Genomic DNA, 57,671 nt, shown 5'->3' on the forward strand with positions numbered 1-57,671 from the left:
TTTGTCTCACGTTATGGGGTCAGTCCCATGCAATGTCATACTTTTTCTCCAATACAACGTCTTCTATATCACAAGTAATAAATTCTGTATCATAAGGAAGTTGGGAGAAAATCGTCTTAGCTTCATTGATTAAAATTTCACCCTTATCTACTCCAGTGTAGGTTGACCCTTTTGGTAACAAAGGCAGCAGCTTAAGACCCAAATAACCAAACCCACACCCATAATCGATAACGCTTACAGGTTTATCTATCTTCCAAACAAATTGCACTAAAAATTGAAGGTAATCGTCATTGTAGTAAAGCCATCTCGTATTTTTAAGGTATTCAATTTTATTATCCCAATAATATTCAGACATTCGATTATGCTCCTTATATTTTCTTTTGTAGTAATACTTCTTCCGTTCTCACATAGTTTGATTTTTCGTATGTCTTTATAGCCCTTTCATTACTTTGGCCTGTCAGAATCTTTACACTGGTAACACCTCGTGCTTTGAGTTCCTCCTCTATAAAAGCAATTAGCAACGTAGCCAATCCTCTTCTCCGAGCAACTTCAGCAATATACATTTCTGTGATTTCTCCCTGGAGTGCACGATAACAAAAAGATTTAAAATATTGAGCACAAGCGAACCCAACTGCCTGCTCGTCAATCACAGCTAGAGCAATCAACTCATTAGATAAAGCAAGGCTATCTATTACTTCTTCTACGGATGTACTTACGCCATTAAAAGCATCATTGAGCTTAAGAAGGTCCTCTGCATCATTTTCGTTCGCCCAACGTATATGAATGTTCTCTTCTTTCATCACGAGACCTCCAATAATAACTGTGTACAGAAATTAATGATTTGGATAGGTTTCTTTCAAGAACTTGATGGATTGGTTGATTAATGCTTGTAATACATCTAGATTGATATCTGCAACTTTATTGACGTATACACATGCTTTTCCTGTCGTATGTTTTCCAAAGCCCTTTAATAGATTCTCTCGCTCTGCATCACCTGTCGCAAAATACAAACTAATTTTTGCTTTTCGAGGAGAAAAGCCCACCAGTGGTGCATCTCCTTCGTGACCAGAATCATATTTATAATGATAAGCGCCAAATCCAATAATACTCGGTCCCCACATCTTTGCTTTATACCCTGTTGTTTCAGTGAAAATATCCAATAGTTGATACGCGTCTTCACGCTTTTTGGGATTCTCAACACTTTCAATAAATTCAATGACACTGTTGTCTGTTTCTTTTGTTTTAAGTTTATACATTGATAAAATCCCCCTTCATGTCTTTCGTAGCTTTAACGCAGGAAAAAGACTTAATATCAGACCAACAATCAGAAACAATATCCATTGTTCGTAACTAATGATTAGAATCAGTTCCCAAAAGCTTGCTGGCCCGGAGTTTGGTTTATCACTGTAGGGATAGGCAAAAATAGCTGGTATTACTCCAAGGGCTGTAAAAACGATTCCAATGTTCAAAGAAAGAAAATAAATAGCTTTCTTCATAGTCATCACGCCCTCAAATAATCAGGAAGTCTTATCATGAAGCGTTCACTATTTCTATTAAATTGATATTGTTCATATAATTCATGTGCATCCAATGTTCCAAGTAACCCCATTAAATCTTTAAAGCGATCCGATTGTGTTATCACTTCAATTAGTTTCTTACCAAGTCCTTGGCCCCTATATTCCTCATGAATAAAAACATCACAAAGCCAATACATTGTCGCATCATCTGTGACAACCCTTGCAAAACCAACTTGAATTTCTTCCTTATAAATCCCAAAACATACTGAAGAATGTATGGACTTCTCAATTTTCTCATCGGATCTCTTATTGGCCCAATAGCTTCTAGCTAAGAAACCCTTTACCGCATTGATATCCATAAATTCTTTGTTATCACTGATAAGATATTCTCCATATATAAATTCCATCAATCCAGCTCCTCTCAAAATCCTTGATAATTCAAGTAATACATAATTCCAGCACGATCAACATCAGAAAAATCTAATGGATTCTCCATAAATAATTTATTCATTTCCTTAATGTCAATCCATTGAATATCTATTGTTTCGTCACCAGCTTCTAACAAATCTCCACTTGCCTTACATCTAAAATAATATCCAACAGAATCAATTGGTCCATTAATGGTTTGATAAGCAGAGAATGGTCTAAGACACTCTACTTCAAATTCAGGATTTATTCCACTTGTATCAATTCTTGTTTCAGTTCCTTCAATTTCATAAACATCTAATCCAGTTTCTTCTTTAACCTCTCTTATCAGAGCTTGGATCAACGATTCAAACGGTTCAATTCTACCTCCAGGAAGTTCAAACTGAAAAGAAGAGTCAGCCTTTGTTCTTCTTTGTATAACGACTTCGATAGCTTCAATATTAATTCTTTCAATGATAGCTCTTGAGTTAACATAGAACATCCAAACCAGTCCTTTATAAGGTTTAAATTTTTTTATAGTGTTCATATCGTTGTCATATTTCGAAATGAACAATTCAGTTACTTCAACTTCTTTCCTAAAAACAAAGCAACTCTATGGTCCTTGAAAATATATCCACCTGATCTATCAATAGAATTTTTGATTTTATTTAACAAATTGTTTCTGTCCGGTTCAGACAGTTGTCTATGCTTTGAATTGGTATTAAGCAAAGAAATATAATTGCTGCTTGTATATGAAAGGATTTGGTTATATTCTTTGACTTCTATTCTTTTAAAAATACCTGTTCCTTCAGTGATCGTTTTTCTTTCATTTATGGTTTCTTCAGGTGTTTGTAATGCTGAATCGTCCAAATGTGGTGCAAACTCTTTATAGTGAGATCGTATTTCATTATGGATCTCATCGTACATTGGCACATGAATGGTCCAGAAGAAACCAATTGCACCTGAATCCTCAAGTAACTCCCACACCCTGCGATAACCAAACTGAGGATCAATAAAATGAAATGCAGTACCCGAAACTGCTAATTTAAAAGGACTACCTTCACCATCCCAATCTTCGAACGATGTATTGATCACTTTAAGAGATGTATAGGATTTGAATTTTTCTGCAGTGAGCTGGGCTAATTTATCCCCCAATTCAATACATGTAATATTTTTATATTCTCTATTAACTAATCCACTTGTTGCTTGTCCAGTTCCGCAACCGATTTCAAGGATTTTATCTTCTTTTAATGCATTTGAATAATTAAAAATATCGTCAAACATTTCATTTGGATAGGTGGGTCTATATTTTTCATATTCACTAGCAATACAATTAAACGTCTCTTTACTCTCCACTGGTCATACTCCCTTTATTATGATTTTGGTTATTTCCAATAACGTTTCTGTATCTATGAACCCTAAAAGGGGTCTCAATTGAGATACTTCTCCAATCTCCACCCCTCAGATCAAACTTCCGTCAGGACCAAAGCTTGAATATTACGTTATACAATTTTGTTAGCCTTAACGCGCATCGACCTAGATTAGAGTCTTTGATTTTTTCTTGATTACCTAAATCATACGTTTTTCATAAATCACAATTGTCATTTTGTCGTTAATTTGTTTCGGATCTCCCTTCTGTCTATATCCTAATTTTTCATAAAGGTAACAATTCCTCTGCTCTTCTAAGATTGTAGCCAACTCCCATATTCTCGCATCGCTATATCTATCTTCAATCATTGAAAATACTCTTTGTGCAATCCCTCGCCCTTGGTAATCGGGTAAAATAAATACAGGGCTTACTCGATAGATTTTATTCTCCTTTTTTACTATTCTAATGGCCCCCACAGGAATATTTGCTTCTCTTATTAGGTAATAATCTGTATAGCTTTGATTTATTCGATCTTCTATTTGTTCTACCGTTTGATTTGCTGGGCTTGTTTCATAGTCTTTATATTTATTTAATAGAGGCATGAATGCTTTTATTTGCATTTCGTGAATGATTGAAGCTTCTTTAAGACCTGCTTTGGATAATGAGATTTCCATTTCATATCTTCCTCCGTTATTAAAGCTAATTTAATGTTTTGCTTCTATGTTAGTTCCCAACAGTACACGTATAATATGCGGTTTCGTTCTTCTTGAATGCATTCTAAATCTCTAACTTCATTTGTATAGTTATTATTTTTTGTTCATCTAAATTCGTTATTCGCATATTAATGGGTTAAAACCATGCTTGTGATAAAATGCTAGTCCTCTTGAATTTGTGCTAAGACATGATAATAATAAATGTTTAACTTTATAAATCGATTTCGCCTGACTGAGGAAAAGAACTTATATTTTTTAAGTCTTCATTCATTAGAGATCTATAAGAATAGATAGGTACCATCTCCTTTTTTGGGTTAGACGGTTTAGAATTCAATATAAAATGGTTGCAAATCTGGCCTTAAACAATATTCGATTCGTTGTTTGAAGTTCTTCCAAGTCACCTTATTTAATGCTTCTTCTATTGGAAAATATCCTGTTTCTAGGCTTTCACTAGTTACTATGGGTTCTCCCCCAATCGGTCTTGCTAAAAATAATGTATTCACGATTGAACCCTTCACATTCTGGAATATTCCACAAAATCGAATAATCTCTATATCAATCCCTGATTCTTCTTTTGTCTCCCTGACTGCGGCATCCTGTAAGGATTCTCCTTCTTCCACTTGCCCTCCAGGCATTTCCCATCCTCTTCTGGGTCCCCGGACTAGTAATATTTCATTGTTCTCATTCATTACAATTGCAGCCGCTGAAACGATATGCTTAGGTGGATTCATAGATATAGATAATCCTCTCTTGGGGTATTAGTTTTAAAGTAATTTCCAATCGTCCTGCACAAGCGGGAAACGATGCTATGTATAGGGCTTCCTCATCCATAAATTATCCTACAAAGTTGGTTTCCAATGTCCATTCCAATCTTTTTAGCCATTCATTTTTCACTTCTTCATTTGTGTACTTTATCCGATCTAAAACATTAATTACTCTTGAAACTGAGTATACCTTCACTAATTCATTTGTAATCTTCAGATCTGAAAATTTACTATACGCATTAATAAAAATCTCAGACAACTCCCGAGAGAAGTTTGGATAATGTAAATGTACAAACCATATTACCCATGCGACATCTTGCAGTGGATTCCCCCAGCCTGCCCACTCCCAATCAATAATAGATATTAATTTATTTGATAAAATTGCATTATGCGGTCCATAATCTCCATGGATTAAGGTTTTCTCCCCTATAACTGCTACATTAAGTATCAGTTTTACTTTTTCCTTTTGATTATTCGGTACATAGTTAAGATCATCAATATCAATATTTATTAGTTCTATGATTGGTAGGTCAGGGTCACCATCTCTCCATTTTAATGAGTGAATATCTTTTGCAAGATGAATTCCAAGCAACTCGTAGATTTCCTTAGCTCTATGAATGTCTCCATCATCAAGAAATCTCTGGCTGTTAATTCCGTGCACATAATCCATAATAATGTACTGTGAACCGTTGTCTTCAAAATATTCATGAATCTTTGGCGACACACCTGTGTGATTCAATAGGGTTAAACAGTTAATTTCTGTTATCGCATCACGATTAAGAGCATTGAAAATCTTTGCTACGACCAGAGGATCTGATCCCTCAAGTAAAATACTGCTGTTGGTGTAACCTCCGGTAAGCTCAGTCAGTGTACTATATTTAAATTTATGTAATAAGATGTCATGCACCATCAAATTCAGCCTTCTTTCTTTATTCTTAGAATCACGACTTTCGGAGCTACTCCTAACTCATCATGTCAAAGGTGAAAAGTCCTCAATAATCTCTACTACTTCGATTTTTCCGTTAATCAAAAGCTCTGGTAGTTCATTCTCTACATTACCTTTCCAATACGCTTTGGCTTGTTCAATTTTACGTGAAAATGATGCTCCATCTTCCTTTGGTAATAGTGCTCCATCTCCTTCAAATGACTTTCCATAAACTCGAAGTTTAACAATTTGTAAAACATTCCTGTTATAAGAGTCGAATATTGCTTTCCATTTCAAAACTTCGTCATAGCTCTTCGCAGCATATAAGCAAGACATTCTTGATGGGTAATCAGGATACTCTTGCAGTCTTACCAATTCCACGATCACTTCTCTAATTGCTCTAATTGTCTGTCCTGTATACTTAATAGCCACATCTGCATTTTCTTTATTCAAATGCAACCCTTCATTTGAATAATGACCGTTTAGAATCTGAAAAAAATCTTCACCATTTGTGTTTTGGAATTCCCTCTCAAAAAAGAAATTATATAAAGTATTCCTTTGGTCTTTGTCAAAATTAATTATCTGCCCGATTTTCATTTTTTCCCTTGTTACAATATGAAAAACATAAAATGCATTCTCTCTCAAAGTACCTCTCCTCCTTCCCCAGAAGGGGGAAAATCTCATAACTCGTTTGTATTAAATATTTTAAAGCGTTTGCATTTTTTCTCATTAGATCTTCGATTTCACGAAACATCACTTATTTTTCATCAATATAATTTAAAACGTTATTTAAATACTTCTCTATAGGTTGTGACGAATCAACACGCAAACATTGAATATGATTAGGTCTCTTACTTTCATTAACATTATTTTTAAACTCTTCTTCAGATGTATCCGAAATCTGACTTATCATCCGTCCTCGATTTTGTAATCTTTTACTTATTTCCTGATAGTCATTCAGGTAACATTCAACGTACTTATATTTAGCATTATACTTCTTACTTAATGATGAACCTCTTTCAATCATCTCAGGATAAAAGCATGGACTATCGAATATTACGTCATAGCTTTGGGAGAGATAAAACTCTATCAGGGCCCAGTCAATATTATATGAAGTCATACCTAAAACTTTTAATTCTAAATTACTATCCCCAATGGATTTTAATATGGAAGACTTTGAGATATCATGATCAATAATTATGGCACCCGTAATTTTAGCGATCCTTCTTGAAAGAGTCGACTTACCGGAACCAGGAAATCCCGACATTTGAAGAAAAAACATCTATGAACCCACCTTTCCCTTGGAGATTTCCAATTCATATTTAACTTGCGTTTTGCTGTGCCCTTCTATGGTTTCGATCATCATTTCTATTTCTTTAAATCCACTTTTCTCATAAAATGCCCTTCCTATATGATTCTCTTTCCCTACCCAGGCAAACAGTTTATTTATTGGCTTTAAAACTTGAGTGAATCTCTGAATGAACTCTTTACCTATTCCCATTTTGTGATATTCAGGTCGTAAATAGATTCTTAGTAATTCATATTCTTCTTCTTTGACTTGTCTTGTTTGAGCATATCCAGCGACTTTTCCATTAAATTCTGCAATTAAAAAACTCCGTTTGGCACTTTGAAGATCTCTCTCGACAGATCGACTTAAATTCTCATCTGAATATGCTCTACTTAGAAAATTTTGTATGTAGCCTTCGGAGTATATGCCTTTATAAGTATAATTCCATGTTTCTTGAGCTATGGATTGAATGTGTGGGATATCCTCATGTGAGACAAATCTAATTGTAATCATCTGGCTATCCTTCTTTCGTTATTAATTAATGAACTTTATAGTCCTTCTTAAGAAATGCATAAATGGCATTATCAACAAATCGATTCTTCCAATAAAAATTCCCCTTCAATATGCCTTCTTCTCTGAATCCGATTTTCTCAAGAACCTTTCTTGATCCCACATTCTCCGGTTCTACAAATGCTTCAATTCGGTTTAAGCCAAGCGTATTAAATCCATATTCAATTACCTTTTCAACCACCTCGGTCATAAAACCTTGATGCCAATATTCTGGTGTTAGTTCATATCCAATGACAGCTTTATAATGCTTCTTCATCCAGCCATGAAAGCCACATGTTCCAATTACTTTGTTTTCAGACTTCAAAGTGATTCCCCAACGAATGGCTTGTCCTGTTTCAAATCTTTCATTCCATCTTTGAATTAAATCTTCTGCCTGTTTAATGTTTGTAAAACTCTCCACATCATAAAACTTCGTAACTTCATCCAATGAAAAACATTGAAATAGTTCTGGGGAATCATTCTTTGTTAGCTCTCTTAATACAAACCTTTCTGTTTCTAACTTAGGAAACTGAGACATTTTAGTTCTCCTTAATGGTTTAAGTAGTTTCACTCAGCATCTCTAGGATTCAAATAAAAATAAATCCATAGAAACTGGGATCTTTCATGTCCTTAAATGAGGAAATTATATGCACTAAGCGCTAACCATATTATTACATATATGAAGTAAATCAAGCAAAAAAAAAGCAGATGGTCTCTCATCTGCCCTGAAATATGGGAGAAAGCCATGCAGCTGATTTAAAAATCCCTCCATGATCTTGATCTTAATTTTCCTCGACTGCCAATCTCCAGTCATTACATCGTATGGTAGTCCCAATAGGGTATTCAAAATCACACTCGCCAATATACGAAAAGCCCAGCTTGCGACAAATGGCATTTGAAGCGGGATTCTTGGTTTTAGGAAAAGCGTGAATGAATTTATGTTTCTTCTTTTCAGAACGGATAGAAGCTATGGCTTTTGCTGTTGCTTCTGTCGCTATTCCTCTACCTTGATATTCCGATAAAACACTCCAACCTATCTCGTAAATAGATTCTTCTTTCCACGTCTGATCCCAATACCCTACACTTCCCACGACTTCAAGATGAGGAAGCAAAAGGATCTTAAACATTTTCCCTGTTCCATTTTGGGCGATTTCATAATAGCGCTTATGACGAGCTAGGATTTTCTCCTCAGTCTCTGGTCCTCCGAAGTGCACTGTCATCTCAGGCGAATTTAATTGGCGAAGCAAACCTAGATCTCCTTCGTCCCATAGTTCAATTCTTACCTCTGGCGTATTCCTTTGTTCCATCTCACTCACCTCACTATTTTTATTTATAATCAATTTTAGAGGAAGAGATTTACTATTCTCAGATCAATTATATCAGAACATACATTCTTATAAAGTAAAAATTTATCATCATCATTTAAGATGGAATAACTGATATCATTTAAGCCAAGTTCACGGTTTATAGATCTTCTATGTACTTACAGACCAAATCCCCAAATGTTTTAATATCCTCAAGATAGTTGTACCCTAACGGATTTTGTCCAGTCTGATTATACATTCTTACCGCTACAGTTTTACACTTAGGAATGACAAGACAGGCACATCCAGTGGCACCCAGAGACTGAAAAGAACCGTATGGAAGTTTATCACCTAATTCTGTAAAAGACCGCGGTTCATCTTGCACAAACCAAAAAAAACCGTTTCTCGGCAATTGTTGTTCCAGATCAGGAGGACTAATAATAGTGGTTGTTTGCTCAAATATTTCTTTAGGAAGTATCTGCTTCCCGTTTATAGCTCCCTTATTCAAATACAGATAACCCCAATATGCCAGTTCCTTTGTGCTCATAAATAAGTTGGCTTGGTTACCTTGATCATCCTTATATTGTTCATTAAGCCATACTAATTTTTCATTATTTTCCTTCCTCCATCCTGTTTGGTTAAAGCCCATAGGTGAGAATAAACGCTCTTCGAGTAATTGTGATACAGGGATTTTATATAATTTCCGAATAATCTCGATTAGCAGATTAACACCAGTATTATTGTACTTCCAGTCGGTTCCTTGAAGAAACAATCTATTATGCAGATCACCTAAACCATGAGTGTGGGTTAACAAATGTCGTATTGTTATATGCCTTAGTGCTTCCCTATCTAACTCATTCAAGTAGTCCACAACAAGATCATCTATACTTCTGACCTTACCTTCATGTAATGCAAGACTAATAGCAAATCCTAAAAATGTTTTTCGAACTGAAGCAACATTAAATTGTGATTCCTCATCAACTAATCGACTAGGTTTAGAATTGTCATGTACTCCTGAGTACCATTCATTCACGATACGATCATTATGAATAATATATGTCGCAGCAGCGGAAGCAGATATTTTATTCTTTACCTGTAAGACATAATCATTCAGTTCAATGAATGCTTTATTATTTGATATTTTTAGGTTAAACAATGAAAGGTGCACCTTCTTCACTATGTTTATTGTTGTTGTTTTTTCTTCATGAAATTTTCAAGTTCTTCCCTTGTCTTTGGGTGTAATATTATACTTTCAGATGTCATCATTCTTTCTGGTAAATTAGTTTCTTTAACTTTACGCCCCCATTTTCTTGAGAAAGACCGCCAGTCACATACCATTTCTATCAAATATTTCTTTGGCATTGGTAAGGCTTCTCTAGTATTTTTATTTACTATCCAATATTCCCAGTGGTGTTTATTATGATTTTGATGGTGCAGCCACGCATTCTTCCACCTCAGCTCGGTATCCTCGTCCTTCTGATTTGAATAGAATTTACGTGCATAAGGAAAAAATTCGTGAGGAGAGAATTTAGACATGTCATGGATTATCCCTTGAAGATATAATCCTTCTTTCCAACATTCGATAAGGACGTTTAATTTATGATCCAAAACATAAAGAAAATACCGCCAATATACTTGGAGTATAGTGACCATCTCCTTCGGTTTTAAAGTTTCTTACTCAATTTAGAAACAATCGGTATATATTCCCCGTCAAAATGAAATTGATAGCTGTTGTCTATACGTATATATCCGTAAATACAATGTTCTCTATTCCTGTAAACAACGCTGGAGAAGTTTTTATTGTCTTTGTTACCTTCTGCAACCAATAATCGGTTTCCCTCACATGCCAAAACAATTCCAATATGATCATGAGAATTATCGGATAGAATTGACATGGTGTTATCTGCTGGACACGTTGCGAAGGGATACTAAAAGAAGCTATATAATCCATTTTCAAAGTAGTTATACTCTTCATCCGTTATTCTTAACTTGCCATATGCGTTAAAAAATATTTCTTTATCTCTATCATTATCGAAAGCATTATATTTTGGTCTAATTGCCAATGCTACATCATATCTTGGGTCCCCGTATGTAGCTCCTGACCAATCGATAACTCCAACTATATTGCATTCATTAACTAATACATTATCTATTGTAAAATCGCCATGAATCAAAGTGTTATCTATTGATTTAGGTCTTACTTCTTTCAATCGTTTAAGTAGTTCTTCTGATCCGTCTACTTCAAAGTGGGTTAAATTATATTCTGCTTTATTTAGCATTGTATCTAACCAAGGATTATCATTCTTCAATAATTCAATAGGATAAGAACATTCATGTATTTTCTTTAAACAAAGTCCAAAGTTAAAAATAGCTTTTTCTTTATCTTTGAGATCGGGCTCTTTGGATAGAAATTCTCTCAAACTTATTCCATCAATATAATCCATTAAAAGCCATCTCGATTTATCCTCGATATGATATAAATGTGCTCGCGGAACTGGTAATCCCGTATGGTAAAGAGATTGAAGCACCTTGTATTCTTCTGACAACCATTCATTATAGAGATCGTTTTCTGTCTTTTTGATCACGTACTTTTTATCGGACGTATCCAAAATAGCCACGATAGAAGTATGACCTTGCCTGGGAAAAGTAATTCTCTGAACTTTTCCGATTTGTTCTATTATTTCAATTGGGAGGTCCTGAATTATCATGCATTCATCCTTTCTCACATTTCTTTCTCTTTTAGATAACGTTCCCTACAACCCGAGAGGCTCAAGAAAGTATCAAATGTTATGCCAATAGAAAGTATAATGAGAGTGCTGTTGAAAGCCTAATGATTTATAAGAAGAACTATCCGAAATAACATATGCTTTTTCAGCACCTAAGGACCGACCTCTTTTCAAGGCTTCTAATACCACTGCTTTTCCAAGCCCCTTCTGCCGATACTCCGGAATTGTACATACAGGTTCAACATAAATTATTAAATTTACAACTTCGAGCCACATGACATTGCGATTGACTTTATCTCATGTCTTTAGACCGAACAGCTACCATGCGGGTGCGATACGTGGATGCATTGTTAAGGGACACCTCAGACTTCACAAAATTATTTACAAATTGTACTTTATCTTTATATACTTCATATTCAATATTCCCATATCGACTGATGTCTCTAAGTATCCAATGATCTGCTCAAAAGTAAAAACATTAAGGGCTTCTATCAAAATCTCTTTGTCATAATCCAAATCTTCAAATACATATGGCACAAACTTCTCAACATCTGTAGATTTAACTTCTTCTAAATCCGGTATTGTTGGAATGTGATTGAGCCTGTTTCTTAATTCCTCTTTATATCCATAATGTTCAAGCAACTTGCCATTCAATAATCTAAAGTCGTTATGATACTGATTATATAGTTCCTCATTAGCTTCCATTCTGTTCCTTAACCAAGGTAAATTAAAACCTTTTAACCATATATCATCCGCAATTAAATGTGTGAAATAACCCAGAACATAAAGGTCTTCTGCCTTTGATCGGTACTTATGTAAAAATCCTTTATAGTCTACGTTCCTTGAATAATCCTGAATTTCACCAGCAAAAAAATGTGATGAATCTTTTGTTGTAACTGCGTCCGGTGCAATATTTCCAAGTAAAAAAGGCGTTTTATCTACTATAGATAAGGAATTTGCGATTCTATTTGCCACAATCAGATGCATTATTCTTGAACCCATACTTCTTCCTCCCCTTAATGAAAGTTTGAAGTCTGTTTACCTGATTCTGATTCCTTGAACTGATATTTTCAATCATTAAATTATTTTTTGAATACTGATTTGATAATCATTTCTGCACATTCTTCCGGCGTATTCAAACTCGTATCGACTGAAAAGCTATAACGGATGTGTTGCGACATTATTTTATTTTGCTCATCCGATTGATCTTCTGTTCTGTCACCACGTTCTATATTTCGCTTACGACAAAGATCTAATGGGCAGTACACCTCAACGATATCCAAAGGATATCCATCAAATATATCTTGGACTTTATCATAATGCGGCTTTAATTCCGGTCTTTCAACAAGTATCCCATCGATTAAAACATTCTTTCCATGATCCGAAAATAATTTTGCTGTATGATACATTAGAATGATGGCTTCACTTAAATACTTCCAGTAGTCTGTTTGCAAATGTTTATCACCAATCGTATTTTCAAAAAGATCATTGGCCACAACATAAAAAAAGGGTTCAGTGTAATTTTGCATCGCTTCTACGATTGAAGTTTTACCTGAACTAGTTACGCCATTCAGAAATATAATTTTCCCTTTATCCATTTTCTCATCTTCCTTTGCATGGGTCATGTTTGAGTGTCTACAACTTCTTCGAATTGCTTAAATATCTAGATCTGCGCCTCTTTTAATTTCAATTTTTTTATAAACTGTTCAATTAAGTTGAATATGAGGCCACTACACATACCAATTTCGTAAAAGATAATAACTTCGTTCGAAAAGAATATATCTATTCCATGTTCAGCTCCTGTAATCGCAAAGAATAGTATTGTAATTATTAATCCGCCAAATAGATGCACTATTAATTCAATTAGGTTGAACTTATAAGAATTTCGAGAAGTTTTTATTATCACTGATGCTATTACTGAAAATGGAATGCCCCCAATACCATATAACAGCATGAACATTATTATCCCCAATAAAAATGTACTTCCGAACTCATCAGGAAAGAATATCGTTGCGCACATAAAAGACATAATAATCGTTGATAATACAGCACTTGTTAATTTTATTAATAATGATTTCTTCAGTAGAATCATCCTTTATACAGCTTATCAATCGATTTACCATATCGAACGAGTATATGCCACATGTATTTTAATTCCTGAAGCACTTCTTCGTAATTACCTCTGTCAGACCAGAGATGAGGATTGTGCTTCAAATCGTTGACAGCACTCCCGATCACACTTACGTCAATATTACCGTTGCTTGCAATTCGCTTGGCTAATGATGGCATGGTTGGACCCCTAAAATCAGAGGGCACTCCCTCTGCACGCATCGCAAATCCCATATGCCAAAATAGTTCAATAGAATATTTGATGCAGATTTGCTCTAAATATTTCCCTATTTCCGTTCCTTTGAACGATGGGTCAGCTACTAAAATTTCCACATCATCTTCAAGATATATATCTCCATGAATTTGAGTTTCGATAAAATGGTTAAGATTCCGATGTGGGGCCAGTTGTGACGGATCCTCTAACGGACGTTCCAGATTGTACAATAGCTGATCTATCAATTTTTTAGGAGTAAGATCTTTTTCTCCAATAGCATAATCCCGAAAGAAAGCATCCGTAAAAAGCGCAGATAAAATATCGTCTAATTCCTCATATGTCCCCTTTTCCTTTGGAGCATCTTGAGATCCACCGTAAGTGAACGTACAGCGATGTGAAGCATTCGGTTTTAAAAGAAAATAACAAGAGCCGAATCGTGGAGACGGTCCATCCGGATGTAACAACAAATGAAGAGCACCATACTTTGGCCGTTCAAAGTTGGTTGCACCTTCTAACTGATATGCTCCGCCAAATAGTTTTTCCTCCCAAAGATATCTTGCACCACCTACGTATGCAGATACGCTCCCATTGGATATGAAAGTCTCGAACTGACTTTTATAGATTCCATGCTCTAATAAAGATTGAGCTACACTTTTCATATCTAAAACCGGACGATCCGGATGAAAATGCAAAGCCACCCTTGCATGGGATTTAATCTTATGAACTGCTTCTTCAAAGGTATTCCAAGGAATATTTGAAAACTGAAAAATTTCTTTGAGTGATGCTTGAGCTTCTCTTTTTTGGGATCTAGCGCAATTACTTATATATTCAATTGCTGCGTTCTGAGATCTTGTAAGTTGTCTGTTGTTCGACACAAGAATCACCACCCTATCTAAAATTGAGATCTGAATCTACTTTTAACAACAAGGCTATCAGGAGCATCATCACTCCCTGCAGTAACGCATAATTTCATAGCCTTTATGTAAGCGTTCGCAGTTTATTTTTATAATTTGACTGAAAGTTTCACCTAACGTGCAGTCACAATGTTCAAGTGGCTTAAGGCACTTAGTGACAGGTGGCTTTGCCAATTAGCAGGTTGAAAGTGTCCGGTGAATCTGCTCTTCCGGACCACGAACCCGGCTGTCCATTAGATGATGTCACTCATTTCTTCGAGTTACATTCAGAGTAATTTTATTCTCGTTTCCATTTATGTATTTCGAGTAGTTTTCCGGTTTCATAAAAATACCTTATTACTTCAAGCATGGGAATTAATTCTATACAAATGTTATCACAATAATTGCCTAACTGACCACCAGCAACCAGGGGAATTTCACAGTTACCCTGTTTATCGTTCATAAGAGTATATATAATATCATCAATTGTAATAGACACAATGAAATATTCAGATCCGCCCCCAACTAATGCTGAATCGGTGTCTGATACCTCAAAAAATACTAATGTAAATTTATCTCCATCGAGTTTTCTTAAAAAACTTAAAGTGTCCGTCCATGTAGGATTCACAACGATTTCTTCCTTAAATGTGGCCCCATTCCATTCATCAATACTAATAGATTTTATCATTTTATCTTTTCATCCTTCTTAGATGTTTTAATTATTCAGTTTGCCTCTCAGTGTTGTCTTCCTGCTCACACTTCCCCGAATTGCTTCCAGCAACTCCAAGGCAACGTGAATACTCTGTCATGTAATGTCACAGTTTTCTTTATATCCCTTAGGGAATCTAATCATTCCACATTCTTGTTACTTCTTCTAATTCTAAGTCCTCGAATTGCATTTTATAAATATCTGGTTTCTTTAATTGATTCAAAAACTCCAAACCAAAAGCTGAATCAAAATGATTCATCATCAAAGTCATCACAAGACCATGAGTCCCGATTGCTATTTTCTTCCCTCTGTTCTCTTTTAGTAAGGGATTTAGAACTGAGATTGCTCTTTTCTGACAATCAGCATTGGACTCTCCACCCGGCAAGGTATAATCAAAATCATTAAAACTCTCTCTGATACTAGACATTAACTCTGCATTTTCAATATTATAAGATGCAAAATGTCGTTCTCTAAGATCTTCAAATACTTTAATATCTAACTTTAAGTGCTCGGCCAATCCTTCAACACTCAGAATTGCTCGAGTATAAGGACTTGATATAATCATGTCTATTCCTTCACCTAAAAGTAACTTCGTTACTTTTTCAATATCGATCTTTCCTTTTGGGGTAAGCCCTCTTGTTCTTTCATTTCCTTCGTTGTATGGTGATTCTCCATGCCTAACCATATAGATAATTGTCTTCATACAAGCCTCCTTTAGATGCTTTCATTAAATATCACACTATGATTTTACATAAAGTATATATTCGCGACGTCCATTCCCTATATATAGCTCTTATCTTAGGGGAATGAGTACCAGCCTGATTACTCTTCTCGAATATACTTCTGGTAGATCAAGGGCCGTATAGACCTCAGTTCGAATATGGTGTTAGGTGATTTGACCGTCTTCTTGCGTTAATTACAATTGATTATTTCTAGAGCTGCAAGAGCTCTCCTTCTTACATATTCAACATAGTCCTCACTATACTTCTTAATTAATTCTATTACTTTAGTTTTCCTGGTCTTTAACCTGTATTAAATAGTGTGCGAATTGCCACCTAGCATTCATTATTATCAGAATACCTAAGAGCCTCTTCTGCAAAGAACAAAAAACTTGATGATCTTTCACTAGTTTATCTATAATCGTTTCACATTCAATGTCTCTTTCAATTAAAAATATTAAGTTATTTAGAGTTTTGACCATATCCAAAAGTCGTCTACTATCTCTTCAATTTTTGTGTAAATATCTTTAGATGGGTCATGTATTAAAAGATATAGGTCTTCCATCTTTGTTTTTCCTCTCTGACCTGCTTTACGGTAATTTCACCTAACGTTATTGTATTCACGACGCGAGCCGGCCTTAGATAGCTCCTATCTTAGGTCGGCTCGTGTGTCGTCCGATTTCTACCATGATTATACATCGGGGCGAACAAGAGGGGTAAACCTCACAGCGTGGATATAATGTTATCTGAAGGATCGGCCTTCATCGAATCATCTAGTACCCGTGATTGCTATTATTTGTTGAATAACTTCCGCTGTATTATTTGGGTCCTTAATGATAAATATATAATTTGCTTCATCTTTACTAGGTTGTATTTCTAACAAATTTTCTTGTCTCTCCAATACTTCCAAAAAGCTTGAAGCACTTCTAAATATAGCTTTGCTTCTTTGCGTGCGTATAACGCGATCTTTCAATAAATCATCGGGTAAATCAAAATACACAATGATACTTTTAAATTCTTTGTTATGAAAATATCGGAGAACTTTTGCTCTTCCTAATTTATTCAGATTAGAGTTACTTAAGATAATGTGGAAATTGCTTTGTTCCGTAGCATAGTTAACAATTGCGTCAGTTACAGAGAATTTTAAAGTGTTTGGGCCTTCTATAGGGCGAAGTTTCTTGTAATGCTCATTAATAAATTCAGCATGATTATCTTGATCAATTACAATAGCTTGTTGTAATACGGATTCTAATTCTTTGGCAAAGGTGGTTTTGCCACTATGAGTTTTTCCTACCGTCATGACTACCAAGCGGTCCATAAGAATCTCTCCTATTTCTATTATGGTTTTTACCGGTCTTTCACTTAAAGTTCTCGTATCCATAACGTCTCATCACCCAGTCGGAAAGAGGGCCTAGTGGCCCTATGCATGAATATAGTGTGATGTGATGCTTAAGACTTCATTTGAATTACTCTCGAATTCCTATTCCTATATCTGTACAGTCATTACCAATCTTCAAGTTCTGAAAGTAATACACCTTTTTTGGTAAGTTTAAGACTTTTATTGCTTGTAAAACCTTCAAAACTCTGAATTTGCTTATGGATAAATGAGAATTCAAATATCTTTGTAAAATCTCCATCCAAAGTAAAATGAACTTTACTTTCTTCTGGAACAAATATAAGCGAAATTTGGGTTGGATAATCCCCACTTTGCTGAGCAGTACCCTTAAGTAATTTAAGGCCTGTTTCAATATTAAATGTTTCTTTGTTATTTGTAATGACTTCATAGGCCTTTATATATCTATCCTTTCCTGGTCCTTCAACATTCTTATATTCATTATCGAAATTATCCGATACAGGAAAATTAGTTAGTACCATGAAGTCCCTATCTGAAGAGTTAATATCGATGTTCTTTCTTCCAGGCTCAACAATATATGTCTTCCGATCTCTCCCGGCTATCAAACTGTGGACACTATGACTCGGGACATTAACAATTACGTTATTGGTTAAATATTCACTTAATTGAGATAACTCAATCCGTCCTGAAAGAATTTCATCAAACAATTTCATAATATGTACGCAATTCTTTCCACGTCTATATTTGCCTTCTTCAATTGGATCGACCATTAGTAAATTCATGAATGTACCACTACTATTCAAACCGAATGCTGGATAAAATTGTCCATCATCATTCTGAAGAACTAATAGTTGATCTTCACCAATCAAAACAATTTTGATTGGTCTTCGAGAAATATCGAAGTTCATACCAATAAATGTCTTTCTTAAATGAACAGCGAAACTAGTACACATTAAGGTAATCTCCTTTATTGTTTTTTCTTTTTTTCGTCATTCCAAACTTTCAAATAACGTTGGTTTATTCGCGACGTCCATTCCCCTTAGAGAGCTCTTATCTTAGGGAAATGGACGTCGCGAACAACTCACAAAATTACTTAGTGCCTTCGTTAAAATATGTTATTTCATATCCATCTATTAATCTTCTTAATCCTTCTTTATAGTAAGGCATTAATTGTTCAGCCTTCTCTATATCAATCCAAGCTATTTGAGAAATTTCATTAGGTCTAACTATTTCTTCATTCCCACCGATTACCTCACCTTTAAATGTTATAAATATTACATGTTCTTCTTTTTCTGGAAATTTACATTCATTTACTGCCACTATTCCATGAACTTTAATATCTAGTCCAGTTTCTTCTTTAGCTTCCCTTATTGCTGCTTGGTCTAATGATTCTTCTCTTTCAACAGCGCCGCCTGGAAGTGACCATCGGTCACTAGAATCATCTACATTCCTTACCATTAATATTTTGGAATTGGTTGGGTCAGTAATTAAGGAATAAGCTACATCGACTCTGATCATTATGTTTGACTTCCCTTCTGATTTAGATCTAAATATGTTTCATATAACGTTATTTCATTCACGAATCCTCACCACCTTAAGTGAATCTGAAAGGATTAGATAGATCTTATCTTAGCCTCCCAGATCACCCGGCCGCGATGCGGTTAGGTGGTGCAGGGTTGTCCGACTGACTCCACCTCTTTGAAAGTCCTCGGGCGGACCAAGGGGCGCGATACGACCCACCGCGTGAATGCGGTGTTATATAATGCTGGCTCTTTCTTGAGATACTTACAGATTCTCTTTATATTGCGCTCATTCTTTTGGTTGAAATGCTCCTAACTCATTTCCAAATGGGTCTGTAAACTTAATTACCCATCCAAACCCATGATCTTCATATAGTCTTATCTTTACATCATGTGTTTGTAACGTTGTGTGTAATAATTCAATGTCCTTTGTTAGAAACATAAATGATGGCATAGGAAAACCATCATTGGATAACCATAATGTCTTATCATTTTTCGAACTGAAGTGAAGCATCAGTACGGGGCCTGATTTGAATTTCAGCCATGCTGCGTGAGGATAAACTGTCAGTGGTTCTAATCCTAACACTTCACTATACCATCCTACTGCCTGATCAACGTCTTTAACAGGTATTTGAACATGATCAACATTCTCAATCAAGTTATTCAAAGAACTTCCCTCCTGGGTTTTGTGTTTTTTCAGGGTTTAGCCAGTTTCATATAACATTCTTGTATTCACGAAACGAGCCAGCCTTAGATAGCAATTATCTTAGGCCGGCTCGTTTGTTGTCTGAGTGTTCTTCCATGATTATACATCTGACAACCAAGGGATGGTAGCCCGACAACATGAATACATTATTAAGCGCCGTTACTGTCTTCGAAACATCACCAAAAAACCTTTGATCAAGATTTCAACTCTATTTTTTACTTTGGTATAAAAACTCAACTTCACCATCTAGCAAATATCGATATTCAAATAATTGAATTGTTCTTTCCCTAATTCTCTCCCGTATAACCGTGCCTAGGCTTACCGATCCTTTTGATCCAAGGTAACCATTATTAATAAATGTCTTCTCTACAAATGTTGTTTCCCTTAAGTGATACTGTAACCATTCTTTCTGCGATTTGATTAGTGCTTCTCTTGGTTCTCTATCCAACTTAGAAAGAAGCTTTTTATATATCTGATTCAACTCTTTATCCCAAATTTCTGTATATTTGCTTTCCAACGCTCCCCATCCCATTGTTGTAATAATCTCTTTGGAATTTTGAAATTCATTAAATTCTACTTCATAATCATGATCTATAGGATTTCGAAGCATTTCATCATAAAATTCTCCTTTCAAATCGTAGTTCCCAATTCTCATGGATAACACTTCATTGTTAGAAGGCTCTGATCGACCTTCAGTTATTTCTTTCGATTCTGTTCCATTACCTGTACTCTCTACATCAGGAGGCAGTTCAGAATTCATTATTGAATTAGTTTCGCTGTTCAAAGTAGTCGAATGACTAATATTTTGACAAGATGAAAACAATATTGTAATAAAAAATAATAAGAGTATCTTACCTTTCATAAATTATCTCCTTAAATATTATCTTTAATATTTACCAGTAATGGCGCATAACGTTTCTGTATTCACGATCCCGAGAGGCTTAAGGTCCGCTAAGACCGGGTGGCTCCGCCACTTAGCCTCGCAGGGTTGTCTGTGAATCCACTTCTCCGAAATTGCCCCTTGCAGACGAAGGCCCCATCAGGGACGCAGCGTGAATACGGTGTTTATATGTAAATGGATTATAGCTATTTCAGTTATAAAGAACTGCATATCCGCATTGATATTTGAACAAGGTTTTCTCTTATTTCTGATCTGCTATTCCAACTTCGACTATCCCATTCGACACCACTTAAATCATCACCGCCATACAAGATAACACCTAATTTTACATTTCTAAATTGTGAAACAGCCATAAATGCTGCTGCTTCCATTTCTACAGTTACACACCCTTCTGCTTTCCGCAACTCAACCTTTTCTTTAGTCTCTCTATAAAATGAATCTGTCGTCCATGTTTTGGCCTTTATATACCTTATATTATTTATATTAAAATCGTCCTCTATGAATTTTAATACCTCTAGATTACATTCAATTTCTCTTGATGGCTTAATGTAATGGTATGATACTCCTTCATCTCTCACTGCCGAAACTGGTACTATTACATGTCCAATAGCAATGTCTTTTTATAATACACCTGCACCACCACAAACTATAAATTTCTGAAAACCATAGGCTATCAGTTCTTCTAAGAATCCTGCTGAACCTGCAGCTCCTAAATACCCCAAAGTAATATGTACTTTTTTTCCTTGATAATATGTTTCATATATTGGTAAATCTAAAGTCTCGCAATGTAGACATGCAACTTCTTTCAACTTTCCCTCCGTTTTCATTTTTTCAATTACATCTCGAAAAAATGTTATGACACAGTATTCAAATTCTTCTTTTGGCTTGATAAAATTAGTTGCTTCAATTATTGCAACTCGCGATTCATCAAATTCCAATATCGGGAATTCTTTACTATCAATTTTTTTGCTCTCCATCTCGACGTACCTCCAAAGTAATTTAAAATTTTTTTTATTATTTCTTTGCGGCTATTACATATAACGTTGTTGTATTCACGACGTCCTTCTACCTTAAGCCCGAAGGGCGGCCGCGATGCGGTTAGGTGGAGGGATGTGTCCGGCTGAATTCGCTACCTCGCTACTGAAATGCCCCTCCGAATCCACATCTAACTTCGGCCGGACCGAGGGGCGGATGCCCCGAAGCTTGAATATGGTGTTATCAGATGTCATATGCCCTCTCCGAATTATCTTATATACTTCAATAGTCATTATTTAGGTCTTTCTTTAGAATATCCATAAGTATTCCTGTAATGTTTTCTTTCCTCGGTGAAATCCCACCATTGGTTCCCACAGTAACTATTATTAGCGCAATATATAACGAATCTAAATTGATCTTCAACACAAGGATCAATTCTTTCCCCATACAAATGTTCTAAATCATCAAATAATCTGGCGCCATCTTTATCTCTTATTTCATTCAATGAATAATAACCTAACATTAATAAATCCTTTGCAAATTTAGGTCCAATTGAAGGTAAACTTTGAAACTCAGATAAAGCCTTTATTTCCTTGGCTCTATTTTCTGAAACATTCATAATTAAGCAAATCTCGTTATTTGTTAATTTATAAATTTCACTAATTAGTATTTTATTTTTTCTTAACTCCTTTCTCTCTTGAGTAGTTAATTCTAGTAATGGAGTCTTGTTCTTTTTCATTCTCTTACTCCTTTTAGAGGCTTCTATACTTGCAAATGATTTCTGATAACGTTCCTGTATTCACGACCCGGCGCATGCCGGGTGTCCGACGAATGTCGGGCAAAGGGCGAATGCCCGCAGCGTGAATATAATGTTATACGCAGCCCTTGCCCTCTCGTGTTACTATCACATTGTTTTTATTCATTCTATTACAAGATAATTATCAATGTGTTGATCTTTAAATACGGTTTTATTGTTCTTTACTGCATCTATCAATCTTTCTATTGTAAAATTTGAAATCGGTCTTGGTAAATTGTCAATCTCAAAAAATCCATATTCATCTATTTCTTTATTATCAACTTCTATATCACCATCATATTCATATGACTTAAAAGTATAAATATATCCATTCCGATGAGACATAAAATAGATACCTGATAAATCCATTTCATTGACTTTAATATTGACTTCTTCCAGTAGTTCTCTTCTTGCACCGTCCCACGCTGATTCACCTTCTTCTACTACTCCGCCGGGCACCGACCATTGTTTCTTTCCATATGTTTGATGAACTAATAACACTCTATTATATTCATCAATAATGATAATTCCTGAGGCATCATGGGATCGCTTCATTGTATACCTCTTTTCTTTTATTTTCTCTAGCAGGGATTGCGTATAACGTTCCTGTATTCATGAACCCCTAAGGTGTTGTCTGCTGAAATTCCTCTTCGAAATCCAACCGCAGACCAAGGCTCCAAAGGAGCCGCCGCTTGAATATTATGTTAAGTGAAGTTACTGCTCTAATTTTTTTAATTCAATTTTTTGTTTTAGGTTTTCTGAGAACTCTCGTGTCGAATTCTCAACATTTCCTGTATATTCTATTTCTGTTGCCATCTCAAAGATCTCTTCTTCTAAAATCTCTTGTAAATCCTCTATACAGCATGTCATTTCTTCGCCTAAAAATTCTTTTATAACTGCTTTTTGTTGGCTTTCAAAAACCAAAATCCATATCTTTCTACACTTCTCTTCTGCTCGCTCCATTAATACTCATAAAGAATCTTCGGCTTTATTTACTGATTTGATTGCATTGTTTAATTTCAAATCTTTTACATTGCCTTCTTGAGATATTCCCACCCAACTAGCTGTATAAAAACATTCAAGACTTTCATCTAAATTTGAATTCAAATTTGATAATCTTCCCCAATACTCACAAAAGTCTACATACTCCGCAGTAATCATCTCAAGGGCTTCTATCCAATCTTCTTTTTTATTGAAATCAAATGGTGTGCTTCGATGTTTCATCCCAAGTATTTGATTTAGTTGTTTGATTTTTGTTTGTTGGTCTTTTGAAATAAACATATGTATTTCTCCTTAAATAAGACTTTAGTAATTTCACTTAACGTTCCTGTATTCACGACCCGACGTATGTCGGGTGTCCGGCGAATGCCGGGCCAAGGACGAATGTCCGCAGCGTGAATATTATGTTATAGGATGTCAGCAGCTTCTTCGAATCACTTATACCTCTTATACCATTCCCTTTATATCAACTATATTTTTCTTTTAATATTTCTATATATTTGAGTGGGATTTCTGTGATTTTCAAAATGTCTGATACTTCAAATCCCAGTTTTAAAGCGCTTCTTGCAGTCTTCAAATTATACTTTACTTTAATCATCCGATCTTTAAGTAATACGTCTCCAAAATCCAGGTAATCATCAGCGATCTCACCGTTCAAAAAGAACTCTATATCATAAGTTCCTATTTGCTCTTCTATGTAAAAGATATTAATCGAGCAAAATACCACCGCTTCTGTTGTATTAAGACTATATTTTAGGTATATAGCACGCTCTTCAAGAGTTATAAATTCATCATATAACTTTCCCATAAAAGTATCATGATAATCGCTTTTGTTCTCGTCACGCCACTTCCTATAGGTTTTCCAGTAATTTTCTTTCGTGCGTTTCATCGCACTATGCTTACTGTCCCATTCAAGTAGTATGTCTTTATTCACTCAATCACTTCTCCTCAAAAAAAATATGTTAAATAAAACAAGTTCTCTTTGTGTGTTTGCTGATTTCCTATAACATCTAATTTATGTACTTCGTAAACACCACACATTTAAGTCAATTTCTGAACTACATACATAATAAACCATATTGTTCCATTTGCGAAGTGACTACAGCTAACATGCAAAAGAGCAGCCTACACCAGGCCGCTCTCCACCTACATATTCTATTACTATCTTAATAAGACCATTTACTTCGCACCACTACTCCATACCACTCTCTCACTCATTGCCTTATGCTGCGCAATCAAGCAGAGTTCTGCCGCTTTGAACGCATGCTCTTGTGTCATCGCGATTTCTGTTCGATCCAGACAATCCCGGATCAGTTCACCGAAGAACGGATAACCGACCTGTCCTTTGACGCTATAACGGTATTCCCCTTCATGGTTAACCAGGTACACCTGATCGCCTTCAGGCTCTCTGGCCACGTCGATATACTTGCGCAGCTCAATGTATCCGTCCGTTCCCAAAATAACCGTTCGCCCATCGCCCCATGTACCCAAACCATCCGGTGTAAACCAGTCTACGCGGAAGTAACCTGAAGCCCCGTTGTTGCCGATGAGTGATGCTTCGCCAAAGTCCTCTAGTTCCGGGAATTGTGGATGATTGAAATTGTTCACCCGACTGAACGCCACTTCTGCATCCGTACACGAAGCAAAGGTCAGAAACTGCTCGATCTGATGACTTCCAATATCACAGAGGATGCCACCATACTTTTCATGCTGGAAGAACCATTCCGGCCGACCTCCCGCGTTCAATCGATGCGGCCCCGTCCCCATAACCTGAACAACCTTACCGATGGCTCCCTGTTCGATCAGTTGTCCGGCATAGATCGCACTTTCCACGTGCAGACGCTCACTGTAATAGACCATATACTTCTTCCCAGTGCGTTTAACCTCTTCACGCGCAAGGGACAGTTGATCCAGTGTGGTAAAGGGGGCTTTGTCCGTAAAATAATCTTTGCCTGCGGCTATGACTCTCATGCCGAGTGGCGCACGTTCCGATGTAATGGCTGCTCCGGCTACGAGCTGCACTTCATCGTCGGCAAGTACATCCGCTTCAGATGCCGCGATCTGTGCCTGCGGGAACTGTTTCCGAAAAGCCTCGACTTTAGCTGGGTCAGGATCATATACCCATTTGAGCGTCGCCCCAGCCTCCACCAGCCCGCCAACCATACCGTAGATATGTCCATGGTCCAACGCCACAGCAGCAATGGTAAACTCCCCTGGACCACATACAACCTCTTTTTTTACACTCTTTGGAGCATAGAACATGCCGTCTTTAGCCATACCTTCTCCACCTTTCCAATTGGATTTTCCGTTTATCGGTTCCGTTATCCTGTACACGCCTTGAGTTCAGCTTGGTGTATAAGTTCCACTTACTTAAACGTCTGTGACAGATCAGCAGGCTGACTGCCACTCCCTGCCTTGTCTTTCTTTGTATTTGAACTGGCAATCCTCTGCTGCAAATGTTCATAGAACAAATCCTCATCGATCGGAAGATCCACCCAGTTATCCGTCCAGGTTGACAACAGCATGGCATTGGACAAAGTCAAACCATGGATACCCTCTTCACCGGGAGCAATAAGCGGAGTCCCGTTTAGGATGGCATCGATCCAGTTGCGAATCAGGCCAGGATGTCCGGTTTCCACACCGGTAATCGGCACCTCGCATTTCCAACATTCCGGCTGACCAAATCCTCCGGTAAATCTCTGATTGAATTCAGGCTCGGGTTCACGAAGACGCCAGAAGGTCAACTGACCATCTTCAATGACAATTTTGCCTCGATCCCCATTAACCTCGAATCGGTTGGTGCCTGGTGCTTCACCCGTTGTGGTCACGAATACACCTGTTGCTCCATTTTCATACTCGACATATGCCGTTACATCATCTTCCACTTCAATGTTCCGGTATTTGCCGAATGAACAGAAGGCACGCATACGCACCGGCATCATGCCGATGGTCCATTGCCACAAGTCCAGTTGATGAGGGTCCTGGTTGATCAGGACACCGCCCCCTTCACCAGCCCACGTTGCCCGCCAACCGCCTGAATCATAATAGCTCTGAGAGCGATACCAGTTCGTAATAATCCAGTTGGTACGCCGTACCTCACCCAGTTCTCCCGAGGCAATCAGATCTTTTAGTTTGATATATAAAGGGTTAGTTCGCTGGTTATACATCATGGAAAACACTTTGCCGCTGGCAGCAGCCGCTTCATTCATCTTGCGTACCTGTTTGGTGTATACTCCGGCAGGTTTCTCGATCATGACATGCAGGCCATACTGAAAAGCCTGAATGGCCTTTTCGGGATGGTCATAATGCGGAGTTGCTATAATTACCGCATCAATCGTCCCTGATGATATCATCTGCTCCGCATCCTGCCAATAGGTGACTGAAGCCGGAAGGTTGCTGGATACCCAGCTCTCCATTTCTTGTCTCACATCACACACAGCCACCAGTTCTGCACCAGGTACTTCTCCTGCTACCAACGTTCTGGCATGGGCTGCACCCATATTCCCAATTCCAATGACGGCTACTCGAACCAAACTCATACCTGTACCTCCTCGTCCACACGACGTTCAATTTCTGTAAAAACATCTGCAAAATGCTGTAACATCGCCTTCGATTCCAAGACTCCGCTAAAATCCTCAATCCCGTAATATCCATCATATCCAACGGATTTGAGGTCACGGAATACTTGCAACCAGTTCACCACGCCTTCGGTCAATGGGGCCCACTGACAATGCCAGTTTGATGTTAGCGAAATTTCTGTATTTTGTTCATTCTCACTGGAATTCGAATTCATGTTTGATGCATCTTTGAACCAAGCCGCATTCTTCACATGCACATGTGCCAGATAAGGTCCCAGTAATTCCAGTCCCATACGATGGTTCTCATATCCTTCATGGACCATGTTACCTGGATCGTACAATACTCCTACATGCTGTGAATCCAGCGAATGCACGAGCCGATAAGCTAGTGATGCAGTGGGAGCAATCGTTTGATGATGGGTCTCTACTACAGCTTTTACCTTATACTGTTGGGCCATCTCTTGAACCTCATTCAGATAATGCACAGCTTGTTTGTATAATTCAGGATAACTGGTTTTGCGATCATAGCCGGGAACCCCAACACGCATCATGGATGCTCCTAAGGCTTGTGCAGTTTGAAATGCCTGCTCTGTAGCAAGCAGATCCCCACAGCTCAGATAAGGCACCAATGCAATCGAATGTCTGTTATGCTTTTTTGTCGCTTCACGAAATGCAGGTACCTGTTCCTCCCACTGGTCTGGATCTATCGAGCAACGATTATGTCTCCAATAAGAAGGTTCTTCGGACAAAGCATCCGCCGGAATTCCGCGATATCTCCATTCGATCCCTTCAATGCCGGCTGCGGCTGCAGCAGAAGCCAATTCTTCTGCCGTCAAGTCCGGTGTGGCAACAGTGAATACAGACAATTTCATCAACATTCATCTCCTTATGTAAACGTATTCAATTTATAGTTGTAAACGCATTGTATCATTCATGCGAATGCCTCCATAGGGGTCAGCGAGAAGAGATGAATGACAGATAAACAGCAGACCATATTCCCCATTCAGAGATAACTTGCAAGCTCCCTTTTGAATGCATACATAGCAAAAAGCACCCCGAATAACAGAAGAGCCTTCTGATTCGAGATGCCTGATTTTCAACTTTTATTTTACATCATAAAAAACATGTTCCGCCTGCAATTCCCCTAAATGTGTAGTCATGATACCAAAAGAATATTGGGGCTGAAAGCGCCGATCCGTCGGAGAGCCCGGATTAAATATCAGCACATTATTGACCGTATGCATCACTGGAATGTGCGAATGTCCAAAAATCACAGCATCCACCTGCTGTCCTGCAAAAGTGTGGATCGCATTCTGCTCTGTAGACTTCGATCCCAGATGACCATGTACAAGACCAAGACGCAAACCGTCCGCTTCAACGATGCGGGAGAACCCGAGTTTTTGACCTATTTCAGGCGGGTCCGTATTACCGGCAACACCTTCAACGGGTGCATAAGCGCTGAGCAGCTTGTGTACACTCCAGTCCGACCAATCCCCCGCATGGAGAATCAGATCAGCATCTGATAGCGCCTCAACCAAGGGATCGGGTAATTTACGTGCTCTTCGAGGTAAATGAGTGTCCGAGATGACAATAATTTTCATAGTACAGCACACCTTCCCTTTCCCTTACATTACGCTTTATTCGGCATGTGATGGAAGAACTTCAAGCTGGGAACAGGAACGCTCCATATCTTCAAGGGTAATGGATGCGAAGAATTGTTCCACCTTTGCTTCGGCAACCTGATACAGATTGGTCAAAAGGCTATCAATACGAAGGCCAACATCACAATTCGGATTACAGTTACCGTGAATCGGAAACAATGGGCCTTCATCCTTGGCAGCCTGATAGATCATGGCTAATGTGATTTCGCTTGACGGCTTGGCGAGGTAAAATCCTCTCGTTCCTGGTGAGGAGTCCACAAGTCCTGCCTTTTTCAACCCGCCCAGAATACGTCTGACCACGACAGGGTTGGTATTCACACTACCTGCAATCAGTGCCGAAGTGATTCGTTCAGGCGCGCTGAAAGACAACAACAACAAACAATGCACACTGACCGAAAAATGAGTACTCATGATTAACCACCTTTTATTTGAGCATTATAATGCTGATTTTATATCATCCCAGATGTGTAGACTTACTCGGAGAACAGATCCTGTTCAGGGCGTGCCCGAATTTTTAATTGCCGAACGCTGTACTCCAATTGTTTCACAATATCATCCAGTTGTTTGCGATCAATCTTCGTTGGATCTTCCACTGGCTTCGCCGATGACTTCAGATCCCGAATCGTTAACTGCTGTTCTTGCCACTTGTCCATCAGATCCGCTATATTGGCATAGAAACGTTCGTAATCTTTAATAACCAAATCAAGATAGGCATCCACCTCATCCGGATCATAACCACGAAGTTTATAATTGAATTGTTTTTCATGAATCGATAAAGCGTCGAGCTGCACGCCCAATTGCTTGAACAATTGTCTTTGTTTGTCCAATCTTCGTTTCATATGCTCATCCATATTGACAACCCTCCATTATCAAACGCGCCGCGGTAAGCACAAGAAGATCTTCGATACCGCCGCATTTTCTCTCTATATTTTTTATAACACATTATCCGTCAGATATAAAATCGAACAACCCTCTTTACACACAAAACTGATTGCTTCTTATGAAATTCGGGTAAGGACTGACTACAACCCCATTGCGGGAAAGGAGCATGTCCTTATGAGTACATTAACCAAAGATCAACTTCAAGAGCTGAAAAACGCTCTTTTGGAACAACGTGAAAACCTACAGCGCCATTTTGAATCCAGCATGGAAGACGGTGCTCCTGCCGAGTCCCTGAAAGATTCAACTGGTGAGCTGTCATCATACGATAATCACCCGGCAGATGCCGGTACGGAGACGTTTGAGCGAAGTCGTGACCTGGCGATAGATGATACGTTAACCGACGAGTTCAACCAGGTGAATGAAGCGTTGGAACGAATCGAACAAGGAACCTATGGCTCTTGTGTGACCTGTGGTAAGGATATTCCCTTTGAACGACTCGAAGCGATTCCTTACACAGCCTACTGTATCGATGATACGCCTAACCGCGAGTTAAGCAACGAACGGCCTGTTGAGGAGGAAGTCATGACGATGCCGCCAAGCGGTGCCGGTGAAGTAAGACAGCGCAATGCTGGCAAGTTCGATAACGCTGACGCCTGGGAAGCCGTCGAGGAATATGGCACATCGAACTCCCCCGCAACTGCAGCCAAACGTGACGTGAAAGATTATGATGAAAACATGTAGTTTATGAACGAATTAAGATCGTTTACGCTTAAATAGGTACATGTCTTTCATCATGCCAAATTACGCATGAAAAAGCCGCCAATGGCGGCTTTTTTTCTTGGTCCAGCATATCATCTTGACACAGACGGAACTTCAATAAAGCCGATGAATATGCTTTGGTTACTCTTCCGCCTGAACACCAGACGAGGATTCCTTCTGCTTTTTAGCAGGTCTTGACGTTTTGGCAGCGGGCTTGCCCTTATCGGGTGAAGCCTTCTTTTTCAATTTCCCAGCATTTTCCGAAGCAGGCTTATTCACCGTATCTTTGGATAGGGAACTGAATAAATGAAAGACCTCTTGGTCCGCATCATGCCTGTCTTTCGTTAAATAGGGTTCACACATCTTCGTAATGTTGTTGTACAACTGCTCTACTTCTTCCCGGCTAGCATACAACGTCATATCTGAGATGAACATACGGTCCCCGTTTTCCGCCTGATTCATAAATCTCCGACGGCTCTGCTCAAACATTTCATTTAACAATTTGAAGGTTTCGGAACGAAATACCTCCTTCAAAGGTGAGTTCTCTTCATCTTCGTTACGGAGCTGGATTTCTCCCTTGAAGGGCTCATAATATTTAGCGATAATTCCATTAATTTCACGAGTGGATACGATGGTGAGCAGACCGATTTTCTCCAGTTTTTTCACATGATAATGTACCTTGGCTGGCACTTCGCCCATCTGGTCTGCGATCTCTTTAACCGTAGAGGGTCTGCCCTGTTTATTAAACATATTCATGATCTGTATCCGATACGGATCGGAGTAGACCTTAATTTCTTCAATCGTTGAAAGTACTTTGCGCTGCATACCTGTATCCTCATTTCCGGGGTACCTGTTGCCCATCATGTGTATATTATACCGTCCGAACAGGGTTTCGGTCAAAACAGGCTGAAGATAACAGGCTTCAAGAAGCCTTTTTATAGAACGGTGCGGAAAGTCTTGCTCAGAAGTACCAAAGCGGCTGACATGGCAAGCAAAACACCAAACACGATAAACAGAATCGGTAATGCCACCCAATCGGCAAGAGCTCCTGAAACCAAGCTACCTAATGGAGCAACACTCACGACGAGCATAGTTTGAAGGGCATACACTCTGCCAAGCATCTCGGAAGGTGTAACTTCCATCAGATAGGATGCAAGGGGTGTTGTAGCGAGTGGAATCCCCATACCCATCATCAGACAAAAGACAGCAGCAACAGGCAGCTGGTAAGACGTCATGTAAGCCGGGAGTGCGGTCATGGCATAACTGAGCCCCAACATAACAATGCCTACAATGACCAGCACACTTTTACGGTAATTCGATCCTCTGTGAGAAAGCCACAAGCCACTCAGTACCATGCCTCCGACAATCAGTCCACTGAGTAGACTTAATCCTCCCGCACCGGCGTGCAACGTTTCAATGACATATGGCGTGCGAAGAACATTGAATGGCATCAGACAAAAGTTAACAAAGGCAAACAGAATGGAGACGATCAGTAACAACACATGTTTACGCATAAAATGAAATGCTTCTGTCATTTCAGAGAATATACTTTTTCTTGCTGGAGGAGAATCAGATGAACCAAATGACGTATTATCATTGTTAGATGATGTTGAAGTTTTCGGGTACCCCACACGGCTCATCAGGAGTGCACTTAAGGCAAACAATCCCGCATCGATCAATATCGTCCACGTGATCCCTGCCGTTGCAATTAACGTTCCCGCCACTGCAAGTCCTGCGAGTTCTGCAACCCGGGTTGCAGATGAGGCCATGGCATTACCAGAAAGCAGCATTGATTTGGGAAGTAATCGGGGTACAGTGGATACCTCTGCGGGTGACGCGAAACATTCCAGAAGGGAATTCAAAATGGTGATGACGAACAGATGCCAGACTTGCAGCTCACCCAGACCAAACAAAAGTGCTGTAATGCCAACAAATAATCCTCGACCAGTATTCGTGAGCACAATCACCTTTTTGGGCGACATGCGATCAACCAGTGCGCCGACAAACAGCCCCAGAAAGATACTCGGCAAAAAATTAACAGCCAGTAGTGTTCCCATCAGCAGCTTTGAACCTGTAAGAATGTACACCATCCAGCTATAAGCAATAGAATCAATCGAATCGCCGAATCTGGATACAACCTTGCTCACCATAAACTGCACATACGGTTTAATCCGAATTAATTCCCCGATCCCTTGTTTGTGTGCGACTGTACCTTCGCTCATGATTACTCCGCCTCTCAACGTGAAAATATTTTTAATGTTAATTTTATTTTAACGTATGATATACGAAAATCAACCCTTTCGTGAAAATATTTTTAACGTTGTGTATATCCCTATAAAACAAAAGAACAGACCGAAGGGTCTGTTCTCTTTGCACCAATATTTGCTGTTATGATTTATAGTTAATGTACTAGTCCTCAGTCTTGAATTGAAATCCAATACTCTCTTCATCCGCCTCCAGCATCAACTGGTACACCTTCTCTGCCTCACTACCCAGCCGTTCCTTGCTGACCTGGTAGTTCGTCCAGGTTAATTCAAGCGGCAGCTCAATCATGCCTGTAAGGCAGTCCCACAAGGCGTCCAGATTTGCACCGTAAAAGTCTGGCAGTTCAAGCTTTTGCTTCAATAGCTCATGCAGCTCTGTCGTGCTGTAAAAGTCCTCACCGTTAAGTACTACCCTCTTCATGTCTGTCCTGTCCTTCCTTATTTCAAGCGAGTAAAGGATGCATAGTGGTCAGTCGTTTTGTAAATCAAGCCATCATTGGAGTATAGGATGCGGTCAGAATTACGGAAACCGGAAGTGTAGTTGATATCCGCTTCACGCCAAGTACGGCCACTCGCTGCTGGAAGCAAGCCTTCCCGGTTGCTAAACACGTCTCCACCGATACTTTTGCCCGGAGCAACCGTAGCGAGGTTGCCTTGGGAAGATACCCAGCCCAGTGCTGTTGCCTGTGCTTTGGTAATGTAGTTGCATGGCAGTTTCCCGTTGGCGCTGAGATAGTTGGCCACACCAGTAAACGTGTTGATAATGGTACACGTTGCAGCTGAAGCCTTCTGCTGTCCAACCGGAGCGATCTGTGAACCCGTGAAGAAAACAATCGTTAACATAACCGCGAGCAGAGCCGTAGACAAAAACTTTTTCATAAATCCAGCCTCCCAATGACTTAAAATGGATGAACGTTGCCACTATGTAAGTAGTATGAGATATAAATTCTGCCTGGATGTACGTTCTGCTAGATTATAGTGAACAAGCCATCTATTTACTATTTATATCACATCATTTTGGAGGAAATATCAAATTAAACTGCTATTTTTGTAAAAATATATAAATATAACATTTAAATATAACAAAAGACTCACATCCCGGCGGATGGAGTCTACCATTTCGATCATTCTTATCATCTATCATGCTATCATATTAGCTCTTGCTTTAATCTATAATTGCACCCGTTGACGGGTTCTTGCCGATTCCAGACATGCATCAATAACACGCATATTCTGAATGGTATTTTGCGGACTAAACGGTAACGCTTTTCCTTCAAGCACTGCGGCTGCAAAGGTCTCCACCTGCAAAACATAGGAGTTCGATACCGATACACGTTCCTCACGGCTGACGGAATCGGTGTGCACGATAATCTGTGGTGGAATATCACTATTCTCCCAACCGAACACCTTGGGCAGTTCAATCCGTCCATCGGTACCAAGAATTTCCATCTCAGCTCGTCCAGAAGCCCACATACCGCAGTCAAACGTTAACGCTACTGAATTGGGAAACTCCACAAGTCCTGAAGCCATCATATCAACGCCATCATGCTCTTCCGAAAATAGAGCGTGTACCGTTACAGCTTCCGGCTCCTGCCCAAGATACATGCGGGCTGCCGAGATAGGATATACGCCAAGATCAAATAATGATCCTCCGCCCATCTCCCTTTTGAACCTTACATTATCTTTATCGTCAGCGGTATTACAAGTGAAATTGCCGTGGAGGGCTCTGACCTTACCAATCTCCCCACTGGCTATAATCTCTTGCACACGTCTATGCTTGGGATGATATCGATACATAATGGCTTCTGCAAACAATACGCCGTGCTGTTGACATACCTCAATCATTTCCGCCGCTTCATCCGAATTCAGAGCAGCCGGTTTCTCACACAATACATGTTTTCCAGCCTGAGCAGCCTTAATTGTCCACTCTTTGTGCATGTGGTTCGGCAGAGGGATATACACAGCTTCAATATCCGGGTCCGCAATGAGTTCATCATAGCTGCCATACGCTCTGGCAATGTCGAGTTCATTCGCAAGAGCTTCCGCCTTCTCCTTGCTGCGGCTGGCTATCGCCAAGACTTCACCACGTTCGGATTGTTGAATTGCCGGAATGACTGCATTTTTCGCGATTGTGGATGTACCAAGTACACCCCACTGTAAGTGTCTATCCATGCTTATCTTCCTTTCACTCCGTAATTGTCCTCTTCTGCCTTGTGTAACATGCCGAGACAACGATCGAGATCGGCTTTGACCTGTTTTTTATATAATTCGGCTTTCTCCGCACCATCATCCGTGAAGTGATATAAAACGATTTCCTGAAAATCGACTTTGGGATCACTGCCCTTCAGCTTCTTCGTACGATAAAAGACACCCTGTTGAACCAATTCATGCAGCGCCCGGTATATCTCGCTCTGGGGTGGTACATAACCGTAGGCCTTGAATTCCTGCTTCATTGCCTCCAGCATCTCATAACCGTATCCCCTGTGCTGTTCGACCATCGTAATCAGATACAGCTTAATAAATGCCCGTTGCGCAATCATAAAAGCCACGTTCATTCCCCTCCTGTCAGCTCTATATATCTAGTATTATAAAACTTATGTTCCCCTTCTGCCATCTTTATCCGTCTTCCTCCCTTTAATCCATGGGCGTTAGAAGGCAAGAAGGAAAAATGATGGATAGGCAGGAACACAAGGAAGAGCGAGAATTCGGGTTTTCTATTATGAATTTTTCATGTAATGAAATTTTAAAAATTATTTCAAAAAGGGTTCGTCATGGTATTGGCGTCATTTTTTTTCAGGTTGTTGCTTACATTTTCATTGGCCGTCAACTCACTGTTGTTCTGAATTTTTCATATAATGATGTATTCACCTGTTAATCAGGTTTGGACTTTGGTACGGTTCCCACAATCCACTTGCCCCAGCTTGCGCGAGAGATGAGCCATGTAAGAACACAGGATAACGTGAGCGCCAGCAGCCAGGTGATGATCATGCGCACTACGGGGTTTAAACCCAATGCCACATAAAACTGTTCATCCGGAATGTAGCTGTAACGCAACATCAGCATGTGTATCAGGTAGCCCCCGTATGAAACCCCGCCAATCCATGCCAGCAATCGTGTTACTTTGATATTGTGGAGCTTGCCAGCCAGTTGGTACATCACCATGATGGAAGCAATGAGGAATAAGATCATATCTGGCCGGATGAGACTGACAGTATAGAACGTAATCTGTATACCCTCCGGCTTCTGGAACTCCTGCATTAACTTATATATAAACCGAAGACCCAGCACAATAAACACGGTCCAATATCCCCAGCGCAAACGTTGAATCCACTCATTCCAGCGTTGAACCGATAGCCCGGCTGCCGCACCAAGCACAAAATAAAAAAAGAAATACAGGAAATTTCGATCCGCATAGGTTGTAAAGGCATCGGTCAGCACCGGGACATTCAACCATTCCATGAACCTGGCGATATTTCGCAATTGATCCGCGAGCACAAGGTACACCACACCGGAAATCAGAAGAGCTATTGTGCGCCCCTTCGCCTCATATCGGTTATAGACATAACGGATTGCTCGCAAAAACAGGGGAAACAACAGATAAAACTGAATAAGCATAATAATGTACCAAAAATGCGAGGTCGTTTTACCCGTGATTAATTTTAAACCAAGGTCAGGGATATCCTGCCAACCAAATCCGTTCCAGCCGCGAGGCGCGAGTGTGAAGTAGATCAGTGACCAGATCATATAGGGGACGATGACATCGGTTAAACGCTTTTGCATGAAACGTCCATAATGCAACTTGTCTCCTGTATTATAGAAAAGCACCATGCCTGTGATGAAAATAAACAGGGGTACTGCAAATTTGGATAGCATCAGCAGGATGGCGAGCAATACGCCGTCTTCCAGTCCCGCTTCTGGGACCACGGAATAATGAGCTATGGAGTGCTGAAGGACGACTGCCGCAAAAGCAATTCCCCTCAGACTCTCAATTTCTGTAATTCGTTCTTTACGAGGCAAAATAGACAGCCTCCTTTCTTGGTTTTGCCATGAAAACGACGTACAATGAAGCCATATATTGATGAACGGGGTGATTCACATCTCAGATACATACCAAAGCATAACTACCATTGACTCAAAATATGTACAACAGCATTTGGCTAACGAGCGGACCTTTTTGGCCTGGGTTCGTACCGGCATTGCCATGGTTGGCATTGGCTTTCTCGCAGCCGGCTTCGGCTTCAGTTCAACGGCCTATGATCGGATGGCCCATATCGCAGCAATCATCATTGGTATTACTTCCTTGGTCAGCGGCATTCTAATCATCCTGTGCTCTGCCTCTGCTTACCACCGAAAACGCAATCAGATTAATTCACAGACATTCCAGGCATCCACGAAATTGATTCGGTTCCTGACGCTGATGCTACTGGTGATCGGACTGGCCCTGGCCGTATTACTGTATGTATTGTTATTCCCTGCCTGGCAGGTTTAACACCTGAACCTTGCTACAGCAGGAAGTTAAAACAGGGACAAAAGCCGGCTTCCTCTAAAGGAAACCGGCTGATGACCACCTGGTGGCTCACTTATGTCATTCCAGTTGAAGATTCCTGTCTTTACTGAACCGATTTATTATAGAAAAGTATTGTTGCCAAGTCGAGCGGCCTTATCCCGAGCTTCCAATCTTTGATTTTCCATATCGAGATCCGTGCGCTCAACCGTAACATCATCCCGATTGACATCGATTCTGTCCCGGTTCACATAACTGTTACTGCTAAACACGTCATAAACATCCGTGTCCCGATCCGTAGAGTCCACGAGTAGCAGGATTTTACCACTTTGCACGTATTCCTCATACTGTCTTGCATCCTCTTCCGGAATGCCGAGACCCACGAGTCCACCTACAAGTCCGCCTGCTCCTGCACCTACAGCTGCACCCGTAAAGGCTGCGGCAATAGGACCTGCCGCCAGAATAGGACCTATGCCCGGAATCGCCAATGCGCCAATGCCAGCGAGCAATCCAGCTACTCCACCTAGCACCCCGCCTGTTGCCGCACCTGCAGCTACACCTTCGGGTGCTTTTGTACCCGTCTCTTCGCGAATAGCTTTCAGTTCATCCCGATCCTGTGTAACTACCGAGATTTCATCTGAAGTGAATCCTTGCGCTTTCAGTCCCTCGATTGCGGATGATGCCTCACGTTCTGTATTAAACACACCTACGATTTTCTTTTGCATAGTGAATCCCTCCTCATCTAATTGAGTGGTTCGCTATGTTATTACCCGCCTTGTTTTCTTTCAAACCCTTCCACCGCAATATCAGAGCGCGTTCAGCTCAACTTTTAGACCAAGGTTGGCAAACACATTCTAGCTAAATTCGTGGTTTAGCCCGGTTAGTCGCTATCGCTTCGAGCGGATCATCAGGCCAATAATGTTTGGGATAACGGCCTTTCAAGTCTTTCTTGACCTCAAAATAAGTTTCCCGCCAAAAGTTCGCCAAATCTCGTGTGACCTGGACAGGCCGCTGCGCCGGGGAAAGCAAATGTATGGTCAGTGGTACTCGGCCACCGCCAATACGCGGGGTCTCCTGCTGTCCAAACATCTCCTGCAGTCTCACCGCGAGCGTAGGATCTTCAGGTCGGCTATAATCCACAGGAATGCGCGAACCACTAGGCACCTGAATATGTGTAGGAGCTTCACGATCCAATTGCTGTCGCTGTTCCCAGCTCAGTCCGCCGAGTAGCACATCCTGCATCGACAATCTCTTGAGATCCGCAGCAGATCGCATACCTGTTAGAAAAGGGCTGAGATGCTCTGCCAGTTCTTCGGTCAGATGATCTTCGATGAGATCAGGCCATTCCGGCAAATGATGATGTAAAAAGCGCATCCTATCCGCCAGCTGTCGCGATGATTTTGTCCAGGGCAGGCAATCCAGACCTTCGATACGTATTCCTGAGAGTAATGCTTCGAGCACCTGATCTTCGGGTGGCTGTGCAATACTGCTCTCTTTCAACGTAATGGCTCCAATTTGCACCCTTCTATGTGCACGCACACTGCGAGTGTTTCGGTCCCAGGCCACCTGAACCTCTTCATGCAGCAGATGTGGACCAAAGTCCAGCAATCTCTTCTCCTGCACTGGCGCAGCCAGCAGGATACGCGCATCCGCGCCCTGGTCGTCGGCTTCGGCTGCGACCAGATAGGCTGAACGGCTCAGCGATTCTGTCGCTGCGAGCCGTACCCCTCGGCCGCTGCTCAGCAGATAGCGGCCGTCCTCCCGGCGTTGCCCGATCCGGTCCGGATAAGCGAAGGACAGCAGCCATCCGCAGCTGTCCTCATCCGGCCGTACCGGATCGGCCGCCGGGCCGAGCGCCAAGCGCAGCTGGCAGCTCTCCTGGAGCATGCGCCGCACGGCAGCACCGTCTGCGACAGACGCTGCCGCTTGCGGCATGCCGCTGCTGTCCGCAGTCAGCAGCGCTTCCACGCGCGGGCGCAGATCGGTGCCCGCGCCTGCACTGCCACTGCTGCGGAGGCCGGCAGGCTCCTGCAGCAGTGCCGCCAGCATGCTGGCGTAGCTGGCCAGCCCAAGCTCCGCCGCGCGGAGCAGCATGCTGGCCAGTCGCGGATGCACGCCAAGCGTGTTCATCCGCCGCCCGAAGGGCGTGATGCGGCCTGCCTCGTCCAGGCCGCCCAGCTGGCGCAGCAGCGCCTGTGCCTGGCCGTAGGCTGCGGCAGGCGGGGTGTCCAGCCACTGCAGCTCTGCAGGGGACTGGACACCCCAGGCGGCAAGCTCCAGCGCCAGCGGCGCAAGGTCCGCGGAGGCAATCTCCGGCTTTGCTGCATCAGGCAGCACGCCATGTGCCTCTTCGCTCCATAGCCGGTAACACACGCCCGGGGCAATTCGCCCCGCGCGCCCCCGCCGCTGATCGGCTGACGCCTTGGACACCGGCAGGGTGACGAGCCGACTCATGCCGGTCCGCGGCGAGAATACGGACGCACGGCTCAGTCCTGCATCCACCACGACTTTAACTCCAGCCAAGGTAAGACTGGATTCGGCAATGGACGTGGACAGCACAACCTTCCGTTTACCTTTATCAGCGGGTCGCACAGCTTCATCCTGCCGTTCTACAGGCATGCTGCCATATAGAGCATGTACCTCAACATGAGCAGGAATCATACGGTTGGACAGCTCTCGCTCTGTGCGATGGATTTCTTTTGCACCCGGTAGGAAAACCAGCACATCCCCTTCCTGTTCTGCCAGTGCCTTAACGACGGCCTGAGCTGTAAAAGTCTCGATCTGCTCGGATGCCGGTTTGGATACATATCGGGTTTCCACCGGGAACGTGCGCCCAGGACAGTCAATCCATATGGTTCCCTCACCAAGCAGCGCACAGACAGGAGCTGGGTCCAGCGTTGCCGACATCACCAGCAGTTTCAGATCAGGACGCAGCATGGCCCGGGATTCAAGCGCAAGCGCCAAACCAAGGTCACCATGTAGATGCCGCTCATGAAATTCATCAAAGATAATCATCGCCGTGTCTTCCAGTCCCTGGTCCTGTTGAAGCATCCGGGTCAATACACCCTCCGTCACCACTTCAATGCGAGTGGACTGACTTACACGAGTATCCATCCGAACCCGATACCCTACGGTCAGTCCCACCTTTTCACCTAGTGAAGCCGCCATTCGTGCAGCTGCCGAGCGAGCAGCGAGTCTGCGGGGCTCCAGCATAATGATTTTCCGTCCAGCAACCCATGGCTCCTCCAGCAGTGCCAGCGGTACTACGGTCGTTTTACCCGCACCTGGCTCCGCAATTAACACACCCGTATCCTTCTCCTGAAATAACTGCCTTAGCTCAGGAATAATCTGTTGTATCGGTAAATCCGTCTTCATCTCATCTCTCCTAATTAATGTTCCACGTGTCTATGCGAATGTTAGCATTATAACAAAAAAAGCCGTTCCAGAGGAACGACTTCATAGATACATCCATTTCAACATTTTACATACTTCCATTTAACTTGCTCACGACGCTGATTGAAAGTCGCTCTATGGATGGATACAAAATGCTCATTTAGCTCAGCAGAGATTCTGCACCGTCAATGACAATTTCCGCACCTGTAATGTGTCTGGACTCCGCAGAAGCCAGGAAAGCTACCAAATCAGCGACATGCTCTGGCTGACCCGGTCCGTCCGCAAGCGGTTGCTGGCCTTCCGGGAATTCCATCGGAATGACGATTTGATCCAACTCATCCGTTTTGACCGTACTTTGGTCAATATTCGTTGCAATGGCTCCAGGACAGATGACATTGACACGAATCTTGAACTTCGCCAATTCCAGCGCAGCCATCTTAGCAAAAGCAACCTGCCCCGCCTTAGATGTACTGTACGCCGACATGCCGAAGCTAGAGAAGCGCTGATTACCATTAATGGAGCTCGTGATAATGATACTGCCGCCACCACGTTTCTTCATATGAGGCAGTGCATACTTGATCGTAAAAAAAGTCCCGTTCAGATTCGTCGTAATAATCTGCTGCCAATCCTCAACCTGAATTTCTTCAATCGGTGCCGATACACCATTAATACCAGCGTTGGCAAAAACGATATCCAGACCGCCGAATAATTCGATGGTCTCCAGAACTGCTTTTTCCACCCGGGCAGGATCGGAAATATCTACATCGAATGCTCTTGCCGCACCTTCACGCAGCTTATTAATTTCGGCTTCCGTCTCCGAAATCCGATCATTAACCAGATCGAGCAGTGCAACACGTGCTCCCTCACTCGCCAGTTTGAGTGCTGCCGCTTTGCCAATCCCCGAACCAGCACCTGTAATAATGGCGACTTTGCCTTCGAATCTTGGTTTGCCGTTATGTTGTGTCATTATCCATTCCACTCCTTCTCGCTCAGTAATTATGTAAGAATGTACGTTCATGCAATATCTGTAAGTAGATTCTTCACAAGATTACCCAAAAAGAGTGTCTTTTAAATCAATACGGACAAGTTTTTTTCGCAGTTGAGGCTCACCATTTTTAGCATCATGATCAGATCATCACGTAATGCTTCACCCGACCTTACCATTCCAGCTCAATGAAAGCGGCATCATCCTCAAGCCCACCTGTATGTCTGGCATCGAGGAGTACCTGGATGTGCTCATCCGGTATATAAGCATGAATAGCATCCAGGTCATTCAGGCCATCCGTGTACAGTTGAAGACGAACTAATTCATTGGCAGACAGTTTAGCCTCATAGATATGCGGTTTGCCACCAACCGGACCCTCGAGTGTAGACCAACGTTCATTCGTACGGCAGTTCACCTGAAATGCTGCCGATTGCTCCTGACCGTTACGCCAAAGACGGATACGGGAGTCCCCCTGCCAGGCTAGCCACACCTTGCTTTTTCGATTGCCCGCAGAGAGCTCGATGCGTCCACACACATACATGGCTTGACTTCCCTTGCTCCGCTTCTCCATCAGCACTTCCCGCAGCAGTACAGGCGAATTTTCCAGAGGCTGCAACTTCTCCAGCTGTTCGGATGCCGGACTGGTCAAATCATGAAGCAGACGCTCCATAACATCCAAAGAAGGATGCTGAGTCGTTTCCAGCCATTCCAGCAAGGCGTTCCCCAGAAAGCGTGCGGCAAAATCCCCAAGGTAACTCATGCCTACCCCATCACATAATACGAAAGTACATACATTACCATTCATGCGAACAGCAGCAAAATCCTGTCCGGTGTCTCCCTGATTAACGGTCTCCGCCGCTCTTCCATAACCGTACCTGCACTTGAATGTACCTTGATAACGGGTCAACGGCTGTTCCCCCGTCTGGACACTCACATACCGGAAGTTGCCCTGATAGTGGTCCGCACGGCTCCCCTTATCTCCAGCAGACAATGTTGCCAAACGCATCGATCTCATGATTCCCCTCCTATCTCACAGGCGTAGCAGCGGACATCTGAAACCCGATGGATACCAGTTCTGCACAAGTACCAGGAAGCATCATCAGTGCACCAGGTGAAAGCAAATAATCCGCCTCAACCAGCATTTCACGATAACTTTCCGGCAGAACCGAGGACATATTGCGCAGCTTTTCCCCGTGTTCATCCTGAAGAACCGTCTCCTGGGATATTCCCTTCCATCTTCGCGGCTCCGGAATGGGGCCCTCCAGCAGATGATCGGATATAAAAATATTCTCGACGAGTACATTGCCATCAGGCACGCTCATACCCATGATTCTTTTGGCAATGGGCTCCGGATCTTCGCCTGTAGCTACCCCATCGGTCATATGACAGACAAGCGGTGCAGGACAATCCTGCATATTTGGAATTTCAGCCTGCAGAATTTTCTCGGCCTGCAAGAAAGCTTTCGCTGAATCCGAGAATCTTTTCGGCGTTAAGTCGGGTAAGGAACCTACAGCAGCGATTTCGTCGATTCCCTTTATCCCGTTCAACAGATCGTACACATCGTCGCTGTATGCCAGAATAGCGATCCTGTAACGGGGTGTCAGTCGGTTGCCCTTGGTCGAACGAAACACCATTTGGCGAATAGCCAGAGATAAGGCATCATAGACGACATCAATCCGCCGACGGTTGTCCAGAACCATGTTCATGGAGGCGCTAATATCAATTAGATAGATAATCAGTGCGGGTGTGCGCTGGGATGCTTGAATAGTATAGTTCATCTGAGATGTGTCACCTCCGTCGTTCACGTTATTTTACAAGTTGGGTAATGTATAATCCGTATTGCTTAGGAATTTATTGATTGCATTCATTCGTGCTGCTACTTTACCTACACCTTTGAAATAGGTAGCATCGGTGTTGTACAGATTTTTGAAATCACGCGCGTAGGATTCGGCATTCTCAATTTTTCTGCCTTTTTGCGCATTATACGCTTTATTGTAATGGGCAATCAGTGTGACGACATTCTGGGCACGTTTTTTCTTGAGCGCAGCTTTCTGAGCCGCCTCCTGTTTGCGCTGAGCCTCGGCTGCTGCCTTACGCTCCGCTTCCTGCTTCGCAATTTTGGCGTCATTTTCTTTTTTCCAGACTAGATAAGCCTCATATTTCGCCTGTTTGTCGTACTTTTCCTGTTCAGCCTTCTTGGCTGCTTCAAGCTTCTGTTGTTTCTGCTTGGCCAGATAAGCCTCATATTTCGCTTGCTTATCATACTTGGCCTGAAGCGCTTTACGCTCTTCTTCTTTCTTCTTGGCCTCTGCCTGCTTTTTCTCCGCTTCAGCCAGCTTTTTCTTTTCCTCTGCATCCAGTTTCGCCGCATCTGCCGCTTTTTGTTTCTTTTCTTCTTCCTGCTGCTTCAGAGCAGTCAGCCTCGCAGCTTCGGCCTCTTCCGCAGCCTTTTGTTCGGCCTGCTTGGCAGCCGCCTCCTGCTCCTTTTGTTTAACCTCAGCCTGATCGGCCAATATTTTAACCGTTGGTACGGTTCCAGCTAGCAGAACAATCAGCACCGCCGAAGAAATCATAAACTTTTTGGATCGGTAAAAAGGTATCTTGGCTGGCTGAGCTGCATCATCATGCTTGGGATTTAGCTTCGCGTCCAGCTCTTGAATCGCAGCCTCAACTTCCATCTGCATCGCACTGTTATCCGGAATGAAATGATGTAGTGAACGATACACTTCGAGCGCCGCAGCCGGTTTGCCTTCATCCTCCAATGCTCTCGCCTGAAGGAAGAGACGATTTACTACCGCTTCCTGACCAGGTGAGGGTTCCGCGGCGGGCACGTTCTGATCCGTATTTCCCTGTTTATCCGATATACCGCTTGCTGCTCCTGTCCATTTAATCGGGTTCGTCTCGACTGCATTTGTCTGGTCTGAAACCTTAACTTCAGATTCTTCAACAGATGCTGCGCCTGCCAGATGGATATCCACAGCAGCCAGCGCCACAAACCATTCGCCAAACGTAGGGCAGCTGCTGAGATCATGACTCTCCCAGGCACGAATAAACAGGTCTGACACCTTGGACCCCCAGCGCTTCTGGAGCGATTCTCTCATGGCATAATAACGTTCATTTACCGTCTGCATTTCGTGCTGGTCAAAATAACTTTCTCCCCATGCTTTTTCCACAATCGCTGCATCAGACCAACTTAACATCTCAGCAATGATAACTGCTCCGGCAAAACGATCGGCATACGCACTCCACAAACCGCTATGCACTGTCCGATGGGCCGCATACCCCGGTGAACCGGCGAGCAAAGCATCTGGACGATCCATTCTGGAACCGTACATCTGCTCAACGTCTACCAGTTCAACTGCTGAAACCCCACTCAGGTTCTCCACTTCGGAAAAAAACGGAATCATCACATTGGGTGCGGACAAATCACAATGAGCCAGCCCACGCTGTTCCATGGCCGAACCGGTCCCAGCCAGAGCTCTCGCCAGCTTCAGACTTTCCTCTGCTGTCAGCTGCTTTTGATCGCTGATTACATCGAACCAGGTCAGACCATGCACCCACGGCATCAATACCGCATACAACAGATCAGGATGTTCTCCAATGAGCGCTCCGTTTCTTTCCGGAGTGAGCACATCACGCTTGCATACCTGCAAACCTGGCAGTTCACTATAAGACTCCATATGCTCAGACTGATACACCATAGCCGGGATACGGAATTTAGGAAAAAATACTTTTAGTGCTTTGGCCCCACTTATGGAACCGTTACGGGGTAACAACTGATAGACGATACCCTGCCTTCCAGCTTGGGCGTAAGCCAGACCAGGTGCAGCCGGATGCTGCCCAATGATATAGGCAATGTCGTTAATCACCACTTCATCCCCGGGATTTGGTTGAAAAGACATGCTCATCCCTCTCTCTGTCATTCTGTCATAGTGCAACAAAAACCGGGTGTTGTGAAAACGCCCGGTTTTTGCTGTAGTTGTACATTCTCAGCTTGCTTCCCGCATATGATTCTGGGCAAATTCGGAAATGGAACCTGCCCGAACTATGTATCGCAGATTAGCGAGCTTGGTCAGCCGTACGGAATTTGTTGGCAATAGCCGTCAGTTCCGCGCTGATGCTATTCAGCGTCTGAACGAAAGATTGCATTTGTTTGCTGGCTTCCTGGAATTCCTGGAAGAAGCGTTGTTTCGTCATACCTTCCCATTGTCCTTCCATGCTTGTGATGGATTGAGTCAATGTAGATACGATTTGCTGACTTTGCTCACCGCTTTGTTTAAATTGGTTGGAAACCTGATCAAGCTGTTCTGGGGTAACTAAAATACGTCCTGCCATTTGTAAATTCCTCCTTGGTTTGTGCAATTAAATTCGCTTGTTCAAATTGTACTATACAAGGATCAATCGGACAAAAGCCGAAGGACCTAATCCTATTTACCCCATTTTTGGCATTCGAAACTTCCCCTAACAGCCTATTTATAAAAAAATTCACTTTCTGCTGTCTTGCTTATTCAGCCTTGTACCCCGTGAAGTCAGGAAACCACAGGTTCGGTTCCCCTTCTCCCACGAAAGGAGGGATCTGTGAATCTCCATGCCACAGGTTCAGGCTGCATGGCCTGAATCAGGGTCGCTGGCGAGCCATCAGGCGGTGCGGCATCCTGTACACGGTACACTGCCGCTACTGCGGAAAATGGATCGGATACAACAGCAGCAGTTGCCGAATGCGCAGGCATAATCTCTCCTGCACGCTCCGTCTGAAGAACATTCAACATATTGACCGCATTGCCATAGGCTGTGTTCACATGACTCAACACTGTACGATACTCCATGTCCACCTGCTGGAATAACAAGGCCTTGCGTCCCAGCTGTACGCTCAAGTCCATAAAACGACGTACTGCTGCTTCGCAGAGTCGCTTGCTGTGATTCCATTCATTCATGATCGCGGCGCGGGCTTCAAGATCCCACTCCAACGAATGAATGGCCTGATCCAATACTGTCATCTTTTGTTGTATTTGCTCCGCCGCATACTGAATCTGCCTGCTCAGTGCCCGAAGCACATCCGGTTCCACACGAATGCGCATTTACCATCACCTTTCCTCTTCCCCTGCAGGCTGTTTAAGCCAGTCCAGCAGCATCTCGTGAAACTGTTCTCTCGTCGTCAGTGCTGCAACAAGCCAATCATCCGAAGCCGCAGTACTCATGCGAAACAGCCAGTTGGATACCGTACTTGCTGCGAAAGCCGCAGACTGTGATTTCCATCCTTCTCCGTTCCATACAAGCAACCGCAGTTCCCCTTCTGATTCCTTGTTCACCAGACAGCGCGCAAGCGCAAGTGACCCCTCGGGATCGCTCGTCTCTTGTACCAACTCATCAGCCACTGCCTGTAATTCTTTGTTCTTCAGATCATTCATCACATCATAGAATTTTTTCTTGGAGCACATCAGAGCCGGCTTTTCCGCCGGAGAATGACCACTCCAATTCATTCTTTGAATCAGAAAATCAATCGCTTCACGAACATTCCCCAAATCACTCAGCCGGAACGAATCCGGTTCGTCTGCAACACGGGATACTTCAACGACCCGTTCATCCGTGCAGTGCACATAACTTTCATACGACTTGCCGCTGTGCGTGTAGCGAATCCAGCAAGCCCTGTCGGACAGTCCCGCAATGGCTACCCTGGAGAAAACGGTCGGTGTCATGATCAGCTCATTGCTGTCCTGATCCTGAATCAGATATCCTTTGTCAAGCAGGGATGTTTTTACACGTTCCCACTCCAAAGCAATGTCTTCCGCCATATATCCGCGGAACGGATCTTCCACGCCAAGCAATCGGTCTGAACCGAGAATCCCGGCCAGGAAAAAAAGCTCTTTTATTTGCAAAGTGACTACCTTTTGCTTGGAATCATGAACCGTCAACATTATGAGCCACCTCCCCTCAAACTACAACATGCCATCGGTCACGAATTTCAGAAATCCAATCAGTCATTTTCCAGGTGCCATCACATGGAATTGCACCTTTAACCCTGGAATATTTACGTTTAACATAATAACCTTGACCCGGAGGCAGTACCTTCAGCCCAGTTGAACTCCCACCGGATTCCGAATAAGGAATACGGAAGAACGAGAGATCATTAGGGTCTAAAGTCCCGAACAACAATCCGCTCTGGGAAGCCTTCACATCGTTCACCCAGTCAGAACCAAAGGTTGGAAAGTCTGCCGGAACTCCTGACAGAATCACATGTATGCCTCGATCCCTGCCTTGACGAACGATCGCTCCCAATTGATCCTTCACATTAAAATCATTTAATTGCTTGGATAACGTATCCGCATCGTCAATAACAAGAACGATCTCCGGTCCACCGGTTAACTCGCCTCTTTTTAGAACTTCATCGTACAACTGTTGGATCACAGGTGCAAGCTGTTCTTCACGGGATACATGTCCGCGGACATGGGGCAAACTGCTGATTTCCCCCAGTCCTCCGGAACCATATCGCATATCTACCGTGTATATTTGCACGTCTTCAGGAGACGCATGATAGGCAAGTGATAACATCCAGGTCAGCAAAAATGTTGTTTTGCCACCTTCCATCGGACTCGTAACCATGAAATGTGGCCCTTCACGCAAATTCAGCTGGAAGGGTTCCAGATCATCAGTCAGCAAACCTACGGGTACTGTTAAGGATGATACGTCTCCGACTTGCCCGAAGGTTCCTGTACGGATAAGCACATCTTTGAGCTTTACCTCTTCCGGGAGCGGCGCAATCTGCGGCGCTTCTTCTCCGTTCCAGCTTTCTCTGATCTCTGCAATCATGTGGCGTAGAGCGGAAGAACGCTTGCCTTCATCTGCGCCGGATGACGGCAAAGCCGCCTGGAACATCAATGGAGGAACCTGTCCTTTGACCAGTCCTCTTCCAGGTGGAAGCTGGCTAGGCGCCTTGGACGGCCGACCCACTGCGTAATAATAGTCGCTTGGATCAGATAATTCAAACGAAACCGCATTGGGAATATTGCTTCTGAATTTCTCAAATACATCCGTAACACGGTTGGCCGTGAGGATAAATGTGATTCCCAGACTGCCGCCTTCACGAAGAATCGTTTCCAGAAGCTCATTCTCCTCGGGATATGCATTTCGGAAAGAAAGATAACCATCGATAACAACTACAATCTGCGGCACGGCTGCATGGGCTGTACGACGATAGGCTGATATTGTCTTAACCCCGGCTTCCGAGATCATGTCCTTGCGTTGTGCTGACAGTTTCAGGATATATCGGAATAACCGCTTGATCCGATCTTCCTCTTCAGACATCATTACCGCACCGATCTGAGGCAAACCTGCGAAATCCTTCATCATCCGCCCCATATCAATAATATAGCCATGCCAAGGTTCAGTCCGTTTAGAACGGGCCAGTGACATCAACAAGGTTTGTACAAACGTCGTTTTCCCCAGACCAGGCATACCGTATACAACCAGATGTCCCTGATCCACCGGAAGTGCGAGCGGCTGCTGTCGTTGATTAGGCAGATCATCCAGCAGGCCAACTATAGGTTTCAGGCCAGCGGCACCGCCGTCAAGCAATACTTCACGATTCTCTTCTTCCTGCCAGTCATTGAGGCTTTCCCATTCCAGTGTCTCAGGCAAGGGTGGCAACCAGGGCCCAGGTAATCGGGTGATCCCCGCCTCTGCTGCCGCTTCTGCCACATAATCAATAAATACCTGAAGCTGCTTGGGCGCATCCTCCCCTTTGAGCACAGCCCTGCGCTCTCCAGTCAATAGTGGTTCCCGTTTCCCATTCAAACGAACTTCCATAACAGGCAGTACCGTCGTTGTATCTTCCTGCTGATTATACGGCGCACCGCTCCATGCGAATTGCATTTCCTCAAACACTTCATCACTGCCTACCTGGAAATATCCACGACCCGGCTTGGTGATCCAGGCCGCATTCGGAATTTTGATCATATCCCGACTATCCCCCTCGCTTTGAACGCGAAGACAGATACGGAAACGCGAATTGCTCCAGATTTTATCATCGACCACACCTGCAGGCTTCTGAGTTGCCAATATAAGATGTACACCCAGTGTCCGACCGATGGCCGCTATGCTGATTAATTCATCCATGAACTCCGGCTGATCCCGCTTCAATTGCGCAAACTCATCAATGATGATAACTAAGTGCGGCAACGGCTGTTCATGTCTGGAACGCAGAATTTTGTAATACTCATCAATGTGCTGGAGATTTCCAGCATCATTTAATATTTTTTGCCTTCTGACCAGTTCGGCCCGCAGTGAGATATTGGCTCGTTCAATCAAATTCCCATCCAGATTGGTGATCGTGCCGACAACGTGAGGCAAGCCCACAAATGTATTCGACATGCCTCCGCCCTTATAGTCAATCAACATAAAAGCCAGATCATGTGGATGGAACTCGGCAGCCAGAGAAGCCACAATTGACTGGATGACTTCACTTTTGCCCGAACCCGTTGTCCCTGCGATCAGACCATGAGGGCCGTGCCCCTGACGTTCGATTTTATCATGTAAGTTAATCGCAATTTTCTTGCCGCCAGCTCGCACACCCATAGGTACGGGAAGTGTGTCCGGATATCGTGTCTGGCTCCAGCGTGTGACCACATCCAGATCCTCTACTCGTGATGTGCTTAACATGTCGAACAACGGAAGCACCTGAGGTATATCCGAAGCGGATGAACGTTTCAGACGAATCGGTGACATATAACGCGAGAGCGCCTCTGCGGACTCTCTGGAAATCACATCTGGCGTGTATGTTTGCCTGATCACGTCAGCATCCTCGGTTTTTTTGATATAAAGCCCCTTGCCTTTGGAAGCCTCCATAATTAACTGACAATGCATGGGTAGCGATTCCTTACGGTTTGCCAATATGATGGTACATACATCGATCTCCTGAGCTGATTCCAGCAGCAGGGGAAGCAGCGGCTCTTCTTCTATTAATTGCGTATCCGAGAGAACCACCACATAACAAGGAGTTTGCACGGTTTTCTTGTAGCGATCTTCCTTATTATTGCGCCGTCGGTTCAACACGGAAAACAAGCTGTCCGCCAATTGATGCGCACCGCTGTGCCTGTCGGCCATATAGCGTTGTCCCTGATCTTCATCCCAAATGTGGGGCAACCAGCGCAGCCAATCCCATTCCTTGGATTCCTTTTCTTCATAAAAGGCAGCAATCTTTAATTCATCCGGTGAATGACGGACCGTCAGTTGTGAAATAATTACGCGCAATGAAGCGAGTACTTCCTCACGATTGCCGACCAACCCCATCACTTTCGACTGAAATAAGGGCAGTGTAATCGATGCTTCGGACACCGTCTCGAACTCAGCTGCCAATTCATGAGCCGCTTCAATTAACTCATCCTTTTCATAACCGTCCACACGAGGAACCTGAAGTTTGATTCGAAACGGATTTTCGCCTGTGCCGATTCGCACCTGCAAGAAGTCATCATCTTCCGGAGAACGTTCCCATAACGAACTGTTTCGATTCTTCACCAACTGAAGACATACATTGGGATCCCCATGAATTTCATACAGACTCTTCACTTGCTCCGCTTGAGCTTCCTTCAGCTCTTCACGATGTTTCTCCAGTTGTGCACGATACATGGTAGTACGCTCTTCCAACTTTTTGCGATAGGACTTCTTGTTGCTCAGATATACAAAAAACGGAATCGTGTATGAAGTAAGCATCATCATAACCGTCATCATCTGAAACATCATATAATTGCTATTGTTCATTTTGCCGCTCATATTGATATATACGTAGAAACCGATGCTGACCATCGTCATCATGATCGGTACAATAATAGAAATCATTGAAAATGTAGGTTTGTTTGGTTCTGCAGGAGGCCTTAGAATTTCCAGCCTTTCTTCCTTGAGAACCGGTGTCATTCTTGGAGAACGCTGATATAACACATTCACGAAGAGAAGACCTCCTTATATTTCATTGCCGTAAACAATATATACGTTCAGATTGTTCATTCGTTGCTGTCCTGCTGAAACAATGAACGTCTTCCATACACCGGCGCTTCTTCAGAAGTGGTGGAAAACGCCCGCTGGACCCGTACACAACTTCCTTGACGCAGCCCTGTTTCCATTAACTGTTGTGTGTTCTGTGGCGAGAACCACAACCCTTCCGGAAATTTGGCTTCAAGGATGTACTGAATGCCCTCTCCCGGTGCCTGACCGAAAATACGGACCCCCAGCAATGTCTTCAGATGTTCAATAGTACATTCATCCGGGACCTCGATGTCGAACCACTCGCCTTCCTCCCGGCCGGAATACACGGTAAGAATCAAAATAATCCCTCCCATGGTCTCATATGTAAATTGTCCTAGTGTCAAATTAAATCAAAATAATGCAGATGAAACGCTATTCCATCCCTATTTTCTTACATAAACACCCTGTTTGCAATGTGCAACCTGTAATTTTGTTACATATGACCCACGTATATATTAAAATATCGTCCATTCGACTCAGAACTTTCGAGGCAGTAGTCACGTTAATTATTGCAAGGATGCGAAACCATGCGTGTTTCTTCCATATAAATGGGAGCTGTGAATTGATTTTTCGGGACTTTTTAATGCTTCGCCCACAATTGAATTGTGAACACTTTTCAAACATTGCTCACCTTTATGTTTTCATAAGCTGATTTTAAGGTAATTTTAAGCATTGGAATTTAATATAACCAGTAAGAAATAACTCTCGTGAGGTGATTTCTAGTGAGAACACTAATAACTTTTCAAAACAAATCAATCCCTGTATATTTCAATCAAGAAAACAAACAACCTGTACAAAAGACACTACGATTGCTTAGCAGTGCACTTGAGAACAAGATTAGCAATGGTAAACGTGCTTTACAGAAATGTCTGCAATCATTGATTAGTATTGAGATTGTCGGTGGTGAAGCCATTCTTCACAGCCGTAGCGAAAATGACTCCCTCGCCTTATCGCTTTATTAAGATGAGTCAGTTGTTTAATTCAACATGGAAACTGCGAATTCATTCATTCGCGAACATAAGGAAAAGGAAGCTTGCCGCTAAGGACAAGCTTCCTTTTTTTGTGTACCACATCTTTTTTATCTATTTCTAATGCAATCGGCTGACGACATAAGCATTTTCATGTTCTTCTTCCATCTCGGCCTTTTGGATTCGAATGACAAACAACCGTACCAGATTATCACGCGTATTTTCTTCCTGACAAGTATTCAGCTTTCTCAGAATGAAACGGTCAATGGACATGAAGTTCAGGCCCCTTTACCTATTGGATTTACGGATCTGTTCTGCCCGTGTATCCATAAATAACCAGATTACAGGTATACCAAACAGCTTATTCACACCATTTCCTCGCCTGTTTTTCAAACGTGTAAAAAGATGCAAAAGTCCGCCTCATCAAGTATGTGGCGGACTCTGCGCAATCTTTGTCACTCTTTCTCGAACCCTAGCTGATTATAAAATAGAACGTTTTCTAATCCATGTTCACTGTCGAATTATTGAATTCCCGGATATTCCCGATACTGATGCTGAATGCTGATCCAGCGAGTCCGTGTGAACTTCTCAATCGCCCAATCGCCACCGAAACGACCAATACCCGATGATTTCTCACCACCAAACATCACATGCGCCTCATCGTTCACGGATTGATCATTTACATGCACCATGCCCGATTCAATCTGCTGGGCAACTTGAGACCCTCTCTCCAGATTTCCGGTAAATACGGACCCGCTCAATCCATAAGGCGTATCATTCGCCAAACGCACGGCCTCCTGCTCATCCTGCGCTTTCATTAATACCGCGACAGGTCCAAACAGTTCCTGTTGTACAATATGCTGCTCCGGTTTCACGTCTGCGAGTACGGTGGGCTCCAGCACACTGCCTTTGCTAGTACCACCCAGCAGCAATCTTGCTCCTTCCGCCTTGGCTCCCTTAATCAAGTCAAGCAGGCGCTCCACTTCCTTCTCACGAATGAGCGGACCTACCAGCGTTTGGGAATCCGAAGGATCACCAGCTTGAATTTTTTTCGTTTTGGCGACAAAGGACTCCACAAACTTATCGTAAATATCAGCATGCACAATAATACGATTAAGTGCCATACAGATCTGCCCCTGATGCAGGAATTTACCGAACACCGCAGATTCTGTAGCACGTTCAATATCCGCATCTTCCAGGACAACCATCGCATTGTTGCCACCAAGTTCAAGCGCAGTTTCTTTCAAATGCTCACCCGCTAGTTTGCCGATGCCCTGCCCCACCTCTGTGGAGCCTGTAAAGGAAATTACTTTGGGTACCGGATGTGCTACAAAATAATCTCCAATCTCACTCCCGCTCCCAGCTACTACATTAAGTACACCTTCAGGCAATCCAGCCTGCTCAAATAGATCAGCAATAAGCCAACCAGCCGTAATCGGCGTATCGGACGCAGGCTTAATAACGACTCCATTACCCAAAGCAATAGCCGGAGCTACGGAACGCAGACACAGGTGCAAAGGAAAATTCCAAGGGCCGATAACGCCGATAACTCCCTTGGGCTCACGCAAAACTCGATTTTCTTTCCCTGGTGTATTTGAGGGCAGAATCTCCCCCTTCATCCGATAAGGGAACGAAGCAGCCTCATCCACAATTCGTTTCGCAGAAGCAAACTCCGCCTCGGCCTTGATCCGTGTGCTCCCGGATTCCGTAATCAGCAATTTTATAATTTCCTCTTTGCGCTCTACCATTAAAGCCGAAACTTTGCGGAGCACACCCTCTTTTACGGCGGGCATGGATTTCTTCCATTCCACCGAACTCTTTTGAGCCACCTCATATGCTCGATCTATATCTTCCTTGTTCGAGGATCGCCAGGTTGCGATGACCTCTCCCGTGTAAGGATTTTTATTTTCAACTATCTTCTCGCCGGAGCCTTCTACCCATTCGCCATTAATAAATTGTTTCATCCATGTTGTATGTTCTGTCTCCATTAAAGTCATCTGAATAACGCCTCCCAATCAAGATTGAATGTCTCACCACAAAACGGTGTAGTAGTTCATTAACCTTGTTAAGGATTGCGCAAACGTGAAGAACAGCTGAATCCTTTCATCCTCTGACGGGAAAATGCTCCTCAATGCCCAACACATAATCTAAATTTGCATTTATTTAACTACCGGGAATCGTCTTTTCTCCAAAAAGAGTCAAGTCCTCCCAACCATAAGCAACCTCTAACAGATCTTGACCGCCAATCCTGATTTGCTGTGTTTGGACAGGGATTCCGCCCATTTTTTCATAGAAACGACAGGCTGAATTTTGCTCCAGTGCCCAGATCAGCAAGTTCCTCATGTCCAGGGAATGGAGATAACGAACGACGTGTTTCGCCAGCTGCTTGCCAATACCCGTTTGTTGCACTTCTTTCAGCAAATAAATAGCATACAACTCAGCATCGTAAGGCAATTTGCCTTCACGTTCCTTTCCACCGCAGGCGAATCCGACAATTTTCCCATCTTCCTGCTCAGCCACCACCAGAATCTGATCCTTTTCGCCAGAACGGATATTTCGTTCCCATTGGGACAACCTTGATTCCGTAGTCAGATTGTCCAAAAAATCATCCGGCACGATCCCTCGATATGTCGTCTTCCAACTCTCTGTATGTACATGGGCTACGGCTTCTGCATCCCCTTCACGCGCTGGTCTGATTCGCATGTTATTACTCCCTTTCTCTCGGCCAAGCCGTGACTTTACAATCCCCTTCATCAGATAAATCCGGCCCTAGGGCCGGATCGTTACTTGTGTGCCGACTGACACTTTGGAAGACAGGTCCAGCACATCCGAGTTATACATGCGTATGCATCCATGAGAAACGGACTTGCCAATGGATGAAGGATCATTGGTTCCATGAATCCCATAATGCGGCGCCGACAACCCCATCCAAAGAACACCAAATGGTCCTCCAGGGTTCTCTTGTTTGTTAATAATCGTAAACACGCCGTTAGGCGTCTGTGTGAGCACCTTGCCTATAGCGACAGGATAGCCCTTAACCACCTGTGAGCCATCCAAAAGATATAACATATGATCCGACAGGTCTACGATGATGCTGTAATCTGGCATGATGACATCCCTCCTGACTTATCCTATGCAGGATATAGAGGGATGCCCACCTGGTCTCAGGCCTCTTCCCAGTCTTTTGTACTGCGGACATGTTTCGGTTTGCGGGAATTGACGGGTTTGCTTGAAGCGGTCCGTCGTTTGGATGCGGCCTCTTCCTTACGCTGCTGAAATTTCAGTTCCTTTTGCATTTTCAAGTAGTTGCCCAGCCTTTTTTCATCCAACGAACCTTCCTGAATAGCCTCCTTCACGGCGCAACCGGCTTCCCGGGTATGCGTGCAATCCTGAAACCTGCATTCCGTTGCAAACTGCTCAATTTCACCAAAGGCATGTGACAAACCATCCTGACCTTCATCCCACAGATTGAGTTCACGCATTCCTGGCGTGTCAATTAATACCGCTCCCTGCGGCAGTACAAATATTTCCCGATGAGTGGTCGTATGTCGTCCACGGCTGTCGTCCTCACGAACGGCCTGCGTGAGCTGTACACTCTCGCCCATCATCCAGTTGACCAGGGTAGACTTGCCACTACCGGAAGAACCCGTCAAGGCGACCGTTGTGCCTGGAGACAGAAATTTTTCAAGTAAAGATTTGCCCTGGTCCTGAACAGCCGATATTGCCAACACTTCAATCCCGGGAGCAATGCCTTCCACCAGCGAAATTTGTTCTTCCACATTCTCGCTCAGATCACTTTTGCTTAGAATGATGACAGGTCTCACTCCACCATTCCAGGCCATCATAATGTATCTTTCGAGCCGTCTCAGATTAAAATCATGATTAAGAGCGGCAACAATCAGCAATGTATCCACATTCGCCGCAATCAATTGTTCTTTGGTCACTGGACCGGCGGCTTGTCTGGATACCCTGCTCTGACGTGGCACAATGCTGTGAATGATGGCTTCTTCTCCAGCTTGCCCTGTAACAGCCACCCAATCCCCAACGGCTGGTACAATGCCAGTCTCTTCATTATCATGACGCATCCGTCCCGATATCCGCCCCCAGCACTCTCCCTCAGCCGTAATCAGGCGAAGCAATTGCCCATGATCCGCAATAATTCTTGCTGGTTTTCTTAATTGTTCTTCCATACCCGTCTGCTGCCACAACTCCTGCCACTTTGCAGACCAGCCGTATTTCTCCATCGTGTTATTCAAAATAAAAATTCCTCCCGATAAATGGTGTGTTATTCATTGACATTGACAACAATCAACAATGAACGCTCCGGTCCGGCATCAAAACCAAATAAACCACGAGCAGCACTGCACCCGCGGCAATAAGAAGTTAGCCGAATGAAAGATTGTTCTTATGGCATTCATATCAGACGCATCATTACGCAAATCCGATACTCTTTACCTAGAAACAACCCATTTTCGGCATACAAAAAGCCACGGGGTACGTCACCCGTGGCTTCATCTGTGCATGTTATTCTGTGTTACGTACATATGGACAATATTGCCAACAATACTGCCCAACTGCCGTAAAATTTACATGCATTGATCCGTTCCGGAGACGCTGTTCATATTCAAATTAACGTATACTGCCATTAGATTTGTCATTTAACATCGCCTCCCTTGTAGAATTATCCATCATGTTACACAGCTGCAACCGCTTTTGTCAAGCTTAATTATTTTTCAATTATTTCACTTGATCCCATCTTGTCCACATTTCCTTCGGATTCAGTTCATAGATCCCATCTTCCCGGTACATGAACTGGTGCATGATAAACTCCCGACGAATAGTGGCAAAATCCTCATGATAGTTTTGAATGAATGCATTGATCTCTTTCTCCGTATATTTCCGTCCGAATTCCAGCTGCTCTACCAAATGACCCAGTACAATCAGCTTTTTCTTATATTGAGCCGGGATCTGACGCAATCGTCCATCCTTCGAGAAGAAATTCCGCATTACAGATGCCTTCAGCGTCTCATTCACATCACTCATATCGGCAACCTCCTCTTGTCTAAAAATAAAATCAACTGAAGCCTGCGCGTGCTCCCGGATAAAATAGGGATTGAGCGAGAAAAACACCGTATTTTTCTCTCTGCGTTCCTTGATTAGCGCTGCTTCTCTTAGCTTGGATGCATGATGTGTAACGGTTGGCTGAGA

General features: G+C 42.6%; 68 protein-coding genes and 2 pseudogenes (1 of these 70 running past the window's edge). 3 read left to right on the forward strand and 67 right to left on the reverse strand.

The window, feature by feature from the left end; genetic code table 11:
• Positions 1-28: 28 nt before the first annotated feature.
• The 43 genes and pseudogenes from G3352_RS24040 to G3352_RS24245 form a co-directional block, all read right to left on the reverse strand.
• Positions 29-355: pseudogene (locus G3352_RS24040) on the reverse strand (methyltransferase domain-containing protein); the annotation flags it as partial.
• Between the two features lie 13 nt (positions 356-368).
• Positions 369-800, reverse strand: coding sequence for a GNAT family N-acetyltransferase (locus G3352_RS24045; RefSeq protein ID WP_163760741.1), 432 nt, complete (start codon positions 798-800; stop codon positions 369-371).
• 33 nt (positions 801-833) lie between these two features.
• On the reverse strand, positions 834-1,256 hold the full coding sequence (locus tag G3352_RS24050; protein WP_163760743.1) for a DUF1801 domain-containing protein: 423 nt from the start codon (positions 1,254-1,256) through the stop codon (positions 834-836).
• Between the two features lie 15 nt (positions 1,257-1,271).
• Positions 1,272-1,496 carry a hypothetical protein gene (locus G3352_RS24055; RefSeq protein ID WP_163760744.1) on the reverse strand — a complete coding sequence of 75 codons (225 nt, stop codon included), beginning with the start codon at positions 1,494-1,496 and terminating at the stop codon, positions 1,272-1,274.
• Positions 1,497-1,501: 5 nt separating this feature from the next.
• Positions 1,502-1,924 carry a GNAT family N-acetyltransferase gene (locus G3352_RS24060; protein ID WP_163760747.1) on the reverse strand — a complete coding sequence of 141 codons (423 nt, stop codon included), beginning with the start codon at positions 1,922-1,924 and terminating at the stop codon, positions 1,502-1,504.
• A gap of 14 nt (positions 1,925-1,938) precedes the next feature.
• Positions 1,939-2,469: an NUDIX hydrolase gene (locus G3352_RS24065; protein ID WP_240343203.1), complete on the reverse strand. Its 531-nt coding sequence runs from the start codon at positions 2,467-2,469 to the stop codon at positions 1,939-1,941.
• 32 nt (positions 2,470-2,501) lie between these two features.
• Entirely contained in the window at positions 2,502-3,278 is a 777-nt protein-coding gene (locus G3352_RS24070) for an rRNA adenine N-6-methyltransferase family protein (protein WP_163760750.1), read from the reverse strand.
• A 213-nt stretch (positions 3,279-3,491) separates the two neighbouring features.
• Positions 3,492-3,965 (reverse strand): GNAT family N-acetyltransferase, encoded by a 474-nt coding sequence (locus G3352_RS24075; protein ID WP_163760752.1) that lies wholly within the window; start codon positions 3,963-3,965, stop codon positions 3,492-3,494.
• 362 nt (positions 3,966-4,327) lie between these two features.
• Positions 4,328-4,735: an NUDIX hydrolase gene (locus G3352_RS24080; RefSeq protein WP_076289617.1), complete on the reverse strand. Its 408-nt coding sequence runs from the start codon at positions 4,733-4,735 to the stop codon at positions 4,328-4,330.
• A gap of 103 nt (positions 4,736-4,838) precedes the next feature.
• Positions 4,839-5,678, reverse strand: coding sequence for a phosphotransferase family protein (locus G3352_RS24085; RefSeq protein ID WP_240343207.1), 840 nt, complete (start codon positions 5,676-5,678; stop codon positions 4,839-4,841).
• Positions 5,679-5,738: 60 nt separating this feature from the next.
• Positions 5,739-6,338, reverse strand: coding sequence for a DUF2441 domain-containing protein (locus G3352_RS24090; protein WP_163760756.1), 600 nt, complete (start codon positions 6,336-6,338; stop codon positions 5,739-5,741).
• A gap of 112 nt (positions 6,339-6,450) precedes the next feature.
• Positions 6,451-6,975 carry a P-loop nucleotide/nucleoside kinase family protein gene (locus G3352_RS24095; protein WP_163760758.1) on the reverse strand — a complete coding sequence of 175 codons (525 nt, stop codon included), beginning with the start codon at positions 6,973-6,975 and terminating at the stop codon, positions 6,451-6,453.
• Positions 6,976-7,494: a GNAT family N-acetyltransferase gene (locus G3352_RS24100; protein ID WP_163760760.1), complete on the reverse strand. Its 519-nt coding sequence runs from the start codon at positions 7,492-7,494 to the stop codon at positions 6,976-6,978. It abuts the gene before it with no gap.
• A gap of 25 nt (positions 7,495-7,519) precedes the next feature.
• Positions 7,520-8,068 carry a GNAT family N-acetyltransferase gene (locus tag G3352_RS24105; RefSeq protein WP_163760762.1) on the reverse strand — a complete coding sequence of 183 codons (549 nt, stop codon included), beginning with the start codon at positions 8,066-8,068 and terminating at the stop codon, positions 7,520-7,522.
• A gap of 244 nt (positions 8,069-8,312) precedes the next feature.
• Positions 8,313-8,837, reverse strand: a complete 525-nt coding sequence (locus G3352_RS24110; protein WP_163760763.1) for a GNAT family N-acetyltransferase — start codon at positions 8,835-8,837, stop codon at positions 8,313-8,315.
• A gap of 157 nt (positions 8,838-8,994) precedes the next feature.
• Positions 8,995-9,990, reverse strand: coding sequence for a serine hydrolase domain-containing protein (locus G3352_RS24115; protein WP_163760764.1), 996 nt, complete (start codon positions 9,988-9,990; stop codon positions 8,995-8,997).
• A gap of 26 nt (positions 9,991-10,016) precedes the next feature.
• Positions 10,017-10,487, reverse strand: a complete 471-nt coding sequence (locus G3352_RS24120; RefSeq protein WP_163760765.1) for a DUF5662 family protein — start codon at positions 10,485-10,487, stop codon at positions 10,017-10,019.
• A 275-nt stretch (positions 10,488-10,762) separates the two neighbouring features.
• Positions 10,763-11,560: a phosphotransferase gene (locus G3352_RS24125; RefSeq protein WP_163760767.1), complete on the reverse strand. Its 798-nt coding sequence runs from the start codon at positions 11,558-11,560 to the stop codon at positions 10,763-10,765.
• Between the two features lie 54 nt (positions 11,561-11,614).
• Complete coding sequence (locus tag G3352_RS31500) at positions 11,615-11,836, reverse strand: GNAT family N-acetyltransferase (protein ID WP_275898458.1); 222 nt, start codon at positions 11,834-11,836, stop codon at positions 11,615-11,617.
• 105 nt (positions 11,837-11,941) lie between these two features.
• Entirely contained in the window at positions 11,942-12,562 is a 621-nt protein-coding gene (locus G3352_RS24135) for a zinc dependent phospholipase C family protein (protein ID WP_163760769.1), read from the reverse strand.
• A gap of 80 nt (positions 12,563-12,642) precedes the next feature.
• Positions 12,643-13,158 (reverse strand): phosphotransferase-like protein, encoded by a 516-nt coding sequence (locus G3352_RS24140; RefSeq protein ID WP_163760968.1) that lies wholly within the window; start codon positions 13,156-13,158, stop codon positions 12,643-12,645.
• Between the two features lie 65 nt (positions 13,159-13,223).
• A complete protein-coding gene (locus tag G3352_RS24145) occupies positions 13,224-13,580 on the reverse strand; it encodes a hypothetical protein (protein ID WP_205525039.1) in 357 nt (118 codons plus the stop codon).
• Positions 13,581-13,648: 68 nt separating this feature from the next.
• Positions 13,649-14,758, reverse strand: a complete 1,110-nt coding sequence (locus G3352_RS24150) for a DUF3626 domain-containing protein (protein ID WP_481856328.1) — start codon at positions 14,756-14,758, stop codon at positions 13,649-13,651.
• Between the two features lie 316 nt (positions 14,759-15,074).
• Positions 15,075-15,464 carry a hypothetical protein gene (locus tag G3352_RS24155; RefSeq protein ID WP_163760773.1) on the reverse strand — a complete coding sequence of 130 codons (390 nt, stop codon included), beginning with the start codon at positions 15,462-15,464 and terminating at the stop codon, positions 15,075-15,077.
• 157 nt (positions 15,465-15,621) lie between these two features.
• Entirely contained in the window at positions 15,622-16,188 is a 567-nt protein-coding gene (locus tag G3352_RS24160) for a histidine phosphatase family protein (RefSeq protein WP_163760774.1), read from the reverse strand.
• A 785-nt stretch (positions 16,189-16,973) separates the two neighbouring features.
• Positions 16,974-17,522, reverse strand: coding sequence for an ATP-binding protein (locus tag G3352_RS24165; RefSeq protein WP_163760970.1), 549 nt, complete (start codon positions 17,520-17,522; stop codon positions 16,974-16,976).
• Between the two features lie 185 nt (positions 17,523-17,707).
• Complete coding sequence (locus G3352_RS24170) at positions 17,708-18,511, reverse strand: hypothetical protein (protein WP_163760776.1); 804 nt, start codon at positions 18,509-18,511, stop codon at positions 17,708-17,710.
• Between the two features lie 136 nt (positions 18,512-18,647).
• On the reverse strand, positions 18,648-19,076 hold the full coding sequence (locus tag G3352_RS24175) for an NUDIX hydrolase (RefSeq protein WP_163760778.1): 429 nt from the start codon (positions 19,074-19,076) through the stop codon (positions 18,648-18,650).
• Positions 19,077-19,367: 291 nt separating this feature from the next.
• Positions 19,368-19,745, reverse strand: coding sequence for a VOC family protein (locus tag G3352_RS24180; protein WP_163760780.1), 378 nt, complete (start codon positions 19,743-19,745; stop codon positions 19,368-19,370).
• A gap of 247 nt (positions 19,746-19,992) precedes the next feature.
• A complete protein-coding gene (locus tag G3352_RS24185) occupies positions 19,993-20,646 on the reverse strand; it encodes a lysozyme inhibitor LprI family protein (RefSeq protein WP_163760782.1) in 654 nt (217 codons plus the stop codon).
• A gap of 233 nt (positions 20,647-20,879) precedes the next feature.
• Positions 20,880-21,299, reverse strand: a complete 420-nt coding sequence (locus G3352_RS30935) for a nucleoside phosphorylase (RefSeq protein ID WP_345940804.1) — start codon at positions 21,297-21,299, stop codon at positions 20,880-20,882.
• A gap of 6 nt (positions 21,300-21,305) precedes the next feature.
• Positions 21,306-21,662 carry a nucleoside phosphorylase-I family protein gene (locus G3352_RS30940; protein ID WP_205525040.1) on the reverse strand — a complete coding sequence of 119 codons (357 nt, stop codon included), beginning with the start codon at positions 21,660-21,662 and terminating at the stop codon, positions 21,306-21,308.
• A 290-nt stretch (positions 21,663-21,952) separates the two neighbouring features.
• Positions 21,953-22,399: a helix-hairpin-helix domain-containing protein gene (locus G3352_RS24195; RefSeq protein WP_163760785.1), complete on the reverse strand. Its 447-nt coding sequence runs from the start codon at positions 22,397-22,399 to the stop codon at positions 21,953-21,955.
• Between the two features lie 180 nt (positions 22,400-22,579).
• Positions 22,580-23,011, reverse strand: coding sequence for an NUDIX domain-containing protein (locus G3352_RS24200; RefSeq protein ID WP_163760787.1), 432 nt, complete (start codon positions 23,009-23,011; stop codon positions 22,580-22,582).
• Between the two features lie 159 nt (positions 23,012-23,170).
• A complete protein-coding gene (locus tag G3352_RS24205; RefSeq protein ID WP_163760789.1) occupies positions 23,171-23,419 on the reverse strand; it encodes a hypothetical protein in 249 nt (82 codons plus the stop codon).
• Positions 23,420-23,425: 6 nt separating this feature from the next.
• Positions 23,426-23,737: a hypothetical protein gene (locus G3352_RS24210; RefSeq protein WP_163760791.1), complete on the reverse strand. Its 312-nt coding sequence runs from the start codon at positions 23,735-23,737 to the stop codon at positions 23,426-23,428.
• A 184-nt stretch (positions 23,738-23,921) separates the two neighbouring features.
• Positions 23,922-24,389: a hypothetical protein gene (locus G3352_RS24215; protein WP_163760793.1), complete on the reverse strand. Its 468-nt coding sequence runs from the start codon at positions 24,387-24,389 to the stop codon at positions 23,922-23,924.
• Between the two features lie 245 nt (positions 24,390-24,634).
• Positions 24,635-25,732, reverse strand: a complete 1,098-nt coding sequence (locus tag G3352_RS24220) for a Gfo/Idh/MocA family protein (RefSeq protein WP_163760795.1) — start codon at positions 25,730-25,732, stop codon at positions 24,635-24,637.
• Between the two features lie 89 nt (positions 25,733-25,821).
• Positions 25,822-26,994: a Gfo/Idh/MocA family protein gene (locus G3352_RS24225; protein ID WP_163760797.1), complete on the reverse strand. Its 1,173-nt coding sequence runs from the start codon at positions 26,992-26,994 to the stop codon at positions 25,822-25,824.
• A complete protein-coding gene (locus G3352_RS24230; RefSeq protein ID WP_163760799.1) occupies positions 26,991-27,905 on the reverse strand; it encodes a sugar phosphate isomerase/epimerase family protein in 915 nt (304 codons plus the stop codon). Before G3352_RS24230 ends, G3352_RS24225 begins: the two co-directional genes overlap by 4 nt.
• A gap of 231 nt (positions 27,906-28,136) precedes the next feature.
• Positions 28,137-28,634 (reverse strand): metallophosphoesterase family protein, encoded by a 498-nt coding sequence (locus G3352_RS24235; RefSeq protein WP_163760801.1) that lies wholly within the window; start codon positions 28,632-28,634, stop codon positions 28,137-28,139.
• A gap of 36 nt (positions 28,635-28,670) precedes the next feature.
• On the reverse strand, positions 28,671-29,105 hold the full coding sequence (locus G3352_RS24240) for an Rrf2 family transcriptional regulator (protein WP_113052552.1): 435 nt from the start codon (positions 29,103-29,105) through the stop codon (positions 28,671-28,673).
• A 62-nt stretch (positions 29,106-29,167) separates the two neighbouring features.
• A complete protein-coding gene (locus G3352_RS24245) occupies positions 29,168-29,545 on the reverse strand; it encodes a DivIVA domain-containing protein (RefSeq protein WP_024630343.1) in 378 nt (125 codons plus the stop codon).
• A gap of 205 nt (positions 29,546-29,750) precedes the next feature.
• On the opposite strand from G3352_RS24245, the gene G3352_RS24250 reads away from it, so the two are divergent.
• Positions 29,751-30,317: a TraR/DksA C4-type zinc finger protein gene (locus G3352_RS24250; protein WP_076289586.1), complete on the forward strand. Its 567-nt coding sequence runs from the start codon at positions 29,751-29,753 to the stop codon at positions 30,315-30,317.
• Between the two features lie 159 nt (positions 30,318-30,476).
• On the opposite strand, the gene G3352_RS24255 is transcribed toward G3352_RS24250, so the two are convergent.
• The 7 genes from G3352_RS24255 to G3352_RS24290 form a co-directional block, all read right to left on the reverse strand.
• The gene (locus G3352_RS24255; protein ID WP_240343204.1) at positions 30,477-31,199 is read right to left on the reverse strand and encodes an ArsR/SmtB family transcription factor; all 723 of its coding nucleotides are present in this window, start codon (positions 31,197-31,199) and stop codon (positions 30,477-30,479) included.
• Between the two features lie 71 nt (positions 31,200-31,270).
• Positions 31,271-32,557 carry an MFS transporter gene (locus G3352_RS24260; protein ID WP_163760803.1) on the reverse strand — a complete coding sequence of 429 codons (1,287 nt, stop codon included), beginning with the start codon at positions 32,555-32,557 and terminating at the stop codon, positions 31,271-31,273.
• A gap of 187 nt (positions 32,558-32,744) precedes the next feature.
• A complete protein-coding gene (locus G3352_RS24265) occupies positions 32,745-33,020 on the reverse strand; it encodes a barstar family protein (RefSeq protein WP_163760805.1) in 276 nt (91 codons plus the stop codon).
• A gap of 17 nt (positions 33,021-33,037) precedes the next feature.
• Positions 33,038-33,478, reverse strand: coding sequence for a ribonuclease (locus G3352_RS24270; protein WP_163760806.1), 441 nt, complete (start codon positions 33,476-33,478; stop codon positions 33,038-33,040).
• 291 nt (positions 33,479-33,769) lie between these two features.
• A complete protein-coding gene (locus tag G3352_RS24275) occupies positions 33,770-34,771 on the reverse strand; it encodes a Gfo/Idh/MocA family protein (RefSeq protein WP_163760808.1) in 1,002 nt (333 codons plus the stop codon).
• A gap of 2 nt (positions 34,772-34,773) precedes the next feature.
• Entirely contained in the window at positions 34,774-35,148 is a 375-nt protein-coding gene (locus G3352_RS24280; protein WP_063563231.1) for a replication termination protein, read from the reverse strand.
• Between the two features lie 322 nt (positions 35,149-35,470).
• Positions 35,471-36,616 carry an acyltransferase gene (locus G3352_RS24290; protein ID WP_163760813.1) on the reverse strand — a complete coding sequence of 382 codons (1,146 nt, stop codon included), beginning with the start codon at positions 36,614-36,616 and terminating at the stop codon, positions 35,471-35,473.
• A gap of 61 nt (positions 36,617-36,677) precedes the next feature.
• On the opposite strand from G3352_RS24290, the gene G3352_RS24295 reads away from it, so the two are divergent.
• On the forward strand, positions 36,678-37,088 hold the full coding sequence (locus G3352_RS24295) for a YidH family protein (protein ID WP_163760815.1): 411 nt from the start codon (positions 36,678-36,680) through the stop codon (positions 37,086-37,088).
• Between the two features lie 530 nt (positions 37,089-37,618).
• On the opposite strand, the pseudogene G3352_RS31750 reads toward G3352_RS24295, so the two are convergent.
• The 11 genes and pseudogenes from G3352_RS31750 to G3352_RS24350 form a co-directional block, all read right to left on the reverse strand.
• Positions 37,619-37,828, reverse strand: a pseudogene (locus G3352_RS31750) (general stress protein); the annotation flags it as partial.
• A gap of 133 nt (positions 37,829-37,961) precedes the next feature.
• Complete coding sequence (gene hrpB / locus G3352_RS24305) at positions 37,962-40,478, reverse strand: ATP-dependent helicase HrpB (protein WP_163760817.1); 2,517 nt, start codon at positions 40,476-40,478, stop codon at positions 37,962-37,964.
• A 178-nt stretch (positions 40,479-40,656) separates the two neighbouring features.
• Positions 40,657-41,463 carry an SDR family oxidoreductase gene (locus tag G3352_RS24310; protein ID WP_163760819.1) on the reverse strand — a complete coding sequence of 269 codons (807 nt, stop codon included), beginning with the start codon at positions 41,461-41,463 and terminating at the stop codon, positions 40,657-40,659.
• Positions 41,464-41,653: 190 nt separating this feature from the next.
• A complete protein-coding gene (locus tag G3352_RS24315) occupies positions 41,654-42,496 on the reverse strand; it encodes a protein phosphatase 2C domain-containing protein (protein WP_163760821.1) in 843 nt (280 codons plus the stop codon).
• A 10-nt stretch (positions 42,497-42,506) separates the two neighbouring features.
• Positions 42,507-43,259 (reverse strand): vWA domain-containing protein, encoded by a 753-nt coding sequence (locus tag G3352_RS24320; protein WP_064639011.1) that lies wholly within the window; start codon positions 43,257-43,259, stop codon positions 42,507-42,509.
• A gap of 33 nt (positions 43,260-43,292) precedes the next feature.
• Entirely contained in the window at positions 43,293-45,383 is a 2,091-nt protein-coding gene (locus G3352_RS24325; protein ID WP_163760823.1) for a protein kinase family protein, read from the reverse strand.
• A 157-nt stretch (positions 45,384-45,540) separates the two neighbouring features.
• The gene (locus G3352_RS24330; protein WP_017689071.1) at positions 45,541-45,816 is read right to left on the reverse strand and encodes a WXG100 family type VII secretion target; all 276 of its coding nucleotides are present in this window, start codon (positions 45,814-45,816) and stop codon (positions 45,541-45,543) included.
• Between the two features lie 194 nt (positions 45,817-46,010).
• Positions 46,011-46,559, reverse strand: coding sequence for a WXG100 family type VII secretion target (locus tag G3352_RS24335; RefSeq protein WP_063566322.1), 549 nt, complete (start codon positions 46,557-46,559; stop codon positions 46,011-46,013).
• Positions 46,560-46,565: 6 nt separating this feature from the next.
• The gene (locus G3352_RS24340) at positions 46,566-47,396 is read right to left on the reverse strand and encodes a hypothetical protein (RefSeq protein WP_109999890.1); all 831 of its coding nucleotides are present in this window, start codon (positions 47,394-47,396) and stop codon (positions 46,566-46,568) included.
• Positions 47,397-47,412: 16 nt separating this feature from the next.
• Entirely contained in the window at positions 47,413-51,417 is a 4,005-nt protein-coding gene (gene essC, locus G3352_RS24345) for a type VII secretion protein EssC (protein ID WP_163760824.1), read from the reverse strand.
• A gap of 56 nt (positions 51,418-51,473) precedes the next feature.
• A complete protein-coding gene (locus tag G3352_RS24350; RefSeq protein WP_053783884.1) occupies positions 51,474-51,794 on the reverse strand; it encodes a hypothetical protein in 321 nt (106 codons plus the stop codon).
• A 423-nt stretch (positions 51,795-52,217) separates the two neighbouring features.
• On the opposite strand from G3352_RS24350, the gene G3352_RS31285 reads away from it, so the two are divergent.
• Positions 52,218-52,457: a hypothetical protein gene (locus G3352_RS31285; protein WP_063566326.1), complete on the forward strand. Its 240-nt coding sequence runs from the start codon at positions 52,218-52,220 to the stop codon at positions 52,455-52,457.
• A gap of 126 nt (positions 52,458-52,583) precedes the next feature.
• Here G3352_RS31285 and G3352_RS30945 read toward each other — a convergent pair whose 3' ends face one another.
• The 6 genes from G3352_RS30945 to G3352_RS24380 all read right to left on the reverse strand — a co-directional run.
• Positions 52,584-52,736 (reverse strand): hypothetical protein, encoded by a 153-nt coding sequence (locus tag G3352_RS30945; RefSeq protein WP_170867771.1) that lies wholly within the window; start codon positions 52,734-52,736, stop codon positions 52,584-52,586.
• 248 nt (positions 52,737-52,984) lie between these two features.
• Entirely contained in the window at positions 52,985-54,460 is a 1,476-nt protein-coding gene (locus G3352_RS24360; RefSeq protein ID WP_163760826.1) for an aldehyde dehydrogenase family protein, read from the reverse strand.
• Between the two features lie 166 nt (positions 54,461-54,626).
• Positions 54,627-55,166: a GNAT family N-acetyltransferase gene (locus tag G3352_RS24365; RefSeq protein WP_163760828.1), complete on the reverse strand. Its 540-nt coding sequence runs from the start codon at positions 55,164-55,166 to the stop codon at positions 54,627-54,629.
• Between the two features lie 66 nt (positions 55,167-55,232).
• On the reverse strand, positions 55,233-55,571 hold the full coding sequence (locus tag G3352_RS24370; RefSeq protein WP_076289569.1) for a L,D-transpeptidase: 339 nt from the start codon (positions 55,569-55,571) through the stop codon (positions 55,233-55,235).
• Positions 55,572-55,627: 56 nt separating this feature from the next.
• Positions 55,628-56,719, reverse strand: a complete 1,092-nt coding sequence (rsgA, locus tag G3352_RS24375) for a ribosome small subunit-dependent GTPase A (RefSeq protein ID WP_240343205.1) — start codon at positions 56,717-56,719, stop codon at positions 55,628-55,630.
• A gap of 481 nt (positions 56,720-57,200) precedes the next feature.
• Positions 57,201-57,671, reverse strand: the 3' portion of a protein-coding gene (locus tag G3352_RS24380) for a DUF2087 domain-containing protein (RefSeq protein WP_163760973.1). 123 nt of this gene lie beyond the right edge of the window; 471 of the gene's 594 nt are visible here — the last part of the coding sequence; its start codon lies off the right edge, out of view; the stop codon is at positions 57,201-57,203.

It is taken from the genome of Paenibacillus sp. ALJ109b (genome assembly GCF_010747435.1).
GTDB classification, from domain to species: Bacteria; Bacillota; Bacilli; order Paenibacillales; family Paenibacillaceae; genus Paenibacillus; species Paenibacillus taichungensis.

Excerpts from the sequence above, each read along its gene's own strand:
- G3352_RS24260 (WP_163760803.1), bottom strand. The coding sequence starts at position 32,557 with ATGAGCGAAGGTACAGTCGCACACAAACAAGGGATCGGGGAATTAATT.
- G3352_RS24255 (WP_240343204.1), bottom strand. The coding sequence starts at position 31,199 with ATGATGGGCAACAGGTACCCCGGAAATGAGGATACAGGTATGCAGCGC.
- G3352_RS24365 (WP_163760828.1), bottom strand. The coding sequence starts at position 55,166 with ATGCGAATCAGACCAGCGCGTGAAGGGGATGCAGAAGCCGTAGCCCAT.
- G3352_RS24245 (WP_024630343.1), bottom strand. The coding sequence starts at position 29,545 with ATGGATGAGCATATGAAACGAAGATTGGACAAACAAAGACAATTGTTC.
- G3352_RS24225 (WP_163760797.1), bottom strand. The coding sequence starts at position 26,994 with ATGAGTTTGGTTCGAGTAGCCGTCATTGGAATTGGGAATATGGGTGCA.
- G3352_RS24250 (WP_076289586.1), top strand. The coding sequence starts at position 29,751 with ATGAGTACATTAACCAAAGATCAACTTCAAGAGCTGAAAAACGCTCTT.
- G3352_RS24320 (WP_064639011.1), bottom strand. The coding sequence starts at position 43,259 with ATGAACTATACTATTCAAGCATCCCAGCGCACACCCGCACTGATTATC.
- G3352_RS31500 (WP_275898458.1), bottom strand. The coding sequence starts at position 11,836 with ATGTGGCTCGAAGTTGTAAATTTAATAATTTATGTTGAACCTGTATGT.
- G3352_RS24165 (WP_163760970.1), bottom strand. The coding sequence starts at position 17,522 with ATGGACCGCTTGGTAGTCATGACGGTAGGAAAAACTCATAGTGGCAAA.
- G3352_RS24065 (WP_240343203.1), bottom strand. The coding sequence starts at position 2,469 with ATGAACACTATAAAAAAATTTAAACCTTATAAAGGACTGGTTTGGATG.
- G3352_RS24265 (WP_163760805.1), bottom strand. The coding sequence starts at position 33,020 with ATGAAGAGGGTAGTACTTAACGGTGAGGACTTTTACAGCACGACAGAG.
- G3352_RS24200 (WP_163760787.1), bottom strand. The coding sequence starts at position 23,011 with ATGAAGCGATCCCATGATGCCTCAGGAATTATCATTATTGATGAATAT.
- G3352_RS24230 (WP_163760799.1), bottom strand. The coding sequence starts at position 27,905 with ATGAAATTGTCTGTATTCACTGTTGCCACACCGGACTTGACGGCAGAA.
- G3352_RS24045 (WP_163760741.1), bottom strand. The coding sequence starts at position 800 with ATGAAAGAAGAGAACATTCATATACGTTGGGCGAACGAAAATGATGCA.
- G3352_RS24310 (WP_163760819.1), bottom strand. The coding sequence starts at position 41,463 with ATGACACAACATAACGGCAAACCAAGATTCGAAGGCAAAGTCGCCATT.
- G3352_RS24100 (WP_163760760.1), bottom strand. The coding sequence starts at position 7,494 with ATGATTACAATTAGATTTGTCTCACATGAGGATATCCCACACATTCAA.
- G3352_RS24330 (WP_017689071.1), bottom strand. The coding sequence starts at position 45,816 with ATGGCAGGACGTATTTTAGTTACCCCAGAACAGCTTGATCAGGTTTCC.
- G3352_RS24220 (WP_163760795.1), bottom strand. The coding sequence starts at position 25,732 with ATGGCTAAAGACGGCATGTTCTATGCTCCAAAGAGTGTAAAAAAAGAG.
- G3352_RS24205 (WP_163760789.1), bottom strand. The coding sequence starts at position 23,419 with ATGGAGCGAGCAGAAGAGAAGTGTAGAAAGATATGGATTTTGGTTTTT.
- G3352_RS24085 (WP_240343207.1), bottom strand. The coding sequence starts at position 5,678 with ATGGTGCATGACATCTTATTACATAAATTTAAATATAGTACACTGACT.
- G3352_RS24145 (WP_205525039.1), bottom strand. The coding sequence starts at position 13,580 with ATGTGCGCAACGATATTCTTTCCTGATGAGTTCGGAAGTACATTTTTA.
- G3352_RS24360 (WP_163760826.1), bottom strand. The coding sequence starts at position 54,460 with ATGACTTTAATGGAGACAGAACATACAACATGGATGAAACAATTTATT.
- G3352_RS24275 (WP_163760808.1), bottom strand. The coding sequence starts at position 34,771 with ATGGATAGACACTTACAGTGGGGTGTACTTGGTACATCCACAATCGCG.
- G3352_RS24340 (WP_109999890.1), bottom strand. The coding sequence starts at position 47,396 with ATGTTGACGGTTCATGATTCCAAGCAAAAGGTAGTCACTTTGCAAATA.
- G3352_RS24060 (WP_163760747.1), bottom strand. The coding sequence starts at position 1,924 with ATGGAATTTATATATGGAGAATATCTTATCAGTGATAACAAAGAATTT.
- G3352_RS24055 (WP_163760744.1), bottom strand. The coding sequence starts at position 1,496 with ATGAAGAAAGCTATTTATTTTCTTTCTTTGAACATTGGAATCGTTTTT.
- G3352_RS24240 (WP_113052552.1), bottom strand. The coding sequence starts at position 29,105 with ATGAGTACTCATTTTTCGGTCAGTGTGCATTGTTTGTTGTTGTTGTCT.
- G3352_RS24080 (WP_076289617.1), bottom strand. The coding sequence starts at position 4,735 with ATGAATCCACCTAAGCATATCGTTTCAGCGGCTGCAATTGTAATGAAT.
- G3352_RS24105 (WP_163760762.1), bottom strand. The coding sequence starts at position 8,068 with ATGTCTCAGTTTCCTAAGTTAGAAACAGAAAGGTTTGTATTAAGAGAG.
- G3352_RS24195 (WP_163760785.1), bottom strand. The coding sequence starts at position 22,399 with ATGAAAAAGAACAAGACTCCATTACTAGAATTAACTACTCAAGAGAGA.
- G3352_RS24315 (WP_163760821.1), bottom strand. The coding sequence starts at position 42,496 with ATGAGATCGATGCGTTTGGCAACATTGTCTGCTGGAGATAAGGGGAGC.
- G3352_RS24075 (WP_163760752.1), bottom strand. The coding sequence starts at position 3,965 with ATGGAAATCTCATTATCCAAAGCAGGTCTTAAAGAAGCTTCAATCATT.
- G3352_RS24235 (WP_163760801.1), bottom strand. The coding sequence starts at position 28,634 with ATGAAAATTATTGTCATCTCGGACACTCATTTACCTCGAAGAGCACGT.
- G3352_RS24095 (WP_163760758.1), bottom strand. The coding sequence starts at position 6,975 with ATGTTTTTTCTTCAAATGTCGGGATTTCCTGGTTCCGGTAAGTCGACT.
- G3352_RS24170 (WP_163760776.1), bottom strand. The coding sequence starts at position 18,511 with ATGTGTACTAGTTTCGCTGTTCATTTAAGAAAGACATTTATTGGTATG.
- G3352_RS24210 (WP_163760791.1), bottom strand. The coding sequence starts at position 23,737 with ATGTTTATTTCAAAAGACCAACAAACAAAAATCAAACAACTAAATCAA.
- G3352_RS24120 (WP_163760765.1), bottom strand. The coding sequence starts at position 10,487 with ATGGTCACTATACTCCAAGTATATTGGCGGTATTTTCTTTATGTTTTG.
- G3352_RS24140 (WP_163760968.1), bottom strand. The coding sequence starts at position 13,158 with ATGGATAAAGGGAAAATTATATTTCTGAATGGCGTAACTAGTTCAGGT.
- G3352_RS30945 (WP_170867771.1), bottom strand. The coding sequence starts at position 52,736 with ATGTCCATTGACCGTTTCATTCTGAGAAAGCTGAATACTTGTCAGGAA.
- hrpB (WP_163760817.1), bottom strand. The coding sequence starts at position 40,478 with ATGAAGACGGATTTACCGATACAACAGATTATTCCTGAGCTAAGGCAG.
- G3352_RS24370 (WP_076289569.1), bottom strand. The coding sequence starts at position 55,571 with ATGCCAGATTACAGCATCATCGTAGACCTGTCGGATCATATGTTATAT.
- G3352_RS24335 (WP_063566322.1), bottom strand. The coding sequence starts at position 46,559 with ATGCGCATTCGTGTGGAACCGGATGTGCTTCGGGCACTGAGCAGGCAG.
- G3352_RS24050 (WP_163760743.1), bottom strand. The coding sequence starts at position 1,256 with ATGTATAAACTTAAAACAAAAGAAACAGACAACAGTGTCATTGAATTT.
- G3352_RS24295 (WP_163760815.1), top strand. The coding sequence starts at position 36,678 with ATGAACGGGGTGATTCACATCTCAGATACATACCAAAGCATAACTACC.
- G3352_RS24135 (WP_163760769.1), bottom strand. The coding sequence starts at position 12,562 with ATGGGTTCAAGAATAATGCATCTGATTGTGGCAAATAGAATCGCAAAT.
- G3352_RS24155 (WP_163760773.1), bottom strand. The coding sequence starts at position 15,464 with ATGATAAAATCTATTAGTATTGATGAATGGAATGGGGCCACATTTAAG.
- G3352_RS24325 (WP_163760823.1), bottom strand. The coding sequence starts at position 45,383 with ATGTCTTTTCAACCAAATCCCGGGGATGAAGTGGTGATTAACGACATT.
- G3352_RS24185 (WP_163760782.1), bottom strand. The coding sequence starts at position 20,646 with ATGAAAGGTAAGATACTCTTATTATTTTTTATTACAATATTGTTTTCA.
- G3352_RS24270 (WP_163760806.1), bottom strand. The coding sequence starts at position 33,478 with ATGAAAAAGTTTTTGTCTACGGCTCTGCTCGCGGTTATGTTAACGATT.
- G3352_RS24175 (WP_163760778.1), bottom strand. The coding sequence starts at position 19,076 with ATGATCAGAGTCGATGTAGCTTATTCCTTAATTACTGACCCAACCAAT.
- G3352_RS24110 (WP_163760763.1), bottom strand. The coding sequence starts at position 8,837 with ATGGAACAAAGGAATACGCCAGAGGTAAGAATTGAACTATGGGACGAA.
- G3352_RS30940 (WP_205525040.1), bottom strand. The coding sequence starts at position 21,662 with ATGGAGAGCAAAAAAATTGATAGTAAAGAATTCCCGATATTGGAATTT.
- G3352_RS24160 (WP_163760774.1), bottom strand. The coding sequence starts at position 16,188 with ATGAAGACAATTATCTATATGGTTAGGCATGGAGAATCACCATACAAC.